Raw genomic sequence first — 57,671 nt, 5'->3', positions numbered from 1 at the left:
AGAAGAATGGACATTAGATTCTGGGTTGCATTGTCAATTGTTGTACCGTGGCGTATTACAGATCACGCCAAGGGAGCTATCGAGTGATGCAAAAGATATTGTGTTGTCTTCTGGTATCCACGGTGATGAGACATCACCAATAGAACTTATTCAGCAAGTTGCCTCTAGTATCTTACTTGGCCATATTCAACCCATGCACCGATTATTATTAATTATTGCTCATCCTGAGGCTGTTAATTATCAGCAACGTTTCATGACTGAAAATATGAATCGTTTGTTCCAAGTAAGAAATCCCGAACGAAATAATGAATGTTGCATTGCTAATGCGCTGCAATTAGCCATCAACAGCTTCTATGGTGCTTCTATTGCCATAAGGCCAGAACGATGGCATCTTGACTTGCATTGTGCTATTCGCCCCTCACAACACGACACCTTTGCTATTAGCCCTTATACGGATAAACAGACGCGCAGTAATAAATTGTTTAGTTTTATTCACCATGCAAAACTTGATGCGGTATTGTTGTCTAATACACCGTCACCGACTTTTGCTTGGTACAGTGCTGAATATCATGGTGCACAAGCACTTACAGTAGAACTTGGACGAGTGGGTAAGATTGGGCATAATGATTTTACGTTATTAGCACCATTTAAAGATGCGATGCTGCAATTAATTACTGGTGCGGCTTTACCTATTATTTGGACCAGTGAAGTTGCGGTGTATCAAGTCAGTCGCACTATTATTAAGCGTCACGATGATTTCTTTTTTACCTTTAACGATGATGTCGCTAATTTTACTTTTTTTGCAGAAGGCGATGATTTTGCAATTGAAGGCGATCAAACTTATAGCGCAGCTACTGGTGGTGAGGCGGTTGTTTTTCCTAACCGACATGTGATCCTTGGACAGCGAGCTGCATTGATGGTTAAGAAAGCGAATTTGATCTTTGATGAGCAAGTGCGAGTTTGTGCTATAGCTAACACATCATATTGATAACTACCTTTAATGCTTCTCTTTTTCCTCTATTTATTTGCATTATAATATCGGCTATGTATGGTATTTAGCCTTATTCTTTGAGCGTAATAAGTATTGATGTTGTTAAATGAATTATTATCCCGACAGCAACGACGATGGCGTACCTGTTTGATTGTGTCGTCGCTGCTGTTAGTGGTTATTTGTGTGTTTGCTGTTGCTGTTGGTGAAGTCTGGATTTTACCGTGGGCTCCGAATGGCGCACTTGAGCAACAATTATTATTACAATTACGAATACCACGCGTATTAGCCGCCTTAATTGTTGGTGCGGCATTGGCAAGTTCAGGGGCGGTATTACAAGTATTATTAGGTAATCCATTAGCAGAACCTGGTGTGTTAGGTATTTCGGGTGGTGCCAGTCTGGCCGTAGTGCTATTACTTTTTGTGACCGCTATTACACCAACGCCTTTTATTACCATGATGGCAGCGATGGCTGGCGCGTTATTGTTTACTCTTATTCTCGTTGGCTTTTCACGTCGCCAAAAAATCTCAATGGCGCGCTTATTATTAATTGGCGTTGCGCTTGGTATTTTATCAGGGGCAGTGGTGACATGGGCGTTTTATTTCAGTGATGATTTAAGTATGCGCCAATTGATGTATTGGTTGATGGGCAGTGTTGGTGGTGTGAGTTGGGAGCAATTGTCACTCTTATTTGTGATTGTGCCAGTATTGATCGTGCTTTGTATGCAAGGTAAATCATTGGATGTGATGATGCTGGGTGATGTGACTGCGCGGCAATTAGGCGTCGATGTTAGACGTATTCGATGGTTATTGATTTTGATGATCTCGTTATTGGTGGGCTGTTCGGTGGCACTTGCTGGGGTGATTGGGTTTGTTGGTTTAGTTGTCCCGCACTTATTACGGTTACAGTTTGGTACTGAAAATCGGTATTTACTGCCTCTTTCTGCTATTTGTGGCGGCATATTATTAGTATTAGCTGACACCTTATCACGAGTATTATTAGCTGACGCAGATCTACCTATTGGAGTGGTGACAACGTCACTAGGCGCACCCGTGTTTATTTGGATGCTGATGCGTTCGCAGTTGGATTAAATTATGGCAACAAAATTGGATAATGACGCGAGCTCGACATCAATGACTGTCGTTTTAACTGCTCAAAATATCGCTTTTGTGCCACGGTTGTTACCGTTGTCATTAACTCTTTATTCTGGGCAAATCACGCATGTTATAGGGCCTAATGGTAGCGGTAAGAGTACAGTACTCTCTATTTTATCAGGATTATTTGATTATAGTGGTCGTATTAAATTACTGAATATTGATTTGGCGGATTATGATTTGCCATCGTTAGCACATGTTCGTAGTTATTTATCACAACAAGATAAACCCAGTTTTTCTATTCCTGTATTTCAATATTTATCTTTGGCGGTTTCTGCTTTGCAGAATGTTGACATGACACAATTGCAATTGGCATTAGATGAAATATGTCAGCGTCTAGATATTCAAGATAAGTTATCACGCAATATTCAACAATTATCTGGTGGTGAATGGCAACGAGTACGACTTGCCGCTGCATGTTTACAAGTTTGGCCAACGATTAACCCCGAAGCAACGCTATTATTGCTTGATGAACCTGCTGCCGCTTTAGATATTGGTCAAGAAGCGGCGATGTATCAATTAGTCCGAAAAATGTCACAGCAGGGTATTACGGTTGTTATGGTGAATCATGATCTCAATCGAACCTTACGTGAAGCGGATAATGTGATGTTGCTAGATCAGGGACGATGTGTTGCGTTTGGTGGTGTTGAGCAGGTTATGGCTGTTGAGAGTTTACAAGCAGTGTTTAAAACCGGTATTGATAAAATAGATCATAATGGCATGCCATGTTTAGTGTTTGTTGATTAATAAGCTGCTGTTGAATTGTTCGATATTTTTTAGTCGTGAGTAACAGCCATTATCGTTTAAATATTGACGATAATGGCTGTTTTTTGTTATCCAATCCAGAGTAGGATCGCCAGTATTTGCGGTGATAAAATACGTAAACACATCACTAGAGGATAAACGGTTGCATATGAAAGTGCCGCAGCACCATTACTAGGATGCAGTCCATTTGCAAATGCTAGTGCTGGTGGATCTGTCATTGATCCGGCTAACATGCCACACATAGAAAGGTAGTTAAGTTCACCAAATATGCGCGCAATACAGCCTGTAATGATTAAAGGAATGAAAGTGATTAAGGCACCATAAGCCATCCAACTAAAACCATCACCATTGACCAAAGTGTCAATGAAACCACTGCCTGATTTTAATCCCACCACCGCCAAGAATAAGACAATACCTATTTCACGTAATGCTAAGTTAGCGCTAGGTGGCATAAACCAATAAAGTTTACCAATACTACCAATACGAGCCAGTATTAAGGCAACAATTAAAGGTCCACCAGCAAGACCAAGCTTGAGTGCGGCAGGAAATCCTGGTAGATACAAAGGAATTGAACCTAATAAGATACCTAAGCCGATACCAATAAAGATAGGTAGCATTTGTACGTGTTGGAGTTTTTGTTCAGCATTACCCACCATGCCGCTTACGGCAGCAATAGCATCTTTACTACCAACAAGGTTAAGAATATCACCAAATTGGAGTGATGTTTGGCTATTAGGTACTAATTCAACACCGGCTCGGTTAAGCCGAGAAATCACCACATCATATTTTTCTTTTAATTCCAATTCACGAATTTTTTTGCCTAATACAATTTCATTCGTGACCACTAAACGTTCAACTTGTAAATCAGTACCTTTTGTTGAAAGGGAGATATCAACAATATCACCAATCACTAATCGTGCTTTCTCAAGTGCCACTTTTGTACCCACTAAATGTAATACATCGTTGAGTTCAATCGCGGTTGATTCTTTAGGTATCGATAGTTGATTACCTCGTTTTAAGCGTGAACAAATAATAGCGCCTTCGGTGATCGCTGGAATTTGAACAAAGGTAAGGCCATTTAAATTAGGATTGCGAACGGCAACGTTGAGCGTTTGTAAGCCTTCTTTTTTGTCACCACTGTTAGAGTTGTAGACCATTGCTTCTTTATCAATATTAACTTTAAATATTAATCGTAATAGCCACATTGTGATGAGGATGCCACAAATACCAAAAGGATAAGCGACGGCATAGCCCATACCGGTTATATCTAATAAATCAGCGGATACACCGAGCTCTGATAGAATTTGTTGTCCTGCACCTAATGCTGGCGTATTTGTGACAGCGCCAGAATAGATACCCAATAAAATGGGGAGTGGTACATCAAAAACAATATATAGCACGATTGCGACGACACAGCCTAATAATACGACCAGTGCTGCAAAACCATTGAGTTTTAAACCAGAACTACGTAAAGATGCAAAAAAGCCAGGTCCAACTTGAATACCAATAGTGTAGACAAATAAAATCAAACCGAATTCTTGAATAAAATGTAAAGTATGTGCATTTAAAGTGATGCCCATTGTTTCGGTATAATGTCCGACAATAATTCCACCAAATAATACGCCACCAATACCTAGACCGACGCCTTTAATGCGCCAGTTTCCCATCCATAAACCGAGTACAGCTACCAGTGATAATATACTGATAGATAAAGCAATATCACTCATAACAAGCACCTCCTTGTTAACGTTAAAAATCCATTTATACCTATTATAATAAGCACCTATATTTGTACGACAAATTAAGGGTGAATGTTATAGCTTTTTTATGAAAATGGGGTGGGGTATGAATAATTAACTGTAAATAGAATGATGGAGTGATATTTAAAAAATATTGATGGCGAGATTATTAATCTTAGGGTAAGTGGTTTATGACTTCACACTGTTTTTATTCGTTATTCTTCTTTTTTTGAATAAAAAAATACCTGCCAATGGCAGGTATTTATAACAGAATATTCAAATGATTATTGTTTGTTTTTTAGATAATCAATGGTGTTTGCTAAATCTTGTAGGTTCTTATGAGCGCTGGTATTTACAAGATATTTGCCATTGATTAGGAAGGCAGGCACTGATTCTAGTGCTGCATTACGGACAATATCTTCTGACTGTTGGAACATCTTAAAGACTTGTTTTTGTTGAGCTTCTGTTAGCTCATAAGGGCTTTTTAGTTTGTTATCATGGAAGATCTTATCAATAGCAGCTTTACGTTGATCTGCTGTCATGTCTTTTGGTGAGTCTTGTACAAACGCAAATAATTGCTCAACTAATGCGTGGCTTGGGTTGTTATCTGTTTGTACCATTGCGGCATAGAAGATGAAGGCGGCTTTTTGAGCGCTTTCATTAAAAATAACGTGAACTTGCTTAATATTGCTATTCGTTAATTTTTTGATTTCTGGAAGAATGCTTTCCATTTTACGGCAATGACCGCAAGAAAGAGAAAAAATTTCGGTGATGCCCTTCATTTCAGGCATAGGTGTTGGGATCACTGAGTACTGATCACCTTCTTGTGGTGTTTTTGAATCAGAACAGCCAGATAATGCAAAAACAGTAAATAGTAGAACAAAAAAAGCTTGATAAATACGTTTCATGTTTCGGTACTTTTATAAATAAGAATTATTCCATTATGTCGATAATTTATGATAAATGCATCGATAAAATGATAAAAACTCATAAAAAATGTGCCACTTAATTCATTTGTGTACGAATATTAAACGTTTATAGGTGCCGAGAGGTTATCTAATATTAAGCGTGAATATCTCCGTGTGTTGCGCCTTATAATCAGCTATTATTAGCGGCTTTTTTGCCGCATGTGAGTGTTAATCGATGTACATTGGATTTGATTATGGAACCGCGAATTGTTCGGTTGCAGTGATGGAAGATAGTAAGCCTAAACTTTTACCGTTAGAGAACAATAATCAATATATTCCGTCGACCTTATGTGCACCGACACGAGAAGCAGTGTCTGAATATCTGTATCGCTTTATGGGGGTTTCACCATCAAACAGTGTTGGTGAGCAAGTTTTACGTCGCGCAATGGCTTTTAATCGAGAAGAAGATATTGAGGTTGTTGCTGGCGATGTACAGTTTGGACAGGCTGCACTTGATCTTTATCTTGATGATCCCGAAGAAGTCTATTATGTAAAATCACCAAAATCATTTTTGGGTGCCAATGGCTTACGTGATGGTCAAATTAGTTTTTTTGAAGATCTTGTTTGCGCAATGATGGTCAACATTAAACGTACGGCCGAGCAAAGTTTACAACAAGATATCACCAGTACCGTTATTGGACGTCCGGTAAACTTTCAAGGGATTGGTGGCGAAAATGCTAACCAACAAGCAGAAGGGATTTTATCTCAGGCTGCAAAACGAGCTGGCTTTAAAAATGTGTGCTTTCAATTTGAACCCGTTGCTGCTGGGCTTGAGTATGAATCAACCTTAACCGCAGATAAAACTGTGCTGGTGGTTGATATCGGTGGTGGTACAACTGACTGCTCATTAATTCAGATGGGACCTAGTTTTCGTCATTTAACCGATCGTAGTTCAAGTTTATTGGCGCATAGTGGTCAACGTATTGGTGGTAATGATCTTGATATCCATTTAGCGTTTAAACAACTTATGCCTCAATTTGGTTTAGGCAGCAAAACGGTACGTGGTATTGATATGCCGTTTAATCAGTTTTGGAACCCGATTGCGATTAATAATGTTGCAGCACAGACTGAATTTTACGGTGATGCTAATTTACGTGCGCTAGAAAAGTTGCGTCACGATGCAGCTGATCCACAATTATTGTCACGATTGATTCATGTGTATCATGAGACACTTGGTTATCAGATTATTCGCCATGCAGAAGAGGCGAAAATTACACTATCGAGCCAAGCTCACCACACGGTGAATATGGCATTGATGCAAGATTTATTTCATGTGGATATTTCAGCACAGCAGTTAGCAGAAGCAATTGAAACACCGAAAGAGAAAATGCGAGAGCTTGTCATTGAAGCGATGGCTCAAAGTCAAATTAAGCCTGATGCTATCTTCATGACCGGTGGTACTGCACGTTCACCTATTTTACGCCAATGCATAGAGCAACAGTTACCGAATATTCCTATCGTAAGCGGGAGCTACTTTGGTTCTGTAACGGCGGGATTAGCGCGTTGGGGTGAGCGTTGTTACCGCTAAACGAATAACGGTAATAATATAAAAATGCCTGCGCTATGACGCAGGCATTTTTAAATGATAACGGGAAATAATACTTATGCGGGTTTGGGTGCATAAGCTGAACACCAACCATTGATATTGACTGCTTTACCTGGGAATAGAGCACAAGGTTGCCAGTGATTATTATTGATACCATTGCGAATTAATAAGCAGTTTTTGCATTGCTGGTTCTTGACCGTCGATTGATTTACATATTTTAGTGCGACAGCTTGTGGGTTACTTTCTTCTAGATGAGGAAGATCCGCCGCATATGCTGGGCGTATAAGAAATTTATTCCCCATGGTTAATCCAATAATACCACTTGCAGTAAATTGCATAAAACGACGCCGTGATAATGTAGTTCGCATAATACTTACCTTATTCTTCATATTGAATATTTATATTGAGTAAAACTTAATAAGAGTAAAAATAAGTAACGTAATTAATCTAACAATATGACCTATATTCTCGTTTTTAAATAATAGTATAGGAAGAGATAAAAAAGATTATAAAAGAGTCTATTTCTATTACCTTAAACAGAAATGATAATCATTATTATTTGTAATAATTATATTTAAATAAATGATAATATATTAAATTAATATTCGAACGATGTTTTAATGCTGTAATTGTATGTTTAAAAAGAAATTAATAAAAATAACATATTGGTGGTATTTAATATTCCATTTTCGGTGTCTTTATTTATTGTTTTATTTCAGTCTTAATGTAAGAAAATGCATAACTATAATCTGTAGCTGCTTTTTATTTTATATTCATTACTAATAAAACGGTATAGCGTCATTATTCTTGTTATTTCACATTGGGGCGAAATAACACTAAGAAATATACGTGTTTAGATTAGTTTTACCTGAAACCTTTCAAGGAAACAGCATATGTCTGACGGGAACGTATTTAAACAACCAAAACCGTTCTATTTGATATTTTCAATTGAATTCTGGGAACGTTTTGGTTTCTACGGTATGCAAGCAATTTTAACTGTTTATATGGTTAAAATTCTTGGCATGTCAGAAACTGCTTCTTTTACTTTATTTGGTGCCTTTTCTGCATTAGTTTATGGCTCTGTTGCTATCGGTGGCTGGGTAGGGGATAAAGTTCTCGGAACAAAAAGAACCATCAGATTAGGCGCGATGGTGCTTGTTGTTGGTTATGCTTTATTAGGTTTATCTGCAACCAGTGGTTACGGTGGTTCAGATCTTATCTATATAGCAATGGGCTTTATTACCATGGGTAATGGCTTATTTAAGGCAAACCCTTCAAGTTTACTAGCAAAAGTTTATGGTAAAGACGATCCCCGCCTAGATGGTGCATTTACAATGTACTATATGGCTATCAACCTAGGTTCGTTTTTCTCAATGCTATTATCACCATGGATCGCAGAAAGATTTGGTTATGACTTTGCTTTTGGTGTGAGTGCTGCAGGCCTGGTTATTACTCTTATTAACTTCTTTATTAGTGGTCATATTGTTAAAACTATCGGTTCTAAGCCGGATATGAAGCCTGTTAACAAAACATATTACCTTGGCGTTGTTATCGGTACTATTGTATTAAGTTTTGTTAGCTCAGTATTATTACAGCACCTATTTTATGCACATGCTATTTTAATTGTTGTTGGTTGTACAATTGTTGGTTTGTACTTTAAAGAGCTATTCTCAACATCAGGTATTGAACGTGCAAAAATGTTCGTTGCCTTTATATTAATGCTACAAGGTGTAGTGTTCTTTGTTCTTTATTTCCAAATGCCGACATCACTGAACTTCTTTGCTATCCATAATATTTCTCATGACTTATTTGGTATCAGTGTTGCGCCTGAACAGTTTCAAGCACTTAATCCATTATGGATCATGATTGCCAGCCCAGTACTTGCGATGATTTACAATAAATATGGCGATCGTTTCTCTATGCCATTTAAATTTGCATTGGGCATGGTGTTATGTAGCTTGTCATTCTTAGTGTTAGTACTTGGTGCGCATTTTGCCAATAGCGATGGTATTGTTGATTCAAACTGGCTTATTGTTTCTTATGGATTCCAATCTATCGGTGAGTTATTCGTATCTGGTCTTGGTTTAGCAATGGTAGCTCAACTTGTACCACAACGTATGATGGGCTTTGCAATGGGTATGTGGTTCCTAACATCAGCAACTGCTGCGGTTGTTGCGGGTTGGGTTGCGACGCTAACTGCAGCGCCTGCAAACGTTATTGAACCGCATCAAACACTAATGTTATATAGCCATGTGTTTGGTATTATTGGTTACTCTACTGCGGGTATTGCTCTGTTCACTATGATTATTGCGCCTAAGCTAACACGTGTTATGCGTGGTGAAGATACACCAGCGGCAGTAACCGCAGCATAATCATAAGCTAATCTCATAAGTTAAAAGTATAAAATTAAACGGATGCCGACTGATAAAGTCATTGGCATCCGTTTTTTTTTGTTAATAATGCGAGAGCAGGAAGAGCAGGAAGAGCAGGAAGAGCAGGAAGAGCAGGAAGAGCAGGAAGAGCAGGAAGGGCAGGGTATGTGTTATTGCGTAGATTAGTATCAAATATAGAAGAGTCACATTCATCTGTATTGATGTTGGTAACGTGGTAATGATTAGCTTGTTAATGGTGTTACTGTTGAAGAGCCTAAGGATGTGATAGATATCGATGTAATAAGAGGGGCGTTAGAGCTGAGCGAGATGATGATGGACTGCTTATGGCAAGCAAGAGACGGTTTAATAAGTAAAACAGGATTAATAAGAAGCAAAAAAGCCTCAGTATCACGTTGCAGTGATGGACTGAGGCTTTTTATTGTGAGCTAAGATTAATTAGCTTACTGAGATTGGATCGTTATTTTCGCGCTGTGACTTTAGGCTTGCGAAGTATTGCTGAGTTTCAGCAATAACAACATGGCGTAATACCACTAAACCAATCAGGTTTGGAATAGCCATTAAACCATTAACAATATCAGCAATAACCCAAATCATATCAAGTTGCATGAAAGCGCCACTTGCGATGAGGACTAAGAAAACTAACTTGTATGGCATGATTGCTTTTACGCCAAATAAATACGTAATACAGCGCTCACCGTAGTAGTTCCAACCTAAAATAGTAGTAAAGGCAAAGAACATTAGGCCAACAGAGACCATTAACGGACCATAGTAATCAGAATTCAAACCAGCAGCAAAGGCATGTGTTGTCATGGTTGCACCAGCGAAATCACCAGTCCATGCACCTGTTACTACAAGGGTTAAGCCTGTCATTGTACAGATGATGATCGTATCAAAGAACGTACCTGTCATTGAGACTAAGCCTTGGCGTACACATGAATTTGTCTGCGCCGCAGCGGCAGCAATAGGCGCACTGCCTAGTCCTGATTCATTTGAGAATACACCTCGGGCAATACCTGATTGAATCGCAAGCATCATTCCGGCACCAACAAAACCACCCGTAGCCGCATGACCCGTAAAGGCTGATTGAATAACCGTTTCAATGGCAGCGGGTAGTGCATGGAAGTTAGTACCTAAAACGATTAAGCAAGCCATAATATAAAAGCCAGCCATCAGTGGTACAACCGTACTTGCTACTTTAGAAATTGATTGAATACCGCCTAATGTTACTGTTGCAACTAAGAGCGTTAATATAACAACCGTAATTTCTTTAGGTGCGCTAAATGAAATATGTGCAGCTTCTACTATAGCGTTTGCTTGTGGAAAGGTACCAATACCAAAACAAGCAACACCCACAGCAAAAATTGCAAACAGTTTAGCAAGCCATTTACTGCCAACCCCTTTTTCAAGGTAGTACATTGGGCCACCAAGAATTTGACCATTAGCGTCAACTTCTCTGTATTTAACGGCTAATAGACATTCCGCATATTTTGTTGCCATGCCAAATAAAGCAGCAAGCCACATCCAAAATAGTGCACCGGGACCACCGAGTTTAATTGCGGTTGCAACACCAACAATATTACCTGTACCAATTGTTGCAGATAAAGCAGTGCACAAAGCAGCAAAGCTTGAAACGTCACCTTCGCCACGGCTATCTGGATCTTTTTTACCACCAAAAACATATTGTAATGCCAGTGGTAGGTATCGAATCTGGATAAAACCAAGTCGAATTGTGAGGTATAAACCTGTGCCTACTAATAAAATTAATAGGGGCGGTCCCCAAACAAAGCTATCTAACGTGCGTAGAAAATTAAAAATTGTGTCATGTAGTGGATTCATTATTCCTCCTTCAACGTACAAAGGAAGAGATACAGAACAACAGGTAAATGTTAGTTACAGAATGGCTTCTGGTTGCTGCTCTTATCTCCTCTGTCCTTTTGCCTGAGAGTTTCACCGTTATATTGCAACGGTTTGCTCCTTCGGCGCTCGATTTAACGAGTCTCTCCAGAGGCTCCTCCAATAACAGTCCATACCTATTGCATTACTGCAACCTGGTGCCTGAAAGATTTACGAGTGACAACCTGATGGGATCATGTTGTTTTTCGCTTACTTCTTCGGCGGGCCGACGTGTTATACCATCATGGTATTCGTCAATGGCCGCTCTCCTGCTATCTTCATCGGAACTCATTTCGCCCGCAATGTTAGGGGATAAAAATGTGATTGTCAGCAAAAAAGTAAAAAAAAAAGCGCTAGCGAAATAAAATAAGCGTCAGAGGACAATAAAAGGAATATTCCGTATAAAAATAAACCAGCTAAAGAGCCATCAGTTATGCTAGCGCAATTGATATTAATAGTAAGTTATACTTGATAACTAAGGATTTAAATTATTATCGAGTATGGTGATCAGTTCATTATTAGCGTCAGAGGTAATTTCCCAACCAAACACCCCGCCAAGTTTATGTTGCTTTGCATAATCCGCTTTAGCTTTGAGAGAACGTTTATCTTCAAAACTAATATATTCTTTATTTTTTTGATTATAGAGTACAGCAGCTTCTGCATGCTGGTCATAGTAATAACGATAGCCTAATTTAGGATTGTTAATAAAATATTTGCTGATATCACTGTAAGTAAAATACCCAGGATCTTTAATGTCAGAACCTTTACCTAATCCACCTAAGCTCTGTAAATTTTCAAGTTTGTCGGGGAATATAACATCAACACCTTGCCATCCTCTGCCATAAAAAGCACTACCAATAATAATCTTATGTGGATCAACCTGTTTTTCTATCAGTGTTTTTACTAGATTATCCACAGAATTATTATTTGGTGTATTGGAGGTACTGTATAGATTGCTGTGATGGCCAACGACGTTACTCCAATTGCCTAAGAAATCAAAACTCATTAAATAGAGTTGATCTAAATGATTAGCAACATGGGTCCAGTTGATACCGGGTAAGGTTTTTTTGTCGGCGTTGATTGCCGCTGAAAGTTGGTAATGACGGTTATTCTTACTTCCTAAGCTATCTAATTTATGCCGTAATTCCGCAATTAAAAGGCTATAGGCTTCTCGCTCTTGCGATACTGTATCCTTGCCTTTTCCTGATAACCCGTACCCACCAGGATATTCCCAGTCAATTTGGATACCATCAAAAAAATCGTATTTCGTGATTAAATCTATGGCAGAGTTTACAAATGTCTGGCGATAAATAGAATTAACGGCAATTGTATGAAAGGGTTCTGAAAGGCTCCAGCCACCAAAACTTGGAAGGATATTTAAGTGAGGGTGTTTTTCTGACAGTAGTTTTAATTGGCCAAAATTACCTTTATAACTGACATTCTTGGCCGTTTTACCCGCAAGTTTTATTTGTAGTGCGGCATATTCATCTAAAATAATGGCTGTGCCAATAGGTTTATCTTTACATTGGGTTTTAATTATTTTTTTGATGTTATCAGGTGAAGAGTCGACGGGCCCACAGGCTGCTAGAAATGCGTAAATAAGATGAGTTAATTTCTCCGCTGGAACCATGCTAGCAGAGTATGGGTTGTTAGGTGTATAGACTTTCCAATCAGGATAATAAGCGGCCACGACATAAGGGCGATCATGTTCAGCAGCATGAGCAATATTTATTTGAGATACTAAGCTACAGGCTAACAACGGGTATACAGAAAAAGAACGAATTGAGGCTAAAAAAGAAGTCATTTACGTTTAATCAAAATATAAGAACTGCTGCTATTATTGACCGTATCTATAATATCCCGATAACCGTTTGTTATTGTTATTAGATATGCATCACAAAACAATGACTTATTCAAATCGCTGACATGAGTCAGGTAACGCTATAACCTGTTGAATATTCTTTTTGATTATCGTTTTATTTTCTATTGGTATATTGAAGTAATAGTGTTGAAATCTAATATTTGGAACAGCAGAATTAATAAGATTAAATTATTTTATTAATAGCATGTAATTATTTTCTTATTTAAAGGTATAAATACGCTTTATATTAAAGACGTAAAGTTGGATAACCAAGTGTGTTAGTTGTGGTGTTCGGGGGTAATATGATCTGGGTTAATTGCTGCCATAAAGAAAAATATACCAGTGTTAAAAATAATCTTGTTAAATATCATAATGTTTTAGAAATATCACCTTATGAATTGTTATTAACGATGACTGGATATGAATTGATTTTCATTGAAATTGAAAATTCACAATCTAATGGTTTTAAATTATTACGAATTATCAAACAACATTATCCTATTGTTAAAATTGTGATTGTTTATCATGATTTAGATTCTGAGTTAGCGATTGTTGCATTACGAGCTGGTGCGGAAGATATTTTAGTTGCTAGTGCTAATAGACAAAAAATTGATAGTTGTTTAAGTCGGCTACATACTCATAAAGAAGAAATTGTTATTGATGATGATATATCACAACGTGAACGATCTATATTACCTGCATTATCTATTATTGATAATGATATTAGTGCGCCACTGCGAGAGGAAGAATTAGCGAAAGCGTGTGATTTTTCAGCTACTTATTTTTCTCGATTATTTCATACAACAATGGGTGTTACATTAAAACAGTATATTATTCAAAAAAGATTAGATTTAGCCTGTGGATTATTAAGTTCTGATCATGAAAAAATCGCATCAGTGGCAACTTCTGCAGGCTTTAAAGATGTTTCGTATTTTTCTCGAGTATTTAAAAAACACATCGGTTGTTCTCCGGGAAAGTTTCGATCAAATAATTATAAAGAATCATAGCGGGTGGATCATCATTTACAGGTAATAGAGGAGTTGTTTATAATTATATTATACTTTTTTTGATGATTTGATTAATGACAACATTTCATGAATTACTTGGTACTGATGATAGCTGTTCGACAACAGAGATAAAGAAAAAATATCGTCAATTATCAAATAGGCTACATCCTGATAAAGGAGGCTCTCAAGCATTAATGCAGATGTTGAGCATGGCCTATCAACAAGTAATTAAAGGTGAGGGTAATAAAAAATGCTCAGATGCCATCCTTAAACAGGCAGAGAAGAATGATCAAGGTAATGATTTTAAAAGTAAAATAGCAGAACTGGTTAAAGAAAAAGAAAAACTACAAGATTTACTTGAACAACATAAGCAAAATGTTGAGCATGCTTTTACTGCGGGTGAAAACAGTGCACGGCAAACATTGTTATTATTACAAGCGGCGAATAATAGTCTTAATAAGCAACTGGTTTTTTTACGTCGCCAATTAGATGAAGGGGAGAATAAAAATTCCATCTCTAAAAAGTCGAATAAAAAATATTGTTTTGTTATGTTATTTATTCTTTTTGTCATTATTGTCGTGACAGGAGGATTTTTTCATTATCAAAGACAACATCAGCAGCCACTATCTCAGGCTCCAGATTTGGTTCCTGTTCCTATTGCTGCTCAAGTTAAAAATGTTATTGCCACTCAACTTGCAACTGTTGATTATGCCGATTCTATAAATAATGTAGCTCGAATAATGATGATGCATACTACGGGTTTATGGCAACAACGTTACTATGAAGGTACTCGACAACCTTATATTGCAGTACGCAGTATTAATGGCTCTTATATTGTAAAAGATTGTCAGGGAACTTTTAGCTATTATTCTAACCGTACACATAATACAGCACATGTACCTGTTAATTTAATTTTTAGCACTAATGATCGTCAATTTTCAGTCTATAGAATACCTTATGGTAATGGTTCTAGTGAGCAACAATGGTTAAATAGCAAGAGTCTTGTTATTAATGATAATATTTTTAGTAATAATGGCTATCAATCAAGTGCATTAGCACTAGCTTCAGTATGCAGTAATACCACGCCTTTTTAGTGGTAACGGCTATTATCTAAAATATGCATAAATAGAATCAAAATCAGGAGTGTTTAATGGATTTATCGTTATACCAAGGGATTATTTTTGACATGGATGGCACATTGGTTGATTCAATGCCCGCACATATAAAAGCATGGCAACACACATGTCATGATTTTGGGTTGCCATTTGAGCACGATTGGTTTTATTCAATGGGAGGCTCACCCACGATAAATACAGCGATAGCATTATTAAACAAACACGAGATTGATGCCGATCCCCAGTTACTTGTGATGAGTAAATTACGCCATTTTGATGAGATCAAGCATAAGGGCGATATTATTCCAGCTACATTTGCTGTGTTGCAGCAACAAAAAAACGTAAATAAACGTATTGCTGTGGGGACAGGATGTTATCGTCACCACGCTTTAGATATATTAACAACCTTAGGTATTTTTCCCTTGTTAGATGCAGTGGTCACTGCAAATGATGTCCAGCGTCATAAACCATTACCTGATACCTTTATTGAAGCGGCACGTTTACTTGATGTACCAACAGCACAATGTGTGGTATTTGAAGATACTGAATTAGGTTGCCAAGCTGCATATGCGGCAGGAATAGATTGTTATCGAGTTAGAGATGGTGTGATTTGTGAATTTATAGCGTTTAAATCCTAAGGTTTAGCCTTTTAAATAAATACGTTATGCTAGTAGTGTTTTTTTACTTACTAGTGATGCCATAATGACTAAAGCTTCATCGCACAACGACAACCAATATTCTCTTTCTGAAACCCGTTTTTGGATTCAGCGTTTAAGTAAAACGTCTATTCGTGCACTACATATCTTAGGTGTTGCTATATCGAGTGGCGGGTTTATTTTCGATCTTGATAAAGCGCTATGGCTTAATTGGTGGTTACTGGCCATGTTCAGTGGTCTTTTGATGATGTCACAAGAGATTTATCGTTCAAAGTTGTGGTTAATTCAACTTAAAGGCGTATTAACTTTTGTTAAGTTAGCTTTACTGGCTTCAATTATATTGGTTCCTCAGCAACAACCTAATATCTATATTACAGTATTATTACTTTCAGTCTTTATTGCTCATGGGCCTGCGGCTTTACGGCATTATTCAATTTGGCATCGACGTGTTCTTCATGAGCCAAAAGGTGGAAGAAAAAAGAACCTGAATGGATAGGCGCATAATTATTCTTTGGCCTCACTTTTAAGTGGTTTTTATTACAACAGAGCCTGCAAAAAGTATCACAGTTAGTACACTATAGGAGGATAAGCGAATAAAAGGTGTCGGCATGATTAAATATGGGGCGTTGTATTTATTGTTTGCGATAGTGTTTGTCGGTGCAATATTAGTTGTAGATAGAATCCATAATGATAATTTATTAACACAGACTAAAGATTCATTGCATTTAGATAATGATAAAGAGCGTGCGGAATTTGCTTCGGAAATCGTACATAAATACATATTAGAGCCAGATCAATCATTACCCGTGACTGAAGGTGACTTATTTCCTTATCTTTATGGATATGCTGATTTAAATAACAATGGGCGTGATGAAGTCTTTATTCTTATGCAAACGGAAGAGTATTGTACTGAAAAAGGCTGCCAAGGTTTTTTATTTAGTCATGTTCAAAAAAAATTAGCACAATGGCAAAACATTTATCAGCCCATCCTGGTTGCAGATGAATCACATAATGGATGGCGTGATATTTTAGTTGCTGATGATAATAAGATGTACCGTCTGAAATATAATGCAGGCCATTACCTTACCGATCTAAGTAAAGCGCCTGAATTTAATAATCACCAACAAGCATTAGTCGCGGTAGGGTTAGCATTAGATAGCCAATATTACCGTAATGGTGGTAGTAATTTAGCACTCAATTATTCACAACCTATTTTCGATTGCCAGCAGTGTTTCTTATTTAGCTTTAATCGCTATGAAGAGTCAGATAAAAATTATTATTTATCCGTTAATACTGATGATAAAACCGTAATGCCATATCCTTAATCTAACGACGTGACAATAATAAACTCCATTATTTCAATATAAAGAGTGTATCTGTTTGTTACAAAGAGTAAGGGTGTAATGCATTGATTTTAAGTGAGTTATAATATTAAGGATTTCTTTTTAGATTTGCTTATTTACCTTATTATGACTATTGCTTATAGCGATAACTCAATATATATATACAGCTAATATTTATAATAAAAATAACTTATTGGACGTATATTGTGGCAAATAAAAAGTTGATTGCGTTGGCTATATCATCAGCTCTTTTGATGGGGTGTAATGGCGGTAGTGATTCAAGTGATCCTATTCCACCACCACCAGTTGTTGATCCTGAAACACCTGAAATTATTCCACCGGTTGATCCGGATAAACCAGAAATTTTACCGCCTGTCGATCCTGATATTCCTCCTACCTTCGGTATTTTCTCGCTTAATGGTGATATGAATTTTGGTGCGAGTGTGCTTTGTAATGGCTTACCCGCGACGGATTTTATCATCGAGGATGATAAAGTTATCGTATGTTCATTTGATAGCATCGAATTAGCGACTTTTAGTGATGTTCAATTACAAACAACTAAGTCCAACGCTAAAGAAAAAATCAAATTACTGACGCTCGTTCAATCAGATCGCTTTGTTGCTTTTGATGATGATATCCAACGTCAAAATGCAGTTGCTAATACACAAGCATTATTGAATAAAATGGCGGTTGTTAGTGGTAAAGTGATTGATTTTAAGTTATCAGATATTGATCAATTACGGTTTAATAACTTCTATAATACTGATGATATATTGCTACCAACCGCTGAATTTAATGCGTTGATTAGCGATAAACTTGATGAAAGTACAGAAACTGACAGTAAACCATCAACTCATGAACCTGAATCACAACCGGTTGTTACACCAGGAACGAGTAATGATTTAAACAGTCATTTTGTAAGTGCTAATGCTGAGCAAAATTTAAGTTACCAGCCAACTAAAGTAATTTTAACGGAAGGCTTTTTACGTGATTTAGATAGTCAGCCTGTTGTCGGTGTTGATTATTATAGTCCATCAGGACGTGGACAAACTGATGCTGACGGTAAATTTAGCTTTAGCTGGGGCGAAAGTGTTGCCTTTGGTATTGATACCTTTGAGCTCGGTGAATTTAAAGCTAATAAAACCCAATTTACAGTGACAGATCTAGCCGAAGGGCATGCTGGTCGTAATATTGCACGTTTGTTACAACGTTATTCTGACGCTACTGATCATATTCAGATTTCCGAGCGTGTTCATAACATATTTGCTCAATACCCTAATGTGATTAATGAAGCGTTAAATATAGAGTTGTCTGAGTCCGTACAATTGGATAATGGTACAGGTAAAGAGGTGCTTGTTGCTGGTGAATTTGATAAGCAATTTGAATCAGGCTTAGCACAACAGATTGATAGTGCAATTTGTGGTGAAACGTGTAAATCAAACCTGTTATTTTCACCATTGTCATTTCCACGTACAGCAACAGTAACAGAGCCAAATATTCAAGCAGATATTAATAAGCTTTGGGGGGCAGGGGCTGACGCGATTACAGCTGGCTGGAAACCCGTTAATAAATTCCACGTGTTTACTGATTCAACATGGTTTTATGGCAGTTCTGGTGGTGCTCGAGGTCAAAGTTCGATCAATATATCTAATCGCGCTTTTCCTATTTTAATGGCGCGTAATGATAATAACTATTGGATTAAGTTCGGTGATAAAAAAGCATGGGATGAAAAGAGCCTAGCGTATATCACCGAAGCACCATCAACGGTTGAACCAGAAAATGTTGGTGCAGAGACTGCAACGTTTAACTTACCTTTTATCAGTATCGGTGAGTTAGGAACCGGTAAAGTTATGATGGTGGGACATAACCGTTATAACAGCATTTTGGTCTGCCCTGATAGCTACAGTTGGAACGGTAGTGTTGATAAGAATGGTGTGTGTATTCAGCGCGGTGCTGATTCAAAGGATAGCCCTGATATGGGTAATTTCTTTACTAATACGTTCCGTTATTTATTAGGCGAGCGTTATAGTAATTCTGCTGATTCTATTACTGTTGGAACCAATATATCACATGTTTATTTCCGTCAAGCAGGGCAGCAGGTTGGCCGCTCCGCAGAATTTAAAGCAGATAAACGTTTTAAGTTAAATATTGAACAAATGACTGATTTTAGTTCGATTGATCCGGAAACAATGCCATTAGTGATTATTAATGGATATGAATTTAATGCTATTACAAGTGATTATACTATCCCGACCGTTGCTGATATCAACAAACCTAAACTAACAGAGCAAGATGTCTCTGGTTTACTTAGCTATGTTGAGCGTGGTGGCAATATACTTATTATGGAAAGTATTACTTCTCAACCTAAAGATGAGTTTGCTCGTTTATTAGATGGTGCAGGTTTAGCATTAAATGGTCATTCAGTGGTTACTAGTGGCCCTAGTTATGGTTATCCTGATCGTGTGCGTGCACAACGAGAGCATGGTTTTTGGGTTATTGAACGTTATGAGTCAGCAAAAGATGAAGTTAGTGGCGAGATAAAACCACCATATACAATTAAAGATGGCATCGTTATTTGGGATTTCATTACTAATAATAAACCTGATGATAAACCAAAATTAGAAGTTGCGAAGAAAGTCATTACTAACGATGAAGGAAAAAACGAAACTGTTGTTGCATTTATTGATACATTTAATAAAACGCCAGAACAAATTGATATTGCAAAACAGCAGTTATTGAGTGAGTTTGGTTATCAAGAATGCCAGCTTAGCGATTACCACTATGAGGTTAACTGCTTAGAATATCGACCTGGAACCGGTATTGCGACTGATGGTGGCATGTATACACCACGTTACCAAGAATTAGATCTGAATGAAGCGACAGCTAAAGCAATGGTGAAAGCGGCTGATCTTGGGACAAACATCGAACGTTTATATCAGCATGAATTGTATTTCCGTACTAAAGGAAAACAAGGTGAGCGTCTAAACAGTGTTGATCTCAATCGTATTTATCAAAATATGACGGTATGGCTGTGGAATGATCTTGATTACCGTTATGAGTCTGGTGTTAATAATGATGAATTAGGTTTTGAACGTTTTACTGAATTCCTAAATTGTTATGGTGATAATGCGCCAAGCCAAACGACGTGTAGTGCCGAGTTAGGTCAAAGCCTTGTCGATAACAACATGGTTTATGGTGCTAATAGCGACGTAAATGTGGAATACCAAGGTTGGATGAACCCAAGCTATCCACTTAATTATATGGAAAAACCGTTAACGCGTTTAATGCTGGGTCGTTCATATTTTGATTTAGATATTAAAGCTGATATTCGTCAATATCCGGGTGAAGCCAAAGGTTCATCATCAGCCAAAGTGGATGTTGATTTATCAAGTAATACCGTCGCATGGTACGCAGGTAATCGTCAATCAACTGGTCAATGGGCTGTGGCACATCAGCCATTTACTATCTCAGTACAAGGAAATAGTAACCCAGTAACAATTACGGTGGCTTTAGCTGACGATCTAACCGGACGTGAAAAACATGAGTTGGGTTTACAGCGTCCTCCGCGTGTTTCTAAATCATTCACATTGTCTGCTGGTGGTTCAACAGAATTTATTGCGCCATACGGTGGTTTGATCTATGTATCAGGTAATGAAACAGGAAAGGTTAGTGTTAGCTTAAACGGCACTGTTGACGCGCCATGGTATAAAGATAATGCTTGGGTAAACTCGCAAGAGTCAGCAGCTCCGATTGGTGAAATTGAATCTGATAGCTTTATCTATACTGCGGCATCAAAAAATCTTCAAGCGAGTAATTATGGTGGTAAACCACAACAATTCGCGCAAGAGTTAGATGTTTTTGCCGAAGATTTAAATGAATTTTATGCGCGTGATGAAGTGAAGGGTGAAGGTACGGGGTATCATCGTAAAGTAACGGATGCGACACTGCCAAATAATAAGCATCATGTGGTTAATGATGTCGCTATTTCAATTGGTACGGCACACTCTGGTTATCCGGTTATGAATATTAGCTTTGAGACTAATAGTAGTGATATAAAAATGTCACCGCTAAATAGTTGGTTGTTATGGCACGAGGTAGGTCATAATGCAGCTGAAGCGCCATTTAGTGTTGAAGGTTCAACTGAGGTAACTAACAATATTCTTGCACTTTATATGCAGGATAAACACCTTGGTAAAATGGCGCGTGTTGAACAAGATATTCGTATCGCACCTGCTTTTGTTAACTTAGAAAAACCTAATGCTTGGGCGGCTGGTGGTAACGGTGAACGATTAGTGATGTTTGCTCAATTAAAAGAGTGGGCTGAAACTGAGTTTGATATTGCTAAAGTTATTACTGGAAAGTTACCTCGTTATTACGTCACTGATGTTGATGGCATGAAGGGCTGGAATTTATTTAAATTAATGCACCGTCTAACGCGTGGCGGTTTAGAAGACAATATGCAATTACCAACCCCGAATGCTTGTCAATCAACACAAGGATTGAGTAAAGGCGATCAATTAATGGTATGTGCCTCTTATGCAGCACAAACTGATTTAAGTGGCTTCTTTAGTGCTTGGTCACCAGGCTCTAAAGCTTATATGATCCCTGGTGCGACAGAACCTTCTTATGAAGGGGGGGTTACACCTGCTGGACATGCGGCAGTCAAAGCATTAAAGCTTGATGAACCAACGCATGATCCATTACAAATTAATTCAGTGACTGTACGCCAAATGAATTAAATAACGTAAATAGACATCGAAAAAATAAAACCGCGTATCTGAATGATGCGCGGTTTTTTTATTAATAACTAAATATCACGTTTGCTATACCACAAAAGCTCGCTGATATAGCATCCATGCGGTAAGTTGTTGAATGTCTTTTTCGATTAATGCACATAACATATCTTCAGGGATAGGCGTCGTTTCTACATAAAACGGTGGCATTCCGCCATGTTTGCAACGATCAGGAAATGTTTGTCTTATCCATTGTAATTGATTAATCCAACGTGTTGTTGACTGTGGCTTCTCAGATTGAATACCCAATTTTGTTGCCAATAATAGCGCATCATTTAAGCGTTGAATTAATACTAATAAGCTTAACCAGTCTTTTGATGTTCGAGGGCTTAAGTTAGGCTCTTTGAGTAAATTCATAACCTCGCCGTTTAGCGCATAATAACGTTGCTGGCTTTGATATAAGTTAATTTTTTGTTCCCACTGCGGTTTGTTTAATACTGCAACATACAATATTTGAGACTTTATCATGCTAGCTGTGTGGCGATCTAACCATGTCATTGTCCAACTTGGTGCAATGAAGTAGTTCACCGAAAATGCGATAGTTACACCAAATAATGTGTCGATAATTCGGTAAAATGACACATAAGTATTATCAGGAGATAACAAACTGATCGCGAATACAATCATTGATGTTAACCAAAATACATGGATGTCGTAACGTTCTTTATGATAAGACGTAAAAGAGAAAAAGACTGAAATACTGGTTAATAACAGAAGGTATTGTGGTGGTACAAAATATAAACAGATGAAGCAGTAAATCCCCCCTAAAGCCGTACCAGAAAAACGATTCCAAATGCGATGATTAGTGATTGCCATTGATGATGTCAGCAACACAATAAAGGCTGTTAGTGAGATCCAATAACCTTGTGGCAAATGATAAAATTCAGTTAAAAATTGCGTTACAGCTAATGTTACCGCAATTTTTCCAGCATGACGCCACTCTTTAGAATTAAATTTAAGAGCAAGACGAAAATCACTAATAAATGCTTCACTGTCATTAGTAAATAAATAGATATTTTTACTATTATCGGGTGATGAAAAAGTATCAAAATTATAACAACGTTTAAAATTTTCTATTATATCAATAATATAAACTGTATTTTTGTATTCATTAGTTGCAAATGTTGCAGTGATTTGTTGTTTTTTTCTTAATTGGTCGGCTGCTTTTTCTATCCAACCAAATAGTTTAATTCGTGTGGTTGTATGAATATCAAAGCTGAGTACCCGCTCTAAACAAATAATATACTCAGACATTTCTAATAAACGTTGCAGTTCTATTTTTATTTGTAGGGCACGCTTAGACGATGAAACAGAATTGCTGTAATACGCTAAATTGTGGGCACTTTGATAAAAGAATTGTCGTCTTGCCGCTAACTGTGTTTCATCATTAGATAATCGTAATTCATCAAGCCAATCAGCCAATGCATTGTGCACTGTTACTGTGTGTTGATGCAAAATACGTCCTTTAAAAAAAGGCCATAGCATTAAAGATGAGAGCATGACACATAAGCCAGCAAAGACATTCGCCATCAGCACAATAGTTAAACTATCGCCTACAGAGGCAAAATGAATCGCCATAATGTAGATAAAACCAAAGTTATAGCCAAATAAACGAATATGAGGGCGTTGATTAGACATTAAGCCATAAAGAATGGCGATTGAACATAATGTAATAGCACTTAACCACATATAGCTAAATACTAAAAACGCCAAATAAGTTGCCACAACGGTGATTATGATAGAAATAGACAGTATTTGTAATCGTTTTAAATAGGGTAGATTGCGAGCTTGAACGCCTAGTAACCATGCTGTAATCAAGCCTGATATACCGGCACTAGTAAAACCTAAGCTATAAAACACACCTAGACTGACTAGCATTGGAACGGTTATACGAATAGAGTCGGGAATGTCTGCTGCATTGGAAAACCAGCGGCTAAACATAGTCGTTAACGTTGTTATTTTCATGATGGCGGCTTGTTAATAATAAAGCATGCTGATACGTCAAAATATAGCGATAAAATAAGCTAAAATGAGGCGTAGAATATAATAAATAATGCAATACAAGTAATGCGTTATTGGTAATGTTACAGAATGGTATTAGTTAAAAAATAAGCAGTGCAATCAGCCAAAGCACTGCTTGTTTATAAATTTATGCTGATTTTATTAATAACTGGCCAAGGTAATTCATTGCAAAAGCCGCATCTTGTGCCGCAGTATTTACTTTAGTAATTAATTGTTGTGCGCGTTCATCATCATCTTTTAAGCTGATGCTTATTTTTTTAACCAGCTGTTCAGCCATTTCTGTTTTTTGTTTACAGTCGTTAAATAATGCAGAAATAACGGCAATATCTATTTCACCACCTTTTGCAAACAAATTAGCTGCAATGCTATATACCGTATGAAACTGGTTCGCAGTGTCTTTTTTTCCAGCTTCAACATCTTTAGCCCACTCCGTAGACCATGTTTTAAAAATAACGGCAAGTTGTGGGTTAGGTTGCACTTGTATTGGTTGCATTATGTTGTCCTTGAAGTGGTTATACCTAGCATAGTAATGCAGCTTATAACCGGTTTAAAGTGCAATTTTTAGAAAGTGATATCATCGAGTGAATTAAATAATAGTTGGCTGTTTTTACCGCAGAAAATGCTGCTTAACTATACAATATTGAGGTGAGCATCACATAATTCAGTTATATATATCATTTTACATCAAGATCTTTGAGAAATGGCTTGCATGAGACACTGTAACGTTTTACGTTAAACTTAGCCCTTGGCAGTAGTGATAGCCAAATAGGTGCTAAGGAGAAACTCATGATTAATGTGAACTTCGAATTGGCAAAACAAGCATATGCTAAAGTGCTAATGTATCCTTATGGTGGTGAAATTGAACAGCATGAATATACAGCACTGCGTGTCTTCCGTTGGGATTTGGCACGTGCTGGCAAGCCAATTGATAAAGCCTTTGATTTAAGACTGCAAGCAAGTGGTTATCGAAAAATCGCTACTCAGCCTGCAAAAGCCCATCGTCCACTTCCTGCGTGTGTTCTAGCACAAATGAGTGAAAGCTGGAAAAGCCAACATGGTTACCTATAATGTGTAAATATGCCTAAGGCTAAAGAATATATTTCTTTAGCCTTTTTTTATTTTTATCGGGCTAGAATTAATGCTTAAAATAAAGATAAAAAAACCAGTCATTGCTGACTGGTTTCAATAGATAAATACTACTTAATTATTCTATTTATTAAACGTATTGCCATTGGCTTCACGTGCTTCTGCAATAGTATCTGGGTGCCATGCACCTTCAATATCTTTCAGCTCTTTAAACTTAGAGCGATCAAATTCTGGTGTTTTACCCGCTTTAAGTTGTTCTTCATAGTCTTTGATAACTTTAATGGCTAATCCTGAAAGGAATATTAAAGCAACAATATTAACCAGTGCCATTAAGCCCATTGAAACGTCAGCTAGGCTCCAAACAACAGGAAGTGAAGCAACAGCGCCAAACATTACCATACCTAATACCGCAAGACGGAACAGGAATAAGCCTTTTTTGGTATTGCCGTTTAGGAACATAATGTTTGTTTCTGCATAGGTGTAGTTTGCAATAATCGATGAGAAACAAAATAGTAATATAGCTGAGGTAATAAAATAGGTTGTCCAATCACCTAATTGATTACTCAACGCTTGTTGAAGCAAACCAATACCTGTTGCAGCATCAGGTGAGTTCATTACGCCTGACAACATGATCATAGCTGCTGATGCGGTACAAATAACAATAGTATCCACAAACACACCAAGCATTTGTACAAAGCCTTGTGAAGCAGGGTGGTTAGGGTTTGGTGTTGCACTTGCAGCAACGTTCGCCGCAGAACCCATACCGGCTTCATTTGAGAATAAGCCACGAGCAATACCACTTTGCATTGCTTGTGAAGCTGTGAATGCTACACCACCTGCAACAGCTTCATGCCAACCAAAGGCACTTTTCACAATAAGAGCAAGCACTGCTGGTAGTTCAGTAATGTTCATTGCAACGATAACTAATGCAATCGCTAAATAGCCAACCGCCATGATAGGAACAATTTTTGTTGATGCGGTCGCAACACGGCGTAAACCACCCATAATAAAGAAGGCAGTAAAGACAACAATAACGATACCTTGTGTTGTTTCATCCCAACCAAAAGAGTGGTGCAGTGCGTCTGTGATGGTATTTGCTTGAACGGCATTGAAGACAAAGCCGAAAGCTATAATAAGACAAATTGAAAAAAGAGTACCCATCCAGCGTTTACCAAGACCTTGCTCCATATAATAAGCGGGGCCACCACGGTATTGACCGTCAACGTCTTTTACTTTGTAAACTTGTGCTAAGGTTGATTCAATAAAAGCGGTTGCCATACCAAAGATAGCAATTAACCACATCCAAAAAATCGCACCAGGACCACCAATGGTTAATGCAACCGCAACGCCAGCCATATTACCGGTACCGACACGTGCTGCCATTGATGTACAAAAAACTTGATAAGAGCTAATGCCATTTTCTATTTCACGGCCGCTTTTTAATACGTCAATTGAATGACGGAATTGGCGTATTTGGATAAAACCAAGACGAACACTGAAGTAAATGCCTACACCAACTAATAAATAAACGAGAAGTTGGCCCCATAAAACGCCGTTTACTGAGCCAATAATTGCCATTAAGGTGTCATTGATTGAACTCAGTATATTTCCATTCGTAGAAGTCATATTTTTTCCTGTTAATAAAACTATGCAACCTTGAGGGGTTACTTAGTGAAGAGGAACATTCATTATTTGTGAGTGCTCTTGCTATCGGTTTCTATAATAGGTTTTTTTATTGATAATAATTTGTAATATTTACCGCTATTATTTATTACAATTATTAAACATGTAACCGATTTCATTGCCATCTAAGGCGATGCAAGGTAGCACAAAAAATGAAAAATCCTAGGAGACTTATATCACAAAAAAAGAATTATTACTATGTAACACGTTACATTGGCTGTGTTTTTTTGTGTTTTTATTCTTTATAATCAATGTGTTGTAAAAATGTGTGAATTGAGCCGTATAAAAGCTATTGAACGATGTGCATTATCGTATGTTGAGATTTTACCATTAAAAAAAAGACTATTCGTATTTTCTATTACGGTGGTGTTTCCTATATTAGAATTAGATTAGAGATATAATCTTCAGTAATTAAGGCGTTTGGTATAGAAAATAAGACATTAAAGAAAAGAGAGAGCAAGTGAATAAATTGCTCTCTTATCATAGTGATAAATTAAATATGAGAATGCTTACTTTCCAGCAGCTTCAATATGTATTTTCTTATGACAATTGCCGTAGAAAGGACGACCTTTAGGACCTGATTCTAGTAACGCTTGAACACTATTGTTAACATTAAATGATTTACCGATATTTAATCTAACTTCATTTAAGTACTTACCTTGGCTACAGGAAAGGCTTATGCGATCTACCGCATTTGCACCGAAGTGAGAGATCAAATTCTTCTTAAAACTGGCCGTTGAGACATTATTACCAATATTTGCTTTGATAAATTGACCAATAGCTGAAGTATCGACTTTTTCAACCAGCTTGGTTGCTGTTAAAAAGTAGTCATTTGCATCGAGGTTTTGACAAACGCCATGTTTTTTCCATTCATATTCGCCAAATTTTGTTTGGTAGTAAAAATTTGGCATCCATGGTGCTATTTCTTTGATTGTCGATGCAGAAAGATCGAGACGAGCATAACGGTCACAATAACCATATTTTGTGCCACAGCTGGCTTTGTTTGGCCACAATCCATGTAATGTTAAATTAGTTACCTTTAACTTACCGTCATTAATAGCAGTGCATTCAGGTTTGTTACCTTTATAGTGGAAATGTTCACAAAAACCAGGTTGCCAGGTTAATGCTAATACATATGAATCAAATTCATTGCGAGTATTACAGCTTTTTGATGAGGTATTGAATGATGTAGATGCCGAAGGTTGTGTTGTAATATTATCCGTTAACTGCGCGGTTCCGCATGATTTATTAACCCAGCGCATAGCAGGGGATGCATTTGGGATAAGTATTTGTACCCAATCAAATTCTTTTTTATTAATGGCTTTTATTGCATATTGCTTGTTGTTAACCAGCTGAGTGTTATCAGGGTTGGTTTGTTTACGAAAAGATTGGTATGCCTCACAACTGCCATTTGAGGTAAAGCTGCCTGATGATTGAATTGATGCGTTTGCAGCAAAGCTAGATAAAGAAATGATATTACCGACAACAACGGTAACTAAAAGAGGGTATGAACGCACAATTTGCCTATTATAAAATGATAAATTTGGGCTAACTATAGTTGATTATTACGCTTTTATTAAGGGGAACAAGATAACGAACGTGATAATAAGTTGTGATGTTGTGCTAAAAATCGAGTCAAAAAAGGACGTATATTCAATTTCGAGTGAATAAATTGACGATTTTTTTAAATTAGTGTTCACAATAAAGCGAACTCAGAGTAATATTCACAGAAGTAGCGTCCCCTGTTACACGAAAATGAAAAGATCAATTATAATAAAAGAGTCTTTAATGTGAAAATATCACTTTAAAGTGTGTTGGTGGGAAACACCAATCTCATTTATTCATCTGAGGTTATTAATTTCATTTAGCTAAATATAGAGCAATGTTAAATTTTCATATTAAGGTTGTTCATTTTATCAATGCATGCTTTGCAATTTCATGTTCAAAGCAAATTTGTATTATTATCCGAGGTTATTAATGGACAGTTTCGCGGCTGCAGAAAAAGCGCTCAGTGCGATGTTAAAAAGCGTAGAAGCAACAGGTGAGGTAAAGGAAGCACGTGTTGACTATCGCCAAATTTTAATTGATTTTGCTGATGAAGTACCAGGTCGCCAAAAAGCAGTAATCAAGCGCATTCCCCTTCAAAAAATAAATAATCTAATTGCCGTATTACATGAGTTTAAACAAGAGTCACGTCATTCTCGTATGATTGAGATCTTAGCTATGATGGAAAAAGATGACGTGTCACCACATGATCTTGTTGTTGAAGAGTTATCTAACGAAGCTGAATAACGATATAAATCAATAGTTAAACTTTAGTTTTAACGGTTAATTGTTGCAATATAATTATGTTCATACTGCCGATGTTTTAATACTATATTTATTGGTAATTTCGATTACAGCCTTCTTATTTTTATATAGTAAGTTGCATTTTTATATTAACCACTTATTTAGTATACAGAGCTAATTATATTAGTTCTGTATACTCTCGCCTTACTTCCCATTATTAACTCATATTATTGTGCATAGTGTATTTTATTATTTGCAGTTGATATTGGCATCTTATAATTAAACGTTGTTTTATTTTAAAGGTGCTATTTTGTAAGCCATCAATTTATAAAGCAAATTGTTTGTGTTATTAATAAACATTATTTCGATTTACTGGCCACTAAGGATTCTATGTGAGTAATATAAACTGCGATGAACCTTTTATTAAAGCTCAACACATTACTAAGTCTTATCATGATAAAAAAGCATTAGAAAACATTAGCTTTAGTTTATCTAGTGGACAAGTCCTTGGTTTACTTGGCCATAATGGTGCAGGTAAATCAACCTTAATTAAAACTTTGCTGGGTATGCATAGTTGTACTGGCACATTGAGTATTTTTAATTTATCACCGGAAAAAAATCGCGACAAAATAGTTAAACATCTTGCTTATATTTCTGATGCTGAGTCTTTACCAGAATGGATGACAGTAAAGCAATTAATGGCATATACCATGGGTGTTCATCCGCGCTTTGAACAACAAAAGATGGATCAGTATTTAGCGCAAACTAAGATTAAGCTTAATAGTAAAATAAAAGCCTTATCAAAAGGTATGAAAGTGCAGTTACATTTAGCGTTGGTGATGGCAACGAACGTCAATGTGCTTATTTTAGATGAACCGACACTTGGGCTTGATCTTATGTACCGTTCGACATTTTATCGTACCTTGATGGCATGGTTTGCAGAAGGTGAGCGAGCATTAATCATAGCGAGTCATGAAGTGAATGAGATTGCACATTTGCTGACAGATGTTTTAGTACTTAAAAATGGTCAAACTGTATTACAAGCACCACTCTCTTCATTAGCGAGCGAATTTACTATCTTATCGGTGAATGATGAACATATTGCTGCAGCCAAACAACTCAACCCACTGACGGTTAATTGTCAATTAGGCCAATATCGATTGTTATTTGAAGGTGCTGATATTTCTCAATTGGCATTGTTAGGTGATATTAGCCAACCCAGTCTTGCTGATATATTTTTAGCGAAACAGCAGGAGACCGTACAATGAAACAGAGTTATACCTTAGTAAAAAATGAATTATTAGAGCATAAAATAATTATACGATTACCTCTGTTTTTAGCATTATTTGCAACGCTATTAGTGGTTATGGTTTTAAGTAATATTAATGATTTCTCTTTTAATATTCAGATGAATGATATTGATGGTTGGCAACCACCAATTGTCGCCTCATCATTTGCAGGTGTTGTTGGATCGGTATCTTTTTTTATTGCTGGTATTGTTTCTTTGCTGAGTTTTTTTACTTATTCAGCGCGAGCGCTTGCAAAAGAACGTAAAGAAGGCACGTTGGCTTTTTGGCATTCAATGCCCGTGAGTGATAGTAAAGCAATAGCGATTAAGTTATTGGTGGCACTTGTCGTTATTCCATTACTTTCATCATTATTCTTACTCTTTGTTGATGTAACTGTATGGCTTGTTGCAATGTGGATGATGCCTGCAGATATGTTGGCTGAGAATTCACTTTCCTTTGTTGCTATTGTATTGCACTGGAGCCAGTTTATCTCAATGATGGCGGCAATGAGTTTAGCGTTATTGCCGATTGCCTGCATAATTTTTTGTACTTCTCAGTTAACAGAGCACCCATTGCTAGTGTTGTTTGTTGCAATAACACTCATTAAGTTCATTAGTTATATGTTGTTTGATTCAATGGCGATAGGGGCTTGGTTAAACAGTGTCAGTAATTTGGCGTTCAATATTTTAACCAGCGATCAGCCTTGGCATACATTAGCGAGTGTAGGATCAATAACATTATTGGGGTTATTAATTATTGCGGTAGGTCTATTTAAGACGAGTATTTATTTACGAAGCGGTGATTAAATTTGAAATCTTGTTGTTATTGTTAATGTTATTTAAAAGAGAATGTAGAGCTACATTCTCTTTTATTTAACTTATAACTGAGGATGATTATTTTATTTCATATATACCTAAGTATATTGGAACAGTTATAAATAATATATTTAACAATTAAGCTGCAGAAACAGACTCAATGTATTGTACTTCATTTTTATATTTACGAACGTTGCGAGATAGTGTGCCTTTTGGTAGCTCATAACGCTTCTCTGCTTCGTAGCTTGAAAGCCCATCAAACACGACTGCAGCAACAGCAACGCGTTGGTTTTCTGATTTAAAGATACGTTGTGCGATTAAATCATATTGTGTATTTGTCATAGTCTTGCCTATTTGAATTTTTAAGAGTGGGATAATGGTCTTTCCAATTCGTCCACTCAATGCTTGAAAAACGGTCGACTTGTTAGATATATAACAAGTAAACAAATGCTGTTAGCAAGACAATAGCAATGTGAACCTTAACAGAAGATTAATAGAATTATTTTTATGGTTTAATTTTGTATTTAAAATGGAAAAATAAAATCAAAAGCCTCTGTTTTTAATCAATAAGCGTCTAATTTCAGCTTGTTTTTAAATAAGGAATATTAGATTGAATATATGCAGTTAAATAAAGGGAGGGTGAACCTCCCTTTATTGCATTGTTTTAAGTTAATTAACCAATAAGGCGTAATCCATTAGGCAACGCATCACCAAATACGCGTTTGGTTTCTGCTTCTGTCAATATTTTGACTTCAGATACCATTTCGATCCAACTATCAGGGGCTTTGCTTTGTTTTAATTTAGTAATGACTTGTTGGCGTAGCTCATCGTTAATGTCTAATGTGCGATCGCCTGTCATGCGCGTCATCATTACTGCAGCAAAACCAATGTATGACTCTTTACGCCAATCATAATTCATTAGCTCTGGTAAGCAGTAAGAGACATGCTCAGCTGACAATAGGTTATGAGCACTGCCATAGAACGGCGAACGTGTTGCAATACGGCCAATAGCCCACCAATGTGCTTGTGCATATTGGGTTTTCTGTAAACGACCAAATAACCACTCAATCAGCTGTAGCTTCTTATCAAACGGTAAGTGCTCTAAAGAAGCCGCTAAGCGTACCATGTCTTCGTAGCTACGCTCTTGGAGCTCTTTATTCAACTTAGCGTTACGGCTTGCCCCTGGCGTAATGTATTTAGCGATGTCTTTATAGATAACAAGTTGCTGTTCTTGCGATAAGCCACCAGCGACACGACGCCAAAAAGTCCACCAATCACACCAAGTTTGAGTATTGGTATCAAATTGAATCCCGTGTTGATATAGCTGCCAGATTTGCTCCATACGGTACTCATCTGCCGGATAACCAAAGCCTGGACGCATAGTAAAGCCAGTAAGTTTTAACCAATTACGTTCATGAAGATCAGATCGGCGACGACGTTTCTTACTATCAAGTAACGCATTTGCTAGTTCACGTAAACATGGCGTTTCCCATGCGTCACGTTTGCCCAAGATTTTATCAAGATCATTACGTAATGTTTTTACTGCTTTATTATCTGCGGCTTTAGTGCCACCAAATACTTTTTTAATCGCATCAATGGCATCTGGCATGCGTGCTGGAAGTTCACTTTCTGCAAGCGTGCTATCACTGTCATTGTTAGTACGATTTAATCGGGCTAAGTCTTTACGAATAGCAAATTCAACTTTCCAACGTTTGCCATTATCATTAAGGCTAACTGCTTCAATTTGCAGGGTGCCTACTTCAGTTAGCTGGCAAGCTAGGGTTACTTCTTCACGATCTTTTTGGTTCGCAGCCAGTTGGTCACGATCACGATCACTGTCTAAGGTTGCAATGAATGGCGGCAGGCTAACATAACCATCACCGACGATTTCAATCAGTTCACCAATATCGTGATGTTTATCATTGGTAGAAGAAACTAAGTTAAATCGTACTGGCTCACCTAATGTTAATGCAAATTTACGGTGAGTTAGCGTAACTTCGACACCTTCTTCAATCCCTTTAGGTAATAAACAAATTCCTTGCTTAGTGCCTTTATTTTCACCAATAGTGAGGAAGAATGAACGAGCAGAACCACCACCAATTTTGAGTTGTGCGCCATGACGTGCTTTGGCATAAGCAACAGCGCCAAAGGCAACCGCTAAATCAGGGTGGAGGTTTTTAAGTTCAGTAACTGGAGCACCACGCCAGCGAGAAATAATATCTAGCGTACGTGCTGACAGTAGGGGGCTGTTAAACACACCACCATTGAGCAGTACGGCAACTGGAATTGCAGGTTGATCATCACTAATAATGATTGAGTCGGGGTGATGCAGGTTAAAATCATTAAACGCTTCACGACAGACATTGTCATGCAAATCAATAAATTGTGCTACATGCTTACTGATAGCTGGATCCGCTGCATAGGGAAGTCCAAACTCAACCATCGCTGCTTGACGTTGGTTCGGTTGATCTGTAAATGCGGTGATAGGGAAAAAGCCATCAAGGGCGATGCTATGCACTTCTTCACGGTTCAGCTCAATACTTTTCGCACCACCAATCAAACGTGAGCCACTGCCTAGCATGGTTACTTTGGCGTTGTCTGGTGCATTGCCTGATAATAACTTTTCTTTCACTTTTCGCGTTTGCTGAATTAGCTTTGATAACGCGGCAGGGCTGAGTTTTTTAGATTCGCCATGTAATCGTTGTTCGGCAACGTGTGCTAATGCTAAATCGAGATTATCGCCGCCTAACATTAAGTGATCGCCAACCCCAATACGATCAAGGGTCAATTTACCTTCATCAGTGCCGACTTTGATTAAACTTAAATCGGTAGTACCACCGCCGACATCGCACACCATCAATAATGGAATATCTTTTAATAATTCATCAGCTTGTTGACGGTTTTGGGCATACCAGTCGTAACACACCGCTTGTGGCTCTTCTAGTAGTAATACTTTCTTTAATCCTGCCAATTCTGCAGCTTCTAGTGTCAGTGCGCGTGCTGACTCATCAAAAGAGGCCGGAACGGTAATGACCACTTCTTGTTGGGCAAGTTTGTCATTTTTATGATGATAGTCCCACGCTTGGCGGACATGATTAAGGTAACTTGCACTAGCAATAACTGGCGAGACTTTCTTTACATCAGACGTTGAGGCCGTTGATGACCAAGGTAATATTGCTTCATTACGATCAACATGTTGATGTGATAACCAACTTTTCGCACTGACAACTTGGCGACCTTCAACTTTTGCACCTAACTCACGTGCAAATTCACCAATAATCACACTTGGAATTTCACCGTTTACAGGCTCAGCATTCCAAGGTAATACTAATTGAGTGGCGTCCATTTCGCCTTCCGCGGGATGATAGCGGAATGAGGGTAATAGTGGTTTACGCGCAACTTCACCCGGTGCAATTAATTGATCAATTTCAAAAATATGCATCGGACTTGTTTCTAACGTATCTGTGATTTCACAATAAGCGACAACGGTGTGTGTTGTACCAAGGTCAATACCAACGAGATAACGTGGAGAAGATGAAGACATGCTGGCTCCATAAAATAATTGAGATGAGAACATAGCCAGATGAGAAACGTTTGATGTGTCAGTGTGTTGCGGGTAAGAAACAGATAAGAATGTACCCCTGACATGCTTCATTGGCTAGTGATTAGATAAATAAACGGCGCACTATAAAGTGCGCCGTTGTGCGAACAATTAAGCTTCGCGGACGTCAAATTCGACTTGCCATTTCTGACCATTATCAGTCGCAATAGCTTCAAGGCATAACATACCTAATTCGGTCACGTGTGACGCTAGCTTAACAGGAATAACCTCGCCAGCGCTACGACCTTCAGAGACAGGTAATGTCATTTGAATTGTCGGTAATTCTTCCATTTCTTCTGGCTGCCACCAATCAAGGTGTGTACCTGCAACATCGTCACGACGTACAGTTGAACCAAAGAACTTAAATTGTACTGGCTGGCCGATAATCAAACCAAACTCTTGGCTTGGTACATCAGCTTGACTGCCTTCTTCCATACCAAAAGGAGCTACACATAATGCTTCTAGTGGCGGCTCCATGCCAGGAATAGCGGGCATTGCACTTTCAATACCGACATAGTAGCTACTTGCGATACCACCACGAATACGGACACCTTTACCACGACGTACCGAACCGTAATATGACGCGCCACTTGCTACCGCCAGATCAAGATCAAGACCTGAAAGTAGTTTCGCTTCAGTTGAACCTGCCGTTGTTAACCAGCTGTTGATGGTTGATAACAGGCGATCTGATAGTAATGAAGATTTAAGCACACCACCGTTAAACAAAATAGCCGTCGGGCGAATAAAGCCTTCATGCTGTTGTTCATATTGTGCAAATAGCTCTTCAACAGCTTGGCTTTGGCGGCTTAAAAAGCCTGCGACATGGCGTGATACCGCAGCATCTTGTGCATAAGGCAGACCCATTTGAGTCAGTGCACCACGTGCAGTTTGTACTGGCAGTTCTTCAATCGCTGTTTGAGGGAAGAAACCTTCAACTAGCGTTTGTTGTACTTCTTCTTGGGTCAGTTCAGTTTGTAACGTACCGCCCAATAGCTTAGAACCACGGCTAGGAACAACAATCGGCATTGATTGTAATTCTGCATCGTTCAGTAATGCTTCTTTAGCGTCACGACATGCATGAGTAATGGCGAGTACTTGCCATGGTTGTAATTGTTTACCTTCTTGCGCAAGCTTCATCTTTAAGCGATAAGCGAGAGCAAGATCCATGTTATCACCACCCAAAAGGATGTGATCGCCAACAGCAACACGGTTAAGGGTTAAATTACCGTCTTCTTCAGTAACAGCAACTAACGATAAATCTGTTGTACCACCACCGATATCGATCACGAGGATGATATCGCCAACAGCTACTTGATCACGCCAGTTTTCGTCGTTATTTTTGATCCAGCTATAAACTGCCGCTTGTGGTTCTTCAAGCAAGGTTAGGTGCTTAAAGCCAACATTGCGTGCTGCTTCTGCGGTTAATTCACGTGCAGCAGGATCAAATGATGCAGGTACCGTGATTGTAACGTCTTGATCACAAATAGGCGTTTCAGGATGTTGGAAATTCCACGCATCAGCCATGTGCTCAAGGTATTTTTGTGTTGCCTCTAATGGCGATACTTTAACGACTTCTTCTGGGCTATTGAGTGGCAAAAATGCTTCGCGACGGTTGACACCACCGTGACAAAGCCAACTTTTTGCACTGGAAATAAGACGGATAGGGGTCTTACTACCTAAATTTCGTGCCATCGCACCAACAATAGCATTGGGTTTTGCATTCCAAGGAAGTGCAGTATCACCTTCAGCTAATTCTGATTCATGGGCTTGGTACATAAATGACGGTAATTGGTTTTTCTCTTCCACATTACCAGGCGTGGTTAATTGTGGAATAGCCATTACTGTGACATCAGCGTTTTCATTTTCAAGATCGACATAAGACAACACACAATGTGTTGTGCCTAAGTCAATACCCACGCTGTAGCGATGTTGTTGTGCTTCTTGCATTATAGTTCTACCTCAGCGGCTGCGATGATATGTACATCATGGCCTTCTGCCAATTTAGGCAATTTAACATTTGTCACTTTCCAACCGCGATGGATTAAAGTGCCATTAAATGGTGCTTCACCAACTACGTTACCCGTTAGGCGTACTTCAGATGCGTTAAAACCTTGGGGTAGGGTAATACGTGATTCTTCTTCTTCAGCACGAACAGGTGCGAAGCTAAAGTATTCGTTAAGTACTTTCTGACCACCTTCATGAATAACACGAGCAGCGGCACCAATATCAGCATCGGCAAAGCCTTTAAGATCTTCTTGCATAAAATCAATAAAGCGCGCGTCTTGTTGTAAAAGTGACAGTAGCTGGAGAGCTGAATCGGGTGTTGATGTTTTAAGTTTTGGTTCAACTTCTACTTCAACGATTTTCTCAACAATTTTTTCTACTTCAACAATTTTTTCAACAGGTTTCTCGACGATCTTCTCAACGATTATCTCGACGGGTTTTTCAATCTCAACGATTTTTTCTACTTCAATCTCTTTTTCAACAATTTTTTCGATCTCAACAGGTTTACCTTTTTTCATTAGATACATTAACAAAAAGATCACTGCTAATGCGCCTAAGATAGCGTGCCCCATGTCGATACTCTTTGGCATCGCCGACAAATCTACGTGCATCGCTGATAATTCAGTGAGCATATTGGAAAAATCAAAAGCCATATTTGTTTACTCTTAGCGGTTAAAGGTCGATTCGTGAAACGTTCTGTTAGAATCAGCTTCAAATAATTGAATGAATCTTAGCATAGACCTTTTAAAAACGTGTTATCTATACAAGGTTTTATCTTCTAAAATCTCGAATAAAAGGTCTCTTCGCTTAAATTACAGTCAAAATATTAAGTTAAATACAATGAATTTCTGTGTGATTTTTAACGGAAAAGATTGCCTGCTTTATATATGGAGGCGCTTAAAAACGATTTCAAGCTAACTGTTTGTATTAAAAGATCAACCTAGATTAAAATGTGATAGATAACAGAAGAGCTGAAACTTTACTTGAAATTTGTTGTTCGGTGATGGTTCAATACGACCATTGGCAGAGAGTTGCCTAAACGGCTAGAGAGACTAGCGGTTTATTTCTTTATAAAATAGGTCAAGATATGTCGTCTGATTATACTGGTACTAGTGCTGCTTATGCTCGCCAAGAAGCGGGCTACCGTGAAAAAGCATTAAAAATATATCCTTGGGTGTGTGGCCGTTGTTCGCGTGAGTTTGTTTATTCAAATCTACGTGAGTTAACCGTTCACCACGTCGATCATGATCATACGAATAACCCTCAAGATGGTAGTAATTGGGAGTTGTTATGCTTATTTTGTCATGATCATGAGCATGAGAAATACACCGATGCTGATAATGGTCAAGGCAGTGTAATTCGTGCGGGTGAAGATGATCACCAAGCCGCGACATTTAACCCTTTTGCAGATCTTAAAGCGATGATGGAAAAGAAAAAATAATCTAATGCGCGAATAAGATTAGCGACTGTTATTGATTATAATAGCCAAGAAAAGCCAGCAATTGTTATTTGAATGCTGGCTTTTTTATTGTTATTTTTTGTTGTGTTGCTCTATTATGGTTAAGCCAACGTAATTAAGTGCCTAAAATTTGTAGCGGCAGACTTAATAAGCTGTCACCTAGGCTCGCAAAGTAGGCAATAATACCGATAAAGGCAGCAACAAGACTGACATACCATACGGTTGAGAATATTTGACCATAGCGATCTAACGGCAATAAATGACTTTGATGACGTTGTCGCCATTCAAAAATAATCTCTAAACTGCCCATAATCAATAGGAAGCCAAATAGAGTCAGGCCTAAACGGTAGCTTAAAATTACCCCAGCAACTGCCGCCAATGCACAAGCAATAATGCCAATTTTACTGTTCATCGAAAAACTAATGCTTTTTAGAACATGACCACCATCGAGAGGTAGAATAGGTAATAAATTAAACAGATTTAATAGTGCATTAAAGACGGCTAAACCCGCAAAAAACATTTCGCCAGTGATCCAATAAGCGATCATGCTGGCTAATGACATGATTAAACCAAATGCTGGCCCCATAATAGAAATCACCACATCCTGCCAACGGGTGTTAATTTTCTCATCACTTAATGCTAAACCGCCAAGAAAAGGAATTAAATAAATACCTTTGGTTTTCATGCCAAAATATTTCATGGCACGAATATGCCCATATTCATGGAAAACTAAACAAGCCAGTAACGCTAATGCAAATTGAATTGAGAATAGCCATGAATAAGCAGCAAGGCTTGCAGAGGCAAGTACGACCTTAATTAATTTAGCACTTTTGAGGGCTTTCATGCCTAAAGACACTAATCCAATCAGGCTGAATTTTTTCTCTGGTTTTATCGGTTGCTGAGGGTGTTGGCGTTCAATATCTTTAACATCCCGCTCGCCTTGCGCAATCATTTGGTCATTAGCCGTCGCGTGATATTGGATCAGAAAAGGTTGCCAACTCAAGCTTCCGTTCAATTGGCATTGAATAGTTTGTTCATTATTAGAAAGCTCAAACTGGTGTATAAACTGATCTGTATCGGTTGGCGCAGCGGCAATTTGAGAAACGAGAGTGTTGTCCCAAAATAATTGTTGCCATCCTGCCATTGAGCCTTCAAGTCGTAACGGCTTACCTAAAAAATCGATTACCAATAATTCCAATGCATGATCCACAGAGTAAAGAAAGATAGGGCAATTATACGGAAAAATACGTATTGAACGAGTCTCTGTTACGGGTTGTTACATATTACTCGTTATGAGAGGCGAAAGTTGACATTAGTAATAAATAACAGTTTGATAATAAAAAGATTTAGTTATCTTTAATTTTACATCGTGGTTGTTTTTTATACAGAATATTCGCATGTTAAACAGATTTTTATTTATTTTTATTGGAAAGTTTGTATTGCGTCAATTTTCATCACAAATAGACGAGTTTTACTTTTTACTATCATGGTTAGGCTTTATTATAGACGCCTATCTAATTATTATATTTTTTGTATTTTTTAGGATAAAAAATAACGAAAAAATAGGTCACAATATCGCATGAGTTTTAAAAATAAGCCTGTATTTACACGATCATTACTTCACCCTCGTTACTGGGGTACATTAGCATTAGTGGGATTAATGTATTCGCTGAGTTTATTACCCTATTCGGTGCAACATTTTCTAGGGAAGCATATTGGCCGTTTAGCGATTAAGTTAATGAAAAAGCGTCGCCATACTATTTATCGTAATTTAGAGTTGTGCTTTCCTCTGATGAGTGAAAGTGAACGAGAAAATTTAGTTAAAGAAAATATTGATAACACGGGTTTGGCATTGTTTGAAACAGGCATGGCATGGTTTTGGTCTGATGCTCGCGTTTGTCGTCACGTTACGATTAACGGAATGGAGCATATGGAACAACTTGAACGCGAGGGCAGAGGTGCATTAATGGTTGCGGTGCATTCAATGAATCTTGAACTTGGCGCGCGTGCTTTTGGCATTAAAAAAACCGGTATGGGTGTTTATCGCCCCAATAATAATCCGTGTTTTGATTTCTTCCAATACCAAGGTCGCTCACGATCTAATCGTACTTTAATTGATCGTAAAGACGTTAAGGGCATGTTGCGAGCGCTAAAATCTGGTGAGCGAGTGTGGTATGCGCCTGATCATGACTATGGTCTTCGACGTTCAACATTTGCCCCTTTGTTTGCGGTAGAACAAGCATGCACTACTACAGGAACGAGCTTATTAGTTGATGCGACAGATTGTGCAGTCGTGCCATTTACTATGGTGAGAGATAATGATTCTGGTCATTATACGTTAACGATATGCCAGCCTGTTGAGGGCTTCCCGCATAAAGATCCTGATGCTGCGGCTGGGTTTATTAATAAGATTGTAGAGCAATCAATCATGGCAGCCCCAAGTCAATATATGTGGTTACACCGTCGTTTTAAAAATCGTCCAGAAGGACAGCCAAGTCTTTATTAATTAAAGCGACATCATAAAAATACTGCGAAAGCTCACTTTTTAAGTGGGCTTTTTTTATTTTATATATAGCCAATAATTAAAGTTGATTTATTAACCAAATAATAACTAAACTTAATCTTTGCTGTATAGCAATTATTGGGATATTACATTGACTTGCATTCAATAAAGTATTTTACATAATATAATGGCACGATTAGTTATGTGAGTTTTTTAAGAGACTGTTTAGAATACGTATTCTTAAAATATGAGCAGAGGAACCCTGTATTTTATTATGAGTAGATTTACTGAGCCAGCATTTCGTAAAGCTTTCTTACATCCGCGTTATTGGCCTGTTTTAATATTAATAGGAATAATGTATTTGCTAAGTTGGCTGCCTTATTTTATTCAGTTTCGTTTAGGGCAATGTATTGGCCGATTAGTCATGAAGATGATGTCCGGTCGCCGCGATACAGTCCAGCAAAATATCGCTCTGTGTTTTCCCTTTATGGCGAAAGAAGAGCAACAACATATAATGAAGCAGAATATAGATAACGCTGGGCTGGCCTTATTTGAAACGGCAATGGCGTGGTTTTGGCCTGATATTCGTGTAGAACGGCATGTTGAGGTCGAAGGATTAGATCATGTAGAACAGTTACAACAGCAAGGAAAGGGTATTTTACTAATAGCAGTACACTCTATGAACTTAGAATTAGGTGCACGTGCTTTTGGTTTAAAGACTCCAGGAGTTGGCGTATATAGACCGAATAATAATCCCTGTTTTGATTACTTCCAGTTTAAAGGTCGTGTACGTTCCAATAAATATATGCTTGATCGTAAAAATGTGAAAGGCATGCTTAAAGGCTTAAAGAATGGTGAGATATTATGGTATGCGCCTGATCAAGATTATGGTCATGGTCGTAACTCAACCTTTGCTCCTTTATTTGCAGTAAAAGAGGCTTGTACGACAACTGGCACCAGTTTGTTGGTTGATGCTTCAGGTGCGGTGCCTTTGGCTTTTGCGATGATTCGTAATAGTAACAGTGGTAAATATACGTTAAAAATATTTCCGCCATTAACTGAGTTTCCACATAAGGATCCTCATGCTGCTGCGGTGTATATCAATAAAGCAGTTGAACGTTCTATTATGTCTGCACCAAGTCAATATATGTGGTTACACCGACGGTTTAAAACCCGTCCTGAAGGTGAGCCGAGCTTATATCATTCATAAGCCATTGATGTGAGAAAATAAAAAACCGAGCTTTTAGGGCTCGGTTTAATTAGATGGTCCGCCTCACTCTAAAGCCGCTAGGCTTTAGTTGTGAGTATCTAGAGAGGCGAACCATCATGTTAATTAAAGTACTTGGTATTGATTTAGGCAAAACTTCATTTCATCTAATTGGGCACGATTATGCGGGCCGTGAGGTATATCGCAAAAAATGTAACCGTGCTCAACTATTAAAAATATTGCTTCAACTTGATAAAACTACTGTTGCGATGGAATCTTGTGCTGGATCTCACTGGCTAGCAAGAAAGTGCCAATCTTTTGGACATAACACCAAACTAATCCCTCCTCAATACGTTAAACCCTATGTAAAAACTAACAAAAATGACTACATTGATGCTGATGCTATCGCTGAAGCTTCTGCTAGACCTTCAATGCGTTTTGTTAGTGTCAAAACTGAAGAATCCCAAATTTTATCTGCAGTACAACGTATCCGTTCTGGGTTTATTAAAGAACAAACAGCAACGATGTGTCGCATTGGTGCACTACTACTTGAATTTGGTATCAATTTTCCTCGTGGACACGCTGCCATGGGAAAATTATTTCAATGGCTTGCCGATAAAAATCACACCTTACCACCACTTTTGCTTCAAGAATTAGCTGTTCTTTATGAGCATTATCAATATTTACATCAAAAGATTGCTGAGCAAGATAAAAAGATAAAAGCAGTTTTGAAAGAATCAGAAATGGGTGAATTATTACAAACTATCCCAGGTATTGGACCGATGATTGCGAGCGCATGTTTATCAGAAGTACCATCACCAAAAGATTTTAAAAATGGACGACATTTAGCAGCATGGGTAGGCTTATTCCTCGTCAATATTCAACAGGAGGGAAATCCACACTGCTGGGTATCAGTAAACGAGGGAATAAGTCATTAAGGACATTATTTATTCATGGAGCACGAGCTTTGATATCAAGGCCAAAAATAGCTGAAGCTATTTTTGGGGATTGGATAACAGAATTATTAAAACGAAAACCATTTAATGTTGTAGTTGTGGCGTTAGCTAATAAGTTGGCAAGGATCGCTTGGTCAGTAATGGTAACTGGATTGCCATTTAGAAAACTAAATTAATCAGATTTGCATGTGTAGAGAGATAACAGAACGGTTAAACCACCAGATAAAGGACCTGATACAAAAAACAGTGATTATACACTTTCGGCTTTTTAAGGATTATCTGGCGCGGAGCTTATCGTGGAGATGAAGTTTAAGTAAGTTAACTTCAATTAAACTCCGAATACATTAGCGCAAACCAACCTCGTTATCGAAATTTGCACTTGCAATAACGAGGCGGACCATACATTTTTGTATGATGGCGTGTAATATTACTGTGCTAATGAGTAGAAAATAGCAGAGATAGACATTAAACCAATAACAGTAACGAAAACATTACTAATTGAACCTGCATATTTTTTCATCGCTGGCACTTTCTTAATTGCATACATTGGCATGATAAACAACAACATCGCAATAACGGGTCCACCCAAGTTCTCAATCATACCTAAAATACTTGGGTTTAATGTTGCAACTGCCCAAGTGGTAAGCAGCATAAACAAAGCAGTGAAGCGGTTAAGTTTTTTGTCTGAAAGTGTTTTGTTATTATCACGCGCGACTTTATGAATAATGCCATTCAAACCTTCACTTGCGCCTAAGTAGTGGCCCAAAAATGATTTTGTGATAGCAATAATTGCCACAATCGGTGCAGCATAAGCAATAACGGGTGTATCAAAATGATTCGCTAGGTAAGTCAAAATTGAGGCATTTTGTGCTTTAGCTTCGATGAGGTTAGCAGGCGTTAAACTTAACACGCAACTACAAACAAAAAACATCACCGTAATAACCATCATAATATGGGCGCGTAATAAAATACGAGACCCTTGGCGTTCTGCATTAACACCATATTCTTTTTCTTTAGCAACAGCGAATGAAGAAATAACTGGTGAGTGGTTAAATGAAAACACCATTACAGGCAAGATTAGCCATACTGCCATGATGACGGTATTACTGCCGCCGCCTTGAGGAATAATATCAGTGAAAATAGCACCATTCCAATGCGGAACAAGGTATAACGCCAGCATCAGTAGAACCGCAACAAAGGGAAATACTAAAATACTCATCGCTTTTACGATCAGTTGCTCACCTAAACGAACAATGGCCATTAATACAAGAATCAAAACCAAAGCTAAGATTGCACGTGCTGGTGGCTCAATACCTAACTGAAACTTCATAAAGCTTTCAACGGTATTAGTTAAAGCTACACTATAAACAAGCAAAATAGGGTAGATAGCAAAGAAGTATAAGACAGTAATAATCTTACCCATATTTTTACCAAAGTGCTCTTCAACCACCTCTGTAATATCAGCACCAGGGTTAGCACTTGATAGTACAAAACGCATCATCGCTCGGTGAGCAAAAAAGGTCATTGGTAATGCTAGAATCATCATTACGATAAGGGGAATTAAACCGCCAACGCCAGCGTTGATCGGTAAAAATAAAGTGCCAGCACCAACTGCTGTGCCATACAAACCTAGCATCCATACGGTATCACTTTTACTCCAGCCGAGCTTTTGGGTATTTTCGGTTGTTGCAGTTGTTTTCTGTTGTGCGGTGCCCATTATGGACATCTCCTTTATTTTCTTTTCAGTCACTGCATACCGAGATAAGTGAAGCCGTACAAGCAAGCAAATAGATAGTGATATACAACAAGGATAATTGTTGTAAGAGGTGAGCGTTCCATGATCGTAATAAGCATTCCGTGCTAGTTATCGTTGCTGTTGTTGTTACCTACTTATGTTAGTTACAGAGAATGAAAAATAATTAACCATTATTGAAGTGCGTGAATTATAGGGTATAAGCATGCTCCGCAACAATTTTTGCAAATAAAAAAAATTCGTTTGCTTAAAAAGTATTCTACAGTGTGATTTTTATGTTGCGACTGTTATTGGTGCGTTTTTAAGGTGGGGTTTTTTGATAAATTGATGTTTGTGTTGTGTGTTAATTTATATTTGTATGACGTATTTGCGCATAACAGTAAAGTATAATTTTGATAAACACAGTTTAAATATTATTACTTTTTTTAAATTCATTCAAAAAAAGTTTAATATTTTATTCAAAAAAAAGGAAGCGTAAGACGCTTCCTTCTTTATATTTGTTGCGATTAATCGCGGAAATTATCAAATTGGAATGGCTGACCCAGTTCTTGAGAACGAACAAGTGCCATTGTTGCTTGTAGATCATCACGCTTTTTAGCGGTAACGCGGAGTTTTTCACCTTGAATAGACACTTGAACTTTTAGTTTTGCGTCTTTAATTTCTTTAACCAGCTTCTTAGCATTGGTTGTTTCGACGCCTTGCTTAAATTCAATATTTTGTGATGCTGTTTTACCAGAAAACGTCACGGTTTTACGCTCAAGAGCATTGGCATCAACGCCACGCTTAGCCAGATTACCACGTAAAATAGCAACGATTTGATCAACTTGGAATTCTGATTCTGATGTGATCTTGACGATTTCTTTATTTAATTCTACGTTGGCTTCAACACCACGAAAATCAAAACGAGTACTAATTTCTCGGATTGAATTATCTACCGCATTTTTAATTTCTACGGTATCTACTTCAGAAATAATATCAAAAGATGGCATGTTATTGGCCTCTAACCTAAATGTGGGAATCTATCCCGTTATGAATTAATGAGTACATTATACTGTTAATTTAATACGAAGAAAGGAGCGACAATATATTGATGCTCCTTTTATTGTATTAAAATAGTAAAGCAAACTTATGCATTGGCATCTTTAATTGCGCTGGCTAGCATATCAAGCATCACTAATGTATCTTTCCAATCAATACAGGGATCTGTTATCGATTGACCATAAACAAGCTCGTTTTCTTTACCGCAGATAACCGCTTGATTACCTTCTTTAATAAAGCTTTCAGCCATAATGCCTGCAATTGACTGGCTACCATTACGAATTTGCTCACAAATATCAGCCGTAACATCAAGCTGGCGTTTGTGTTGTTTTTGGCAATTACCATGGCTAAAGTCGACAATTAACTTCGGTGCTAACTCAAATTCAGCCAATGTTTCGCAAGCCGTTGCAATATCTTGGTGGTGATAATTTGGCATTTTGCCACCACGAAGAATGATATGGCCATATGGATTGCCGGCAGTACGATAAATAGTCATTTGACCGTTCTTATCGGGTGAGCAAAACAAATGAGATGCGCGCGTGGCACGAATAGCATCAATCGCAATTTTAATATTGCCATCGGTACCGTTTTTAAAACCAACAGGGCAAGATAATGCAGAAGCCATTTCACGATGGATTTGAGATTCAGTGGTGCGGGCACCAATGGCTCCCCATGTGATGAGGTCAGCAATATATTGACCGGTGATCATATCTAAAAACTCAGTCGCAGTGGGTAGCCCTAGCGCATTAATATCAATTAATAATTTACGCGCTTTATGCAAACCAGTAGCCAAATCGAGACTACCATCTAAATGTGGATCTGAGATTAAACCTTTCCAACCAACAACAGTACGCGGCTTTTCAAAATAAGTACGCATAACGATAAATAATTGGTCTTTATATGTTTCTTGTACAGCAACAAGGCGTTTCGCATAGTCCATAGCAGCGTCGGTGTCATGAATTGAACATGGACCTACAATCACCAAAAGACGAGAATCTTTACCTGATAAGATTGCTTCTACTTGCTTACGTGCACTATCAACATGCACTGCAATAGCATCTGTCATTGGTGAGGCTGTTTCTACTTCTGCTGGGGTCGGCATTCGACCTAGACTTATTGTGCGAAGTTCATCTGTTTTCATTGGCATAATAGTTTGCCTACCTTGGTATTCCTGTAATAACCCCGTTAAGATAGCCCAAATCAGCACTGGAATAAACCAAACTTGTGATAACAAATAGGTTTTTAATGAGTAATTGTGGATATTGTTAGCTGAAAGGGTGATTTTACATGCAATTATGCATCAGCATAAACTTGGTAGCATATGTTCATGAAGTTGAATAATTGTTATCAAATAACGTTTTATTCTTGCTTGAAAATTAAACACACAGTAAGGTCAATAACGGTCTATTTTATTGGTGCAAAGGGATAGACATTAGGCTATTTAACATGGAGGTCGAGGTGGAATATGACAACACAAACCGAATTAATGCTGGCAACAACCGCGGTGTTACACAATGCACAACAATTAGCGACGCTAGACCATGAAGGGATTGGGTTAGTTTCTTTAGATGATCTTATTGCCACAGAAGTTGGTATTCATCCGTTAGTTTTTACCCAACAAAATCTTTTATCTGATGTGACTCAACAAGCGTTACAACAAAAAATAGCGGATCAGTATGGACAACAGAGTGTCGCATTAGCTGAATATTATGTTGCTCTGCTGACTGAATTATTAATATCAGCAGCCAGACAACAAGGCTCTGCACCATTAAAAGTACAATTAGCAGGGGCTAATGCTGAATGTCGCTATCAATTACTCGGTGCTGAATTAGAAAGTGCCGAAGTTAATCCTTTATTAGGGTTACGCGGTGCAAGTTTTTATGCTGATGTTCATTATAAAGTGAGCTTTGCATTACAATGTGAAGCAATTAAGCGGGCTCGTGCAGCTGTTGGTGGTGATACTATTGAACTGGTAGTACCGTTTGTGCGTACCTTTAGTGAAGCGGCAACCATGATTGATTTACTGGCTGAACAAGGTTTATGTCGTGGTGCAAATGGCTTAAGAGTGCATATGCTTTGTTCAGTACCTGCAAATGCATTGCTAGCGGATACTTTTATTCATTACTTTGATGGTTTTGTCGCAGATGTTACGCAATTAGCACAATTGGCATTAGGACAAGATTTTGCCAATACCAAGCTTCATTATCGGGTTGATACTCAAAATGATGCGGTGATACAGCTATTAAAAATGTTGTTAGCAGTTGCGGGCAGTGCATCCAAAGAATGTGATATTTATTATGATGCAATTTCACAAGCTCCGCGTTTACAACGGTGGCTGATGGATCATGAAGTTAACACTGTTATTTGTTAATTAAGGCTATTTGTAATCATCAGTTAGTTGCTAATCATAATGATGAGAGAGTAGTTGTTATTTAGTCATAAAAAACCAGCGACTATTGATTTTAATAGCGCTGGTTTTTTTATTATGGATCGTTTACTTCTGATTAATAATACGTAATTGAATAATCAACGCTTCTAGGCGACCAATAAATTGACGTGTTAGCCAAAAATAACCGTAAATACCCAATGCATTAGCCGCATCCGTTGGGGAAATCTCTTCAGCCATCGTCGATAACAAATCAATATCAGGTAATGGTTCAATATTTGATAAATCCGCATGCGGCGTTGATGCTTGTTCTAATTGGCTTAGAATCGTAATAATATGCTGCTGATAGACTTTTAAATCATTCTGAGCTAGTAATTGACGACGGCTAATATCTGAACTCCAATGGGTTTCAATTAATTGTTCAGTTACACTAATTAATGAACGTTGCACGGTAATGATTGTTCGATAATGGCCGGCGAGTTTGTGCCTTTCTTTTTGTACATTAGGTAATAGAATGATCATCTTCATGTGGCGTTCTAATACTTCACGTTTCATGGCATTAAGTTGTTTAATACTTAGCATGTGGGCTGAAGCGTGTGCTTGGTAAAGCTGACGTAATGCACGTAAGTTTTGATTAAACAGGGTATTCCAACTTGTTATCGCGCGAATAGGTAATAGCAACGAAAAGGCAATGGCAATTAAACTACCAATTAAGATATTGGCAACGCGCCATAATGCTACACTTACTTCTAGCGCGGTGTCTCCTTGATAAGAAACAATAATGAGTGTCATCACGGCTAAAAAGAAGAAATAGATATTTTTACCGTAAGATTTTAGTGATAGCAAAAATACCCATGCCAACATCCACACCGGAATCAGGTAGTCCAGCTTATCGGGGAATAAAACTGTCAATAACCCCAACACTGCGCCTAATAATGTGCCACCAATACGCTGAAAACCTTTATAAACAATGGCTCCTGCATAAGGCTGCATCATAACCACAACCACGGTGACAGGACCCCACATTGAATGTGGAACGTGGACAACAGCATAAAAGGCAAGCGTAAAAGCAATCGCCAATGTTACCCGTAAAGCATGAGAAAATTGTGCATGCGATATTAATAATGCTTTAAGACGTAAATACATGGTGGAGCCTATAGCAACCTAATAGAAAGAGAGAATAATGTGTAATCGAGTATTTTTTCATTATTGCTATTATTCCGCAATAGAATAATAGCAATATCATTAACGATGAATGACTTGGCGCGGAATAACCTCAATATTTGGCTCATAACTTCCGTTTATCGCTTTTAGTGCCAATGTAAGCGCATGTTCGGCAATTAGTTCAAACTGCTGCGGTAATGACTGTATTTTGTTGGGTAAAAAATCCAACAAACGGTTATCACCAAATGTAGCGAGATAAGTACGACTCATCAGTGGTGGATTTTTAAGTAAACAATCCAGTACCCCTTCAAACAAGGTATAGGATGTTGCTAATATCGCATCAGGAAAACAGTCATCATCAATCCATTGCTGAACCATTGATTGTCCATTTTGCTGACTAAAATGTTCCCCATAACTCATAATAGTCGTCACTGGGTGTGAATGGCGGTTAATCGCAGCAATAAAACCCTGCTGACGCTCTTTTGATACCCCTAAATCTGCAACGGCACCAATAAGGCCAATACTGTTAATTGGCTTACTCAACAATGATTGCGTCAGTTGATAAGCACCTTCTAAATCTTCACTGATCACGGAGATAAAAAACTCATCGTCTAATGCACGGTCAATGGCAATAACAGGCACGCCATTAGCTTGAATCTTTCGATAAAATGCGTTGTCAGAAGTAAGGGCACTGGCAACAATCAACGCATCAGTTCGGCGGCTTAACAGCATGTCGGCAACTTTCATTTCGGTTGCAGGATCATCATCAGAGCAAGAGATAATCATTTGATAACCCGCTTTGCGCGCATCACGCTCTAATAACTTAGCAATTTTGGCATAACTGCTGTTTTCTAAATCAGGAATGATCAATCCAAGTGAATGGCTGTTTCCAACTCGAAGCGAGGTCGCAGCATGATCGGGGCGATAGTTATGTTCTTCAACAACAGCCATTACTTTGAGCTGAGTTTTTTCACTAATACGATATTGTTTTGCTTTACCGTTAATAACATAACTTGCCGTTGTTCGAGACACGCCTGCTAGTTTTGCGATTTCATCCAATGTCATTATCGTTATCCGTTGTGAATTCATGTTAGGGAAAGCATCAGAGATTTAATCGGGCTGATTGTTATTTACTAAATATAAGTTTGTGCGCTTGATCATATATTCACTTAATGCATACTTATCAGCGTTTGCAATTCTAGCTGAAACGATTCAGTATGCAAGCTGAAAGGTTTCAGCAGGGTGTTGTTAAACGATAAACACCCGTTGTGAACATTTTTTATTTCCCGTTTTGCTGAAACGATTCAGCTATTGATAAGCACATACTGCGATGAAGTGAATAGGGTTTATCAATAGCTTAATGAACAGCATTATAAATAGCGACGATCTCACAGAGCATTGAATCGGAGAGTTACATGTTATCACTGTCTAAAAATGATATTACGATGCAACAAACGGCATCGAACAAACAAGACGCCATTAAAGCGTTGGCGGCTGATCTTGAAGCAACGGGATTAGTACAGACAGGGTATGTCAATGGCATGCTTGCCCGTGAGCAACAGAATTCAACCTATTTAGGTAACGGTATTGCGATTCCACATGGTACGACTGAAACCCGTGATTTAGTTAACCATACCGGAGTGAAAATTCATCACTTTCCACAAGGTGTGCCATGGGGCAATGATAATACGGCTTATATTGCAATAGGGATTGCGGCTAAATCGGATGAGCATTTAGGCATTCTAAAACAGTTAACCAAAGTGTTATCTGCTGATGGTATTGAAGAAAAATTACGCCATTGTGAGTCTGAGCAAGCGATCATTACCTTATTAAGTGGTGATGAGCAGCAAGAGGCTGAATGTAATGCTGAGCTTATTTTAAAGCAATTTCCAGCACAAGATTTATTACAGTTAACCGCTGTTGCTGCGGGCTTAATTAAATACCAAGGATTTGCAGAAACAGCCACCGTCACTGATGCGATTAATCAAGGTCCGACTTATTTAGGTCAAGGGCTATGGCTGGTTAAAAGTAATAAACAAGTGCAACGTACCGCGATTGCAGTGGTAACACCTCAAGAGCCTTTTGAAGAATTAGGTCACCCTGTGGCGGGTATGATCATGATCGCGGCCAATAATACTGCCCATAAAGCGAACCTTGAATACCTCACATCTTTGATTTATCAAGGCAAGATTGCGCAATGGTTAGCATCTTCAGCACAAGAAATGGTAACCGCACTGACGCAAGTGGCCTTAGAAGGTAATCAAGCAATCTTTAAGATTCGTAATCCCCATGGTTTACATGCTCGCCCTGGTGCAATGTTAGTTAATACCACCAAGAAATTCGATGCAGATATTCAAGTGGTTAATATCACCAGCGACAGTAAGCCCGTTAATGCGAAAAGTTTAATGAAAGTGATTGGCCTTGGTGTGAAATGCGGTAATGAACTGCAATTTACCGCACATGGTAGTGATGCAGACGCGGCATTAACGGCAATCGGTCAAGCTATTGCTGATGGCTTAGGCGAAAAACTATAAGGATCGCAGCAATGACAATTTCAACCTTACATACAGAGACACAAACCATGCCCCACGCTGTTAAACCCAAAGTTGTTGCGGTAACACTCAATCCAGCATTAGATCTTACTGGCAGTTTAGCGGCCATTTCGCTAGGTAGCGTCAATGTGGTTGATAGCGGAAGTCTTCATCCTGCGGGCAAAGGCGTGAACGTTGCTAAAGTCTTAGCAGAGCTTGGTGCTGATGTGACAGTAACGGGTTTATTAGGTGCTGATAACCAAGAACCTTTTTGCCAATTGTTTGAGCAAATCGGCGCAACCGATAAGTTTATCCGCGTGGCGGGTGCAAGCCGAATTAACGTTAAATTAGTCGAAAAAAATGGTCAGGTAAGTGATATTAATTTCCCTGGCGTTGCGGTTACTGCGGCCAATATTTTAGCCTTTGAAAAGACATTATTTGAATTAGCAGTCACCCATGATGTGTTTGTGATTGCCGGTAGCTTGCCACAAGGCATTACCCCTGATATGTGTGCTAATTGGTTAGAAAAATTACATCAATTAGGCAAAAAAGTGTTGTTTGATAGCAGTAAATCAGCCCTTGCCGCAGGTTTAGATGCCCATCCATGGTTGGTTAAACCCAATGATGAAGAACTGGCTGAATGGGCAGGGAAAGCATTAGAGACTCAGCAGCAATGCATGGAAGTTGCTGAACAAATCGCAGCGAAAGGCATTGCTAATGTGGTGGTATCACTCGGTGCAAAAGGGGTGATGTGGCTTAACCATGAAGGCTGGTTACATGCCCAACCGCCAAAAATGGACGTCGTGAGCACCGTTGGCGCAGGCGATACTTTAGTCGCTGGTTTATGTTGGGGTGAACTTAATCAACATTCAAAAGCGCAGTCATTACAATTTGCGACGGCATTATCAGCAGTAGCGGTGACACAAGTGGGTGTCGGTGTTGATAATATCAATAAAGTTAATGATATTGCTAAACATGTCATTGTAACTCAATAGCTTAAGTACATAGAGCTTAATCACATCATTGCTTAACGACAGAAGAACATGTGAAGCAACATTGACCAAGGTGTAAATATGAAAATAGCATTAGTAACAGCTTGTCCTAGCGGCATCGCAACCACCATTATCGCAGCGGGTTTATTAGAAAAAGCCGCCGCAGAACTACAATGGCAAGCAAGCATTGAATGCCAAACTGCATTTAATCCAACCAAAGAATTGACTCAACAACAGATTGATGACGCTGAAGTGATCATCATTGCGACGGGCACAGCGATTGATAATTCACGCTTTGTGGGTAAAAAAGTTTATCAAGCGGATATCACAGCTTGTTTTGAAAATACCAAAGCATGGCTAACAGACGCTGTCACACAAGCACAATTATTAACAGCAGCCAGCACTCAACCTGTCGCTGATGAAATCGATAATACGGTTAAGAAAATTGTCGCGATCACTGCTTGCCCAACGGGTGTTGCTCATACCTTTATGGCAGCAGAAGCATTGACAGAAGAAGGTCAGCGTCAGGGTTATGATATTAAAGTTGAAACCCGTGGCTCAGTGGGTGCTAAAAACCAACTTACAGATGCTGAAATTGCAGCCGCAGATTTAGTCATTATCGCTGCCGATATTGAAGTAGACTTAGCCCGATTTAATGGCAAAAAGCTTTACAAAACCAGCACAGGGTTAGCGCTCAAGAAAACCAAACCAGAAATTGAAAAAGCCTTTGCAACCGCCACGGTATATCAACATTCTGGAAATACTAACGCTCAAAACACAGATACAAAAACTGAAAAAGCAGGGCCGTATAAACACCTAATGACAGGTGTGTCTTACATGTTGCCATTAGTGGTGGCTGGTGGTTTATCCATTGCCTTATCGTTTGTATTTGGTATCGAAGCCTTTAAACAAGAAGGCACGTTAGCCGCAGCCTTAATGACCATCGGTGGTGGTTCAGCATTTGCGTTAATGGTGCCAGTATTGGCGGGTTTCATCGCATTCTCAATTGCCGATCGCCCAGGTTTAGCACCGGGTTTAATTGGCGGTATGTTAGCTAGTACCACGGGCGCTGGGTTCTTAGGCGGTATCGTTGCAGGTTTCCTTGCCGGTTACAGTGCTAAATTCTTGGTTGAAAAAATTAAACTGCCACAATCAATGGAAGCGTTAAAACCGATTTTGATTGTGCCATTATTAGCCAGCTTAATTACCGGCTTGGTAATGATTTACATCGTTGGTGGTCCAGTATCAGCTGCAATGGCAGGTTTAACCACATTTTTAAACAACATGGGTTCAGCGAACGCGGTATTACTGGGTATTATTCTTGGTTGTATGATGTGTTTCGACCTAGGTGGCCCTGTAAACAAAGCCGCTTATACCTTTGGTGTTGGCTTGTTAGCTTCACAAACCTATGCCCCAATGGCAGCAGTAATGGCTGCGGGTATGGTGCCAGCAATGGGTATGGGTTTAGCAACATTCCTTGCAAAACGTAAGTTTTCAGCTAGCGAAAATGAAGCAGGTAAAGCCTCGTTTGTACTAGGTATGTGCTTTATTACTGAAGGCGCAATCCCATTTGCAGCCCGCGATCCAATGCGTGTTATTCCAAGCTGTATGATTGGTGGCGCATTAACAGGTGCATTATCAATGTTGTTTGGCGCAAAACTAATGGCTCCACATGGTGGCTTGTTTGTTCTGCTAATTCCAAACGCAATTTCACCAGCATTGCTTTACTTAGTCGCCATTGCTGCGGGTACGGTAGTAACAGGCGTGATATACGCATTCTTAAAGCGCCCAGAAGAAGGCTCAGTTGCGGCTGAAGCGGCACAAGCTAACGCGTAATTAACGCGAATACATTATTTATTCAAAGCCGACTTAATTGTCGGCTTTTTTGTGTGGGATAAAGGGGATAGGTTATAAGGGGCGAGGGATCAGGAAGAGCGCATGTCGTTATATTAAAGCCACAACACCCGTCATTCCCTACAGTGAGGTTACGAACGAGATAGGGAATCTAATTACAGCACGTTGTAGTATTATTATTTTTGATATATTTAAATGCTCACTGAAATTCTGATAGTGAATACAAAACTCACCCTGTCATTCTCTACAGTGAGGTTGCTAACGCGATAGGGAGTCTATTTACAGCGCGTTGAATCGCTATTAATTATTATTTTTTAAATGTGGTAGTTGGTTATTTAAATAAGGCATAAATTGTTAAACATCATCATTGTCTAATTTATCAGAATGTTTTTATTATGGAATGAAATATGGTTTTTTTGATACATGTATTCTTTTATGTAAGTTAGAAAGAGAGAAGCCATTGCGCACCTTTTATACTGTTAATACATGCAGCGGTTAGTATTAGTAAAAAAAGTGGAAACTAAAAGGCAGGTGCCCGATTTTGTGACTTCTATCGGGCAACCAATGTAATAATGTTTTTGATTTATAATGTTTTTTGTATAATGACGAATTAAATACGGGCGCAGGTTCAAAGAACAAATTCGGGCAAGTTGTTAATCGTATTAATTATAATAATAATGGAGTAAAAAATGCCAAATGTTAATTTGGATGCGTTGATTTCTCGTGAAGACTTTGAAGTTATTGAAAGTAGTTCACGTGCATCATCCTTTAATCAAAACGTCAGTGTTAAAGATTTAGAACGAGGTGAGTTTTTTTATGCGGGTTTAAGAAAACCTGACTTTCAACGAGAAACATCGGATTGGACTGATGAACAGCTGTGCGAGTTCATTCAGAGTTTTATCGATGGAGATCTTATCCCGGCGGTAATTCTATGGAATTCTGGGCCATATAATTTTGTAATCGATGGAGCGCATCGATTTGGGGCGTTGATCGCTTGGATTAATGATGATTATGGTGATGGTGTTATTTCACAAAAGTTTTTTAACAATGAAATTGATGACGAACAAAAAGATATTGCCGCTAAAACACGAGAAAAGATAAAGAATACGGTAAAATCTTATAGTGAATATAAAAATGCTATTTTAGATAGTTCAAATTGCGATAGAGATATGCTTGAAAAAGCTCTTAGCTTGGGCAGAACATCAATTCAGTTACAATGGGTTACTGGTGGTGCAGACAAAGCTGAGCATTCATTCTTTAAAATTAATCAGAAAGCATCAAAGATTAATGATACAGAAATTGAATTATTAAAATCTCGACGAAAAGCATTTGCTATTGCATCAAGGGCTATAATTAGAGCTGGTACAGGTCATCAATATTGGTCGAAATTTGATGAAGGTGTGATGCAAGATATTGAAAAAATAGCAAAAGAAATTCATGGATTGATATTTTTGCCAAAGGCTTCAGGTGTTATTAGGACTCTAGATTTGCCTTTGGTGAAAAAACATAATTCGCCACAAACAAATAGTTTTATATTTGACCTTGTTAAAAAATGTAATGGTATTCCAACTAATACATCCAAATTAAAGGATGACTTGGATGGTAAATTAACCGTTCAATATTTAAAAAATGTATTCAAATTTTTGCGCAGGGTTAACTCATCGCATCCGTCATCTTTAGGGTTGCATCCTTTAGTTTATTTTTATAACAAGCGTGGTAATCATATTTACTCTGCAATCTTGGCTTGGGTAGATGTAATTAAAGACATTGAAAAATCGCCAAAATCTTTAGCTGCTTTTTCGTTTATTCGACCAGATTTTGAGAAGTTCCTTATAAAATATAAGCATTTCATTTCAGGTGTTAATGCTAAATATGGTAGTGGTACCAAAAGTTACAAGCATGTTTTTAAAATTAATACGTTAATTATTAGCCAATTGCAGAAACAAGAAGCTGAAGCATATATTGTTGAATTAATTCTGAGTGAATATGGCTTTTTGACCGAATCAGATGAAGTGAATATTACTTCTGCGAAATTTTCAGCAGATGTTAAATCACAGATATATATACAAGAATCATTACCTAAAAGCTCTACTTGTTCTTATTGTCGAGGTTTTATTCACCAGAATTCAATTTCTTTTGATCATGTTGTTCGCAAACAAGATGGGGGTAAAGGAAGCGTTACAAATGGAGCTTTAATGCATCCATACTGTAATACATCTGCAAAAAATTAATACGTTTAACAGATAAGGATATGTGTCGCGCAGCCGACACCTATCCGAAGTGTTGGACAAGCCCGAGCGGCTTTATATAAGTAAATATTGCGAATGTAATGAAGTGTGATGCTAAAAAGAAGTCGAGCGTTATTCTTGGTGTGAACCAATCAATTTAATTCATTGATTTATAATTAGATCCTCTTTAATTATTACGCGTTAATGCCATTGTCCTTATTATTTTACGTTTTTATCTGGGTCGAAAAATCCCCGCTAATTGCATGACATGCTGACAGCATGGACAAAAGGGTTGTGCCGTTAAACGGACAACTTTTTGTGGTGAGGGCAACGTCAGTTGCCCTACTAACATAAAGGCATATTGGATCAGTTGAAGCTGTTTTTTCTCATGTCCTCGTAATAAACCATAATCACGAACTCGCCTTAATCCTTTCGGTAATACATGTTGCAATATCAGCCATAGAAACTGTAATACAGGCAAAGTGCGCGTTTTCATTGTCTTTGTTTGGTTATCTTTATATCGAAATGTCACCTGATGATTATCGAGAGAAAGAATGTCTTTATCTGCGATGATCCCACGATAAAGATA

44 protein-coding genes, 1 pseudogene and 2 riboswitches (2 of these 47 cut by a window edge) are annotated in these 57,671 nt (G+C 38.2%); of the genes and pseudogenes, 25 read left to right on the top strand and 20 right to left on the bottom strand.

From position 1 onward, the window contains the following. The 3 genes from ACJZU6_RS10135 to btuD all read left to right on the top strand — a co-directional run. On the top strand, positions 1–988 hold the 3' portion of the coding sequence (locus tag ACJZU6_RS10135) for a succinylglutamate desuccinylase (RefSeq protein WP_107276152.1). Its footprint begins 74 nt before the window's first position; only the last 988 of its 1,062 coding nucleotides appear in the window; its start codon lies beyond the left edge, outside the window; the stop codon is at positions 986–988. 99 nt (positions 989–1,087) lie between these two features. Then, positions 1,088–2,080, top strand: a complete 993-nt coding sequence (btuC, locus tag ACJZU6_RS10130) for a vitamin B12 ABC transporter permease BtuC (protein WP_080156586.1) — start codon at positions 1,088–1,090, stop codon at positions 2,078–2,080. Positions 2,081–2,122: 42 nt separating this feature from the next. After that, on the top strand, positions 2,123–2,890 hold the full coding sequence (btuD, locus tag ACJZU6_RS10125) for a vitamin B12 ABC transporter ATP-binding protein BtuD (RefSeq protein WP_408900941.1): 768 nt from the start codon (positions 2,123–2,125) through the stop codon (positions 2,888–2,890). An 86-nt stretch (positions 2,891–2,976) separates the two neighbouring features. Here btuD and ACJZU6_RS10120 read toward each other — a convergent pair whose 3' ends face one another. Both ACJZU6_RS10120 and ACJZU6_RS10115 read right to left on the bottom strand, forming a co-directional pair. Beyond that, on the bottom strand, positions 2,977–4,635 hold the full coding sequence (locus ACJZU6_RS10120; protein WP_408900204.1) for a putative transporter: 1,659 nt from the start codon (positions 4,633–4,635) through the stop codon (positions 2,977–2,979). A gap of 296 nt (positions 4,636–4,931) precedes the next feature. Further along, the gene (locus ACJZU6_RS10115; protein ID WP_327770760.1) at positions 4,932–5,555 is read right to left on the bottom strand and encodes a thiol:disulfide interchange protein DsbA/DsbL; all 624 of its coding nucleotides are present in this window, start codon (positions 5,553–5,555) and stop codon (positions 4,932–4,934) included. Positions 5,556–5,790: 235 nt separating this feature from the next. On the opposite strand from ACJZU6_RS10115, the gene yegD reads away from it, so the two are divergent. Further along, positions 5,791–7,143 carry a molecular chaperone gene (gene yegD, locus ACJZU6_RS10110; protein WP_408900203.1) on the top strand — a complete coding sequence of 451 codons (1,353 nt, stop codon included), beginning with the start codon at positions 5,791–5,793 and terminating at the stop codon, positions 7,141–7,143. Positions 7,144–7,217: 74 nt separating this feature from the next. Here the strand turns inward: yegD and ACJZU6_RS10105 are convergent, their stop codons facing one another. Continuing rightward, positions 7,218–7,529, bottom strand: coding sequence for a high-potential iron-sulfur protein (locus ACJZU6_RS10105; RefSeq protein WP_080156582.1), 312 nt, complete (start codon positions 7,527–7,529; stop codon positions 7,218–7,220). A 525-nt stretch (positions 7,530–8,054) separates the two neighbouring features. On the opposite strand from ACJZU6_RS10105, the gene dtpA reads away from it, so the two are divergent. Then, on the top strand, positions 8,055–9,533 hold the full coding sequence (gene dtpA / locus ACJZU6_RS10100; RefSeq protein WP_080156581.1) for a dipeptide/tripeptide permease DtpA: 1,479 nt from the start codon (positions 8,055–8,057) through the stop codon (positions 9,531–9,533). Between the two features lie 42 nt (positions 9,534–9,575). Then, positions 9,576–9,719: a hypothetical protein gene (locus ACJZU6_RS10095; protein ID WP_408900202.1), complete on the top strand. Its 144-nt coding sequence runs from the start codon at positions 9,576–9,578 to the stop codon at positions 9,717–9,719. 270 nt (positions 9,720–9,989) lie between these two features. Here ACJZU6_RS10095 and ACJZU6_RS10090 read toward each other — a convergent pair whose 3' ends face one another. Continuing rightward, positions 9,990–11,390 carry a sodium:alanine symporter family protein gene (locus tag ACJZU6_RS10090; RefSeq protein WP_080157196.1) on the bottom strand — a complete coding sequence of 467 codons (1,401 nt, stop codon included), beginning with the start codon at positions 11,388–11,390 and terminating at the stop codon, positions 9,990–9,992. 80 nt (positions 11,391–11,470) lie between these two features. Beyond that, a riboswitch (glycine riboswitch) is annotated at positions 11,471–11,569 on the bottom strand. Positions 11,570–11,588: 19 nt separating this feature from the next. Beyond that, positions 11,589–11,729: riboswitch (glycine riboswitch) on the bottom strand. 193 nt (positions 11,730–11,922) lie between these two features. After that, complete coding sequence (locus ACJZU6_RS10085) at positions 11,923–13,251, bottom strand: glycoside hydrolase family 18 protein (protein ID WP_408900201.1); 1,329 nt, start codon at positions 13,249–13,251, stop codon at positions 11,923–11,925. Positions 13,252–13,610: 359 nt separating this feature from the next. Between ACJZU6_RS10085 and ACJZU6_RS10080 the strand changes: the two genes are divergently transcribed. From ACJZU6_RS10080 to ACJZU6_RS10055, 6 genes are all read left to right on the top strand, one after another. Then, positions 13,611–14,315 carry an AraC family transcriptional regulator gene (locus tag ACJZU6_RS10080; RefSeq protein WP_080157759.1) on the top strand — a complete coding sequence of 235 codons (705 nt, stop codon included), beginning with the start codon at positions 13,611–13,613 and terminating at the stop codon, positions 14,313–14,315. 74 nt (positions 14,316–14,389) lie between these two features. Further along, a complete protein-coding gene (locus ACJZU6_RS10075) occupies positions 14,390–15,409 on the top strand; it encodes a J domain-containing protein (protein ID WP_107276148.1) in 1,020 nt (339 codons plus the stop codon). Between the two features lie 56 nt (positions 15,410–15,465). Continuing rightward, a complete protein-coding gene (locus tag ACJZU6_RS10070; protein WP_408900200.1) occupies positions 15,466–16,068 on the top strand; it encodes an HAD family hydrolase in 603 nt (200 codons plus the stop codon). A 64-nt stretch (positions 16,069–16,132) separates the two neighbouring features. Beyond that, on the top strand, positions 16,133–16,582 hold the full coding sequence (locus tag ACJZU6_RS10065; protein WP_080157200.1) for a hypothetical protein: 450 nt from the start codon (positions 16,133–16,135) through the stop codon (positions 16,580–16,582). A gap of 112 nt (positions 16,583–16,694) precedes the next feature. Then, entirely contained in the window at positions 16,695–17,411 is a 717-nt protein-coding gene (locus ACJZU6_RS10060) for a hypothetical protein (protein ID WP_408900199.1), read from the top strand. A 272-nt stretch (positions 17,412–17,683) separates the two neighbouring features. Beyond that, on the top strand, positions 17,684–22,168 hold the full coding sequence (locus ACJZU6_RS10055; protein WP_408900940.1) for an SslE/AcfD family lipoprotein zinc metalloprotease: 4,485 nt from the start codon (positions 17,684–17,686) through the stop codon (positions 22,166–22,168). Between the two features lie 84 nt (positions 22,169–22,252). Here the strand turns inward: ACJZU6_RS10055 and ACJZU6_RS10050 are convergent, their stop codons facing one another. Next, on the bottom strand, positions 22,253–24,187 hold the full coding sequence (locus ACJZU6_RS10050) for an FUSC family protein (RefSeq protein WP_080157202.1): 1,935 nt from the start codon (positions 24,185–24,187) through the stop codon (positions 22,253–22,255). A gap of 184 nt (positions 24,188–24,371) precedes the next feature. Then, the gene (locus ACJZU6_RS10045) at positions 24,372–24,737 is read right to left on the bottom strand and encodes a hypothetical protein (RefSeq protein WP_080157203.1); all 366 of its coding nucleotides are present in this window, start codon (positions 24,735–24,737) and stop codon (positions 24,372–24,374) included. Between the two features lie 293 nt (positions 24,738–25,030). On the opposite strand from ACJZU6_RS10045, the gene ACJZU6_RS10040 reads away from it, so the two are divergent. Next, the gene (locus tag ACJZU6_RS10040) at positions 25,031–25,312 is read left to right on the top strand and encodes a hypothetical protein (protein WP_080157204.1); all 282 of its coding nucleotides are present in this window, start codon (positions 25,031–25,033) and stop codon (positions 25,310–25,312) included. A gap of 141 nt (positions 25,313–25,453) precedes the next feature. Here the strand turns inward: ACJZU6_RS10040 and ACJZU6_RS10035 are convergent, their stop codons facing one another. Next, the gene (locus ACJZU6_RS10035; RefSeq protein WP_080157205.1) at positions 25,454–26,956 is read right to left on the bottom strand and encodes a sodium:alanine symporter family protein; all 1,503 of its coding nucleotides are present in this window, start codon (positions 26,954–26,956) and stop codon (positions 25,454–25,456) included. Between the two features lie 566 nt (positions 26,957–27,522). Beyond that, positions 27,523–28,530, bottom strand: a complete 1,008-nt coding sequence (locus ACJZU6_RS10030) for a ribonuclease T2 (RefSeq protein WP_408900198.1) — start codon at positions 28,528–28,530, stop codon at positions 27,523–27,525. Positions 28,531–28,990: 460 nt separating this feature from the next. On the opposite strand from ACJZU6_RS10030, the gene ACJZU6_RS10025 reads away from it, so the two are divergent. The 3 genes from ACJZU6_RS10025 to ACJZU6_RS10015 all read left to right on the top strand — a co-directional run bounded on the left by ACJZU6_RS10025 (position 28,991) and on the right by ACJZU6_RS10015 (position 31,397). Beyond that, positions 28,991–29,305: a hypothetical protein gene (locus ACJZU6_RS10025; protein ID WP_080157207.1), complete on the top strand. Its 315-nt coding sequence runs from the start codon at positions 28,991–28,993 to the stop codon at positions 29,303–29,305. Positions 29,306–29,694: 389 nt separating this feature from the next. After that, positions 29,695–30,570 (top strand): ABC transporter ATP-binding protein, encoded by an 876-nt coding sequence (locus tag ACJZU6_RS10020; protein ID WP_080157208.1) that lies wholly within the window; start codon positions 29,695–29,697, stop codon positions 30,568–30,570. Continuing rightward, the gene (locus ACJZU6_RS10015) at positions 30,567–31,397 is read left to right on the top strand and encodes an ABC transporter (RefSeq protein WP_408900197.1); all 831 of its coding nucleotides are present in this window, start codon (positions 30,567–30,569) and stop codon (positions 31,395–31,397) included. Before ACJZU6_RS10020 ends, ACJZU6_RS10015 begins: the two co-directional genes overlap by 4 nt. Before the next feature lie 147 nt (positions 31,398–31,544). Here ACJZU6_RS10015 and ACJZU6_RS10010 read toward each other — a convergent pair whose 3' ends face one another. From ACJZU6_RS10010 to ACJZU6_RS09995, 4 genes are all read right to left on the bottom strand, one after another. Then, on the bottom strand, positions 31,545–31,748 hold the full coding sequence (locus ACJZU6_RS10010; protein ID WP_036795050.1) for a hypothetical protein: 204 nt from the start codon (positions 31,746–31,748) through the stop codon (positions 31,545–31,547). A 331-nt stretch (positions 31,749–32,079) separates the two neighbouring features. Continuing rightward, positions 32,080–34,950, bottom strand: a complete 2,871-nt coding sequence (locus ACJZU6_RS10005; RefSeq protein ID WP_408900196.1) for an Hsp70 family protein — start codon at positions 34,948–34,950, stop codon at positions 32,080–32,082. Between the two features lie 168 nt (positions 34,951–35,118). Continuing rightward, complete coding sequence (locus tag ACJZU6_RS10000; protein ID WP_080157211.1) at positions 35,119–36,954, bottom strand: Hsp70 family protein; 1,836 nt, start codon at positions 36,952–36,954, stop codon at positions 35,119–35,121. Continuing rightward, positions 36,954–37,622: a DUF2760 domain-containing protein gene (locus tag ACJZU6_RS09995; RefSeq protein WP_045036214.1), complete on the bottom strand. Its 669-nt coding sequence runs from the start codon at positions 37,620–37,622 to the stop codon at positions 36,954–36,956. Before ACJZU6_RS09995 ends, ACJZU6_RS10000 begins: the two co-directional genes overlap by 1 nt. Before the next feature lie 476 nt (positions 37,623–38,098). Between ACJZU6_RS09995 and ACJZU6_RS09990 the strand changes: the two genes are divergently transcribed. After that, positions 38,099–38,452 (top strand): YajD family HNH nuclease, encoded by a 354-nt coding sequence (locus tag ACJZU6_RS09990; RefSeq protein WP_045036123.1) that lies wholly within the window; start codon positions 38,099–38,101, stop codon positions 38,450–38,452. Between the two features lie 133 nt (positions 38,453–38,585). Here the strand turns inward: ACJZU6_RS09990 and ACJZU6_RS09985 are convergent, their stop codons facing one another. Continuing rightward, entirely contained in the window at positions 38,586–39,668 is a 1,083-nt protein-coding gene (locus tag ACJZU6_RS09985) for a site-2 protease family protein (RefSeq protein WP_080157213.1), read from the bottom strand. Between the two features lie 381 nt (positions 39,669–40,049). On the opposite strand from ACJZU6_RS09985, the gene ACJZU6_RS09980 reads away from it, so the two are divergent. The 3 genes and pseudogenes from ACJZU6_RS09980 to ACJZU6_RS09970 all read left to right on the top strand — a co-directional run bounded on the left by ACJZU6_RS09980 (position 40,050) and on the right by ACJZU6_RS09970 (position 43,312). Next, complete coding sequence (locus tag ACJZU6_RS09980) at positions 40,050–40,976, top strand: LpxL/LpxP family Kdo(2)-lipid IV(A) lauroyl/palmitoleoyl acyltransferase (RefSeq protein ID WP_080157215.1); 927 nt, start codon at positions 40,050–40,052, stop codon at positions 40,974–40,976. Between the two features lie 271 nt (positions 40,977–41,247). Further along, positions 41,248–42,183, top strand: a complete 936-nt coding sequence (lpxL, locus tag ACJZU6_RS09975; protein ID WP_408900195.1) for an LpxL/LpxP family Kdo(2)-lipid IV(A) lauroyl/palmitoleoyl acyltransferase — start codon at positions 41,248–41,250, stop codon at positions 42,181–42,183. Between the two features lie 113 nt (positions 42,184–42,296). Beyond that, positions 42,297–43,312, top strand: a pseudogene (locus ACJZU6_RS09970) (IS110 family transposase). Between the two features lie 251 nt (positions 43,313–43,563). Here ACJZU6_RS09970 and ACJZU6_RS09965 read toward each other — a convergent pair. The 3 genes from ACJZU6_RS09965 to ACJZU6_RS09955 all read right to left on the bottom strand — a co-directional run bounded on the left by ACJZU6_RS09965 (position 43,564) and on the right by ACJZU6_RS09955 (position 47,074). Then, on the bottom strand, positions 43,564–44,853 hold the full coding sequence (locus tag ACJZU6_RS09965; protein WP_080157217.1) for a serine/threonine transporter: 1,290 nt from the start codon (positions 44,851–44,853) through the stop codon (positions 43,564–43,566). A 542-nt stretch (positions 44,854–45,395) separates the two neighbouring features. Beyond that, the gene (locus ACJZU6_RS09960; RefSeq protein ID WP_080157218.1) at positions 45,396–45,878 is read right to left on the bottom strand and encodes a YajQ family cyclic di-GMP-binding protein; all 483 of its coding nucleotides are present in this window, start codon (positions 45,876–45,878) and stop codon (positions 45,396–45,398) included. Positions 45,879–46,015: 137 nt separating this feature from the next. Then, on the bottom strand, positions 46,016–47,074 hold the full coding sequence (locus ACJZU6_RS09955) for a 3-deoxy-7-phosphoheptulonate synthase (protein WP_080157219.1): 1,059 nt from the start codon (positions 47,072–47,074) through the stop codon (positions 46,016–46,018). 318 nt (positions 47,075–47,392) lie between these two features. Here ACJZU6_RS09955 and ACJZU6_RS09950 point away from each other — a divergent pair, with 318 nt between their 5' ends. After that, positions 47,393–48,298, top strand: coding sequence for a putative PEP-binding protein (locus ACJZU6_RS09950; protein WP_080157220.1), 906 nt, complete (start codon positions 47,393–47,395; stop codon positions 48,296–48,298). Positions 48,299–48,421: 123 nt separating this feature from the next. Here ACJZU6_RS09950 and ACJZU6_RS09945 read toward each other — a convergent pair whose 3' ends face one another. Together ACJZU6_RS09945 and cra are read right to left on the bottom strand one after the other, a co-directional pair. Continuing rightward, a complete protein-coding gene (locus ACJZU6_RS09945) occupies positions 48,422–49,459 on the bottom strand; it encodes an FUSC family protein (protein WP_107276141.1) in 1,038 nt (345 codons plus the stop codon). A 99-nt stretch (positions 49,460–49,558) separates the two neighbouring features. Beyond that, complete coding sequence (cra, locus tag ACJZU6_RS09940; protein ID WP_408900194.1) at positions 49,559–50,542, bottom strand: catabolite repressor/activator; 984 nt, start codon at positions 50,540–50,542, stop codon at positions 49,559–49,561. A gap of 350 nt (positions 50,543–50,892) precedes the next feature. Here cra and fruB point away from each other — a divergent pair, with 350 nt between their 5' ends. The 4 genes from fruB (at position 50,893) to ACJZU6_RS09920 (ending at position 57,085) form a co-directional block, all read left to right on the top strand. Further along, positions 50,893–52,011: a fused PTS fructose transporter subunit IIA/HPr protein gene (fruB, locus tag ACJZU6_RS09935; protein ID WP_408900193.1), complete on the top strand. Its 1,119-nt coding sequence runs from the start codon at positions 50,893–50,895 to the stop codon at positions 52,009–52,011. Between the two features lie 47 nt (positions 52,012–52,058). Then, the gene (gene pfkB, locus ACJZU6_RS09930; protein ID WP_408900939.1) at positions 52,059–53,003 is read left to right on the top strand and encodes a 1-phosphofructokinase; all 945 of its coding nucleotides are present in this window, start codon (positions 52,059–52,061) and stop codon (positions 53,001–53,003) included. 78 nt (positions 53,004–53,081) lie between these two features. Beyond that, the gene (gene fruA / locus ACJZU6_RS09925) at positions 53,082–54,836 is read left to right on the top strand and encodes a PTS fructose transporter subunit IIBC (RefSeq protein ID WP_408900192.1); all 1,755 of its coding nucleotides are present in this window, start codon (positions 53,082–53,084) and stop codon (positions 54,834–54,836) included. Between the two features lie 707 nt (positions 54,837–55,543). Beyond that, positions 55,544–57,085 (top strand): HNH endonuclease, encoded by a 1,542-nt coding sequence (locus tag ACJZU6_RS09920; protein WP_408900191.1) that lies wholly within the window; start codon positions 55,544–55,546, stop codon positions 57,083–57,085. 229 nt (positions 57,086–57,314) lie between these two features. Here ACJZU6_RS09920 and ACJZU6_RS09915 read toward each other — a convergent pair whose 3' ends face one another. Beyond that, positions 57,315–57,671, bottom strand: the end of a protein-coding gene (locus ACJZU6_RS09915) for a transposase (RefSeq protein WP_408900938.1). Its footprint extends 357 nt past the window's final position; only the last 357 of its 714 coding nucleotides appear in the window; the start codon falls outside the window, past its right edge; it ends in the stop codon at positions 57,315–57,317.

It is taken from the genome of Photobacterium piscicola, assembly GCF_046058925.1.
GTDB classification, from domain to species: Bacteria; Pseudomonadota; Gammaproteobacteria; order Enterobacterales; family Vibrionaceae; genus Photobacterium; species Photobacterium piscicola.
Note: the sequence above shows the minus strand (reverse complement) of the source record. Positions and strands in the feature narration are given on the sequence as shown.

What these genes read in the sequence shown, in the direction of transcription:
- ACJZU6_RS10000 (WP_080157211.1), bottom strand. Translation starts at nt 36,954, where the DNA reads ATGCAAGAAGCACAACAACATCGCTACAGCGTGGGTATTGACTTAGGC.
- pfkB (WP_408900939.1), top strand. Translation starts at nt 52,059, where the DNA reads ATGCCCCACGCTGTTAAACCCAAAGTTGTTGCGGTAACACTCAATCCA.
- ACJZU6_RS09945 (WP_107276141.1), bottom strand. Translation starts at nt 49,459, where the DNA reads ATGTATTTACGTCTTAAAGCATTATTAATATCGCATGCACAATTTTCT.
- lpxL (WP_408900195.1), top strand. Translation starts at nt 41,248, where the DNA reads ATGAGTAGATTTACTGAGCCAGCATTTCGTAAAGCTTTCTTACATCCG.
- btuC (WP_080156586.1), top strand. Translation starts at nt 1,088, where the DNA reads ATGTTGTTAAATGAATTATTATCCCGACAGCAACGACGATGGCGTACC.
- ACJZU6_RS10090 (WP_080157196.1), bottom strand. Translation starts at nt 11,390, where the DNA reads ATGAATCCACTACATGACACAATTTTTAATTTTCTACGCACGTTAGAT.
- ACJZU6_RS10035 (WP_080157205.1), bottom strand. Translation starts at nt 26,956, where the DNA reads ATGACTTCTACGAATGGAAATATACTGAGTTCAATCAATGACACCTTA.
- ACJZU6_RS09920 (WP_408900191.1), top strand. Translation starts at nt 55,544, where the DNA reads ATGCCAAATGTTAATTTGGATGCGTTGATTTCTCGTGAAGACTTTGAA.
- yegD (WP_408900203.1), top strand. Translation starts at nt 5,791, where the DNA reads ATGTACATTGGATTTGATTATGGAACCGCGAATTGTTCGGTTGCAGTG.
- ACJZU6_RS10115 (WP_327770760.1), bottom strand. Translation starts at nt 5,555, where the DNA reads ATGAAACGTATTTATCAAGCTTTTTTTGTTCTACTATTTACTGTTTTT.
- fruA (WP_408900192.1), top strand. Translation starts at nt 53,082, where the DNA reads ATGAAAATAGCATTAGTAACAGCTTGTCCTAGCGGCATCGCAACCACC.
- ACJZU6_RS10095 (WP_408900202.1), top strand. Translation starts at nt 9,576, where the DNA reads ATGCCGACTGATAAAGTCATTGGCATCCGTTTTTTTTTGTTAATAATG.
- ACJZU6_RS09960 (WP_080157218.1), bottom strand. Translation starts at nt 45,878, where the DNA reads ATGCCATCTTTTGATATTATTTCTGAAGTAGATACCGTAGAAATTAAA.
- ACJZU6_RS10105 (WP_080156582.1), bottom strand. Translation starts at nt 7,529, where the DNA reads ATGCGAACTACATTATCACGGCGTCGTTTTATGCAATTTACTGCAAGT.
- ACJZU6_RS10070 (WP_408900200.1), top strand. Translation starts at nt 15,466, where the DNA reads ATGGATTTATCGTTATACCAAGGGATTATTTTTGACATGGATGGCACA.
- ACJZU6_RS10120 (WP_408900204.1), bottom strand. Translation starts at nt 4,635, where the DNA reads ATGAGTGATATTGCTTTATCTATCAGTATATTATCACTGGTAGCTGTA.
- ACJZU6_RS09995 (WP_045036214.1), bottom strand. Translation starts at nt 37,622, where the DNA reads ATGCACGTAGATTTGTCGGCGATGCCAAAGAGTATCGACATGGGGCAC.
- dtpA (WP_080156581.1), top strand. Translation starts at nt 8,055, where the DNA reads ATGTCTGACGGGAACGTATTTAAACAACCAAAACCGTTCTATTTGATA.
- ACJZU6_RS09980 (WP_080157215.1), top strand. Translation starts at nt 40,050, where the DNA reads ATGAGTTTTAAAAATAAGCCTGTATTTACACGATCATTACTTCACCCT.
- ACJZU6_RS10040 (WP_080157204.1), top strand. Translation starts at nt 25,031, where the DNA reads ATGATTAATGTGAACTTCGAATTGGCAAAACAAGCATATGCTAAAGTG.
- ACJZU6_RS09955 (WP_080157219.1), bottom strand. Translation starts at nt 47,074, where the DNA reads ATGCCAATGAAAACAGATGAACTTCGCACAATAAGTCTAGGTCGAATG.
- ACJZU6_RS09965 (WP_080157217.1), bottom strand. Translation starts at nt 44,853, where the DNA reads ATGGGCACCGCACAACAGAAAACAACTGCAACAACCGAAAATACCCAA.
- ACJZU6_RS10075 (WP_107276148.1), top strand. Translation starts at nt 14,390, where the DNA reads ATGACAACATTTCATGAATTACTTGGTACTGATGATAGCTGTTCGACA.
- cra (WP_408900194.1), bottom strand. Translation starts at nt 50,542, where the DNA reads ATGACATTGGATGAAATCGCAAAACTAGCAGGCGTGTCTCGAACAACG.
- ACJZU6_RS10085 (WP_408900201.1), bottom strand. Translation starts at nt 13,251, where the DNA reads ATGACTTCTTTTTTAGCCTCAATTCGTTCTTTTTCTGTATACCCGTTG.
- ACJZU6_RS10015 (WP_408900197.1), top strand. Translation starts at nt 30,567, where the DNA reads ATGAAACAGAGTTATACCTTAGTAAAAAATGAATTATTAGAGCATAAA.
- ACJZU6_RS10060 (WP_408900199.1), top strand. Translation starts at nt 16,695, where the DNA reads ATGATTAAATATGGGGCGTTGTATTTATTGTTTGCGATAGTGTTTGTC.
- btuD (WP_408900941.1), top strand. Translation starts at nt 2,123, where the DNA reads ATGACTGTCGTTTTAACTGCTCAAAATATCGCTTTTGTGCCACGGTTG.
- ACJZU6_RS10080 (WP_080157759.1), top strand. Translation starts at nt 13,611, where the DNA reads ATGATCTGGGTTAATTGCTGCCATAAAGAAAAATATACCAGTGTTAAA.
- ACJZU6_RS09990 (WP_045036123.1), top strand. Translation starts at nt 38,099, where the DNA reads ATGTCGTCTGATTATACTGGTACTAGTGCTGCTTATGCTCGCCAAGAA.
- ACJZU6_RS10005 (WP_408900196.1), bottom strand. Translation starts at nt 34,950, where the DNA reads ATGTCTTCATCTTCTCCACGTTATCTCGTTGGTATTGACCTTGGTACA.
- ACJZU6_RS10025 (WP_080157207.1), top strand. Translation starts at nt 28,991, where the DNA reads ATGGACAGTTTCGCGGCTGCAGAAAAAGCGCTCAGTGCGATGTTAAAA.
- ACJZU6_RS10010 (WP_036795050.1), bottom strand. Translation starts at nt 31,748, where the DNA reads ATGACAAATACACAATATGATTTAATCGCACAACGTATCTTTAAATCA.
- ACJZU6_RS09950 (WP_080157220.1), top strand. Translation starts at nt 47,393, where the DNA reads ATGACAACACAAACCGAATTAATGCTGGCAACAACCGCGGTGTTACAC.
- ACJZU6_RS10065 (WP_080157200.1), top strand. Translation starts at nt 16,133, where the DNA reads ATGACTAAAGCTTCATCGCACAACGACAACCAATATTCTCTTTCTGAA.
- ACJZU6_RS10050 (WP_080157202.1), bottom strand. Translation starts at nt 24,187, where the DNA reads ATGAAAATAACAACGTTAACGACTATGTTTAGCCGCTGGTTTTCCAAT.
- ACJZU6_RS10045 (WP_080157203.1), bottom strand. Translation starts at nt 24,737, where the DNA reads ATGCAACCAATACAAGTGCAACCTAACCCACAACTTGCCGTTATTTTT.
- fruB (WP_408900193.1), top strand. Translation starts at nt 50,893, where the DNA reads ATGTTATCACTGTCTAAAAATGATATTACGATGCAACAAACGGCATCG.
- ACJZU6_RS10055 (WP_408900940.1), top strand. Translation starts at nt 17,684, where the DNA reads ATGGGGTGTAATGGCGGTAGTGATTCAAGTGATCCTATTCCACCACCA.